Source organism: Trichormus sp. NMC-1, from assembly GCF_001858025.1.
Classification (GTDB): Bacteria; Cyanobacteriota; Cyanobacteriia; order Cyanobacteriales; family Nostocaceae; genus Anabaena.
Window position 1 is genome coordinate 508,243 of record NZ_LZQD01000001.1, and the last position, 57,162, is coordinate 565,404.

Genomic DNA, 57,162 nt, shown 5'->3' on the forward strand with positions numbered 1-57,162 from the left:
CGTTAGTGGGTAAATACTTATTAGAACAATTGGCGGGAATTCCGACTCAGGTACAATATGCTTCTGAATTTCGTTATGCACCATCACCAGTAACGGCTAATACTCTTACTATTGGTGTAACTCAATCTGGGGAAACTGCTGATACGTTGGCAGCTTTGGCTATGGAAAAAGAACGCCGACAGGGAAAAGAAGCTAAGTATCAAGCGCGACTTTTGGGAATTACTAATCGCCCAGAAAGTAGTTTAGGTAATATGGTTGCGAATATTATCAATACTCATGGGGGAATTGAAATTGGTGTCGCTGCGACGAAAACTTTTGTGGCGCAATTGATGGCGTTTTATGCTTTGGCTTTAGATTTGGCTTATCGTCGTCATGAAATTAGTTCACCAAGATTAGAGGAAATTATCACAGGTTTACGTCAGCTACCAGGGGAAATTGAAGCGATTTTAGAAACTCAAGAACGTTATATTGAACATTTGGTACATGACTTTGCAGAAACGAAAGATTTTATCTTTATTGGCAGAGGAATTAATTTTCCAATTGCGTTAGAAGGGGCTTTGAAATTAAAAGAAATCAGTTATATTCATGCGGAAGGATATCCAGCAGGGGAAATGAAACATGGGCCAATTGCGTTGTTAGATGCGAAAGTTCCAGTGGTGGCGATCGCTGTTCGGGGTAGTGTATATGAAAAGGTGATTTCTAACGCTCAGGAAGCTAAAGCCAGAGATGCTCGGTTAATTGGTGTTACTTCTGTTAAAGATGGTGAAGCGGGTGAAATCTTTAATGATTTAATTCCTGTTTCGGAAGTTGAGGAAATTCTTTCACCCATTCTTACAGTTATACCGTTGCAATTGTTAGCTTATCATATTGCAGCGCGGCGGGGTTTGGATGTAGATCAGCCGAGGAATTTGGCGAAGTCGGTGACTGTGGAATAGTTAATATTTTGCAGCTTTGAAAGAAGAAAAAAGTTGTATAATTCTCATAAGGGTTGATTAAGTCATCATCTTTATGAGTTTTTTTCTTTGCAGGGGTAGATGAGGTTGTATGGAATATAAAAAATTATCTAGTTTTCAAAAAAATGAGGTAGGAATATGAGTGAAAGTCAAACTGTAAAATCAAAATCTTTAAATCTCAAATTAGTAAATACTCTGATTCAAATAATTCGTTCTCTTTCTCAAGAAGAACGCCAAATATTGAAAGAAGAGTTGTTTTTTGAAAGTACCGAACCATCAACTCAAGAATTAATACAGCTTGCAGAAAGAGGAAGTGCATTTGATTTTTTGCATGATGAACCAAATATTTATACATTAGAAGATGGAGAACCTATCTAATGTCTATCAAAAAAGGAGATGTAATTTTAGCACCTTTCCCATTTACTGATTTAACTGAAACTAAATTACGTCCTGCTGTGGTGCTTTGGGTTAGTTCTACAGGGAGTAATAATATTGTTATTTGTTTTATCTCTTCTCAAAATTTAACAAATTTAAAGCCAGAAGAGTTTTTGATTAGAGATTCTGATCCAGAGTTTATTAACACAGGTTTAAAAGTTAGTTCTAAGGTGATTGTATCTCGAATTGTTACTATAGATAAAAATTTAATTACCCGTCGTCTTGGGAATTTAGGAAGTAATCAAATGCAAGAGTTGAATACTTGCTTAATTCAAATTTTTCAATTATAAAAACGCAGGTATCAAAATCGGTGAAATGTTTATCAACCAAGGAATTTGGCAAAGTCTGTTACTGTGGAATAGCTTCAGTAATTGCGCTTACAACCCTTGTAAAAAAATATTACAAATGTCTATACTAGTAAATAAATATATGTAATCATCATAACAGAATATTTACTGGCTTTGTCAAAGATATTATGAAATCTTACAAAATATTGGCATTAGGAGCTTCAGGAGCAGGAAAGACAGTATTTCTAGCTAGTTTATATAAAGAATTATCAACCCAAAGTAAATATGGTTTTTATGTAGATGTAGAAAACCAAAATCAAAAAAAGAAACTCAATCAAATTTATACGCAAATAATTACAGGAGCATCCTGGCCACCTGGAACAAGACGTGGTGAATTTTCTGAATGGAAATTTACTTGTAAAGTAAAAAATGAAGAATTAAATGATTATCCTGCTTGTGATTTTACCTATTATGATTATAGCGGTGGTAGATTAACAGATAGTTCTGATTATGATGAAGAATTTGATACTTTAGTCAGACAAGCAGATAGTTTATTAGGTTTGTTAGATGGACAGAAAATATATGGAATTTTAAATGAAACAAATACTTTTGTAAGTCAGAACTTCTTTCAAGTTGACTTGCCCAGTATTATTAAACAGATGCAAAAATCCACAGTTCCCATTCATTTCATTATCACTAAATGGGATTTATTATCACAAAAATTCACTTTAAAACAAGTTATTGATTATTTAATGAAATGCGATGAATTTCAGGAACTAATTACACAGAGAAATAAAATAGAATCACCTGTAAGAATTATTCCTGTTAGTTCCATAGGGGCAAAATTTGCCCAATTACAACCAGATGGGAGCATGAAAAAATTTTCCGGTGCAATTCCCCAACCTTATTATACTGAAGTTCCCATTGCTTGTGTATTTCCTGATGGACTGAAAGCCAGAATTAATCATATTAAGAAAAAACAACAAGAACTGGATAGCAACAAAGATAATCCTTTTGGTATAGTTTTTGATATTTTTAACAACATAAAACCTTTATTCGGTATAGCAGATGAATATCTTTTTCCTTTTTTACCACCTCAGTATCAAGTAGCTAAATCTCTGTTATATAAATTATCCCCCATTATTACACAGATTGCTAATAAACAATATGAAGAAATGCAAAAACGCACAGAAGAACTAAATCGGAAACAACAGGAATCTTTAAAACAAGTCAAAGATGAAGAAACCGCATTAACTCACACAGTTGATAGTTTTCTTTATATTCAAAGTTATCTGAATACTGATTATCCTGATTCTGATTTATCAAATATATAGTATAGAAGATACTTGACTTTTTAAATAATTCGGATACTTAAAATCTCACATATTTATTATTCCAGGAACTACCAAAATGAAAACCTACAACATTCTTACATTAGGATTATCTGGTGCTGGTAAAACTGTATATTTAGCAAGTCTTTTTAAACAACTTTCAACCCAAGGAGAGCAAGGTTTTTTCTTAGAAATTAAAGAAAATATTGCTAGACAAAAATTAAATCAATATTATACAGAAATAATTACAGGTGAAAGTTGGCCAGAATCAACAAGACGAGGAGAGGTAAAAGAATGGGTTTTTGATTGTTGTGTGAAAACTCAAGATTTAAAAAAATATCCTGTTTGTCGGTTTGTTTACAAAGACTATAGTGGAGCATTATTATCAGAATTAGCAGCAGATGAAACATCAGAATTTAATTTTCCTTTTGAAGAAGCAGTAAAAGAAGCAGATGCAGTTTTAGCTATATTAGATGGTCAAAAATTATTTCAATTCATGCAAAATCCTGGACATCCATCAGTTCAGTATTGGACACTAACAGAACTACCAACCCTTTTACATTTAATCCAAAATTGCGGTAAACAACCAGTTCATTTCATTATTAGTAAGTGGGATTTAATAGAGAATCATAGTGGATGGAATTTAACCAACATTATTGATAGTCTCCGTAATAAAGTACCAGAATTTGATAATGTAGTCTTACCTAGATTAAAAGCAAAATGTCCAATGAGAATAATTCCTGTAAGTTCTTTAGGAATGAAATTTGCTAAACTAGAAGGTAATGGAATGAAAAAAATTTCTGGAGCAATACCACAACCATATCAAGTAGAAATTCCTCTTGCGTGTGTGCTGATAGATGGATTAACAGCACAAATGGAAGAAATCAAGAAAAAACAAGCAGAAACTCAAAATCGCTCCACAGAAGTCAAAGTAAAATTTAGTCTATTTGATCAAGTAAATCAGGTTTTATCAGGTACAGTTTACTCTTTATTTGCTAATACAGTGAATACTTTACTTCCTGACAAGTACCAGTTGAATAATGAGATAATTCAAGGGATTTTAGAAGCAACTAAACAAACTGCTAAATCAGTAGATAATCATGTTTATAAAACTCAACAAGAGAAAGGAAAAGCTGAAGAAGCAGCTAGAGAAAAACAAGAAAAACTAGCTCGTCAGAAAGAGGAAGATTTTAAAAAAGTTGATGATGAGTTAAAAGCATTTGATTATGTTGTTAAGAGATTTCTCGATCTAGTTAAGATATTAGATCAACCACAAAATGATCGCTCTGATTTGCGAGATTATCCTTATTATAAGGTATTACTAGAACAAAAACAAAAATAATCAATCTACAAACTTATTACTACAAACTGATCACGAATAAAAATATGATGAAATATCAAGCATGGCCATTTTTAGTGAGTCGTAATCTCTATGTAGATTATCGTACTATTGTAGCTCCTGACTTTATTTGCAGTGCTAAAATTGCTAATTTATTAGCTCAAGCAGCAGATGGTGAAATCATACCAGAAAATACAGCCTATTTGAGAATAATATTAAATTCCCCAGTAGGAAATTTAACTTTAGTTTTTCGTGTATTTCACCCTACAAAAGCTGATATTCAACAGGGAGAAATAACGGAAAAACTAAAAGATGGTTTTGGTAGAGAAATTTGTTTTATAGAAGGTTTAGTTATTAGAGAAGAGTTAGAAGCTATTAATATTGCAGAGACCAATATTGAATTTATTCATCATCAAGTATTACCTGCATATCAAGAATTTTGGCATATTAATCAACCTGTTCCTGCTGTAGAATCAATCGCTTTTGAATTAGCAAGTGAATCAAAAGAAAATAGTTTACATATAATCAATTTACTACCTTTAGTCTTAAAAAAATCTCAGCCTACAATTCAGGGTAAACTTACTAAAATTAAAGAAAAAGATTTTCAGAATGAGATTAGTTGTATTGATTTTAGTGCAAATAGTAAATATCTAGCAATTAGAACTGAAAATCAAGAGTTATATTTATGGGATTTAGTAAAAGATCAATATAATAGACTTTATGTTCCCAAACAGAAAGATTTTATTAGTGAAGTTTCAATTAATCCCATTCAAAGTCAATATATAGCTATGGGGTGTTATTCTCATCCTCGTTTTAACCAACCCACTCCTAAAAATTATGTGTTATTATTTGATTTATTAAGTAATAATTCTAGGGAATTAACATATTTTTGGCAACAAGATATCTTAGGAGAAAAATTTTCTTTAAAAACAGTTAAATTTAGTCCTAATGGACTTTATTTAGCAGCAGCAACCCAACAGGGAAAATTATTAATTTGGTATGAACAAGATAATTATGAAAAAGCAGAAGTTTTAAATATTCATAATGGTAATCCTCTTAACTGTTTAATTTTTACTCCTGATAGTAAAACAGTTATTTGTGGTGTAAATCAAGATGAGCAAGGATATATTACATTATATACAATTACCTCTCACATTCAATCTTTGAATTATATTCATTGTTCATCACTGATTAATAAATTAGCTATTAGTCCAGATGGAAAATATTTAGCAGTTGCAGGTGAATCTGGGTTTGAATTATGGGATTTTGCAACTCAAAACCGTCTTTATTCTGAAGTTTGTGATCATCCTTTAACTGCAATTAATTTTTACTTATCAGGAGAAATAATTATTTGGGGAGATATTCAAGGTCAGTTAATGATTTTCGATGTACAAAAAAGAAGCGTTATTTCTCAATTTCAAAATATTCATAATAATGCAATTACAGCTATTATATTTAATCCTCAACAGGCTCAAAAATTTGCTACTTGTAGCAGGGATAAAAAAATTATAATGTGGGAATTAAATTAATAATTATTAGGACTATCTGAGAAATAAAATATAAATAGATGAGAGCGATCGCTCTTTTCCAAAGTCGCTAACTATGGTAATACCCCAAATTTATTTACTGCAACCTGTGAAAAATTTGCGATCGCGCTCTGCGGGATTATAAAAAATTTGCGAAGGTATTGACTCTTGGGTGGTATTTGGTAATTCAATAGCCAGCTGTGAAGATAGAAATTTGAGTAAATCATCCAACAACTTAAGTCCCATCAAACTACATTGATTCTAAATAACGACGTAATTTACTACTAAACCAATCAATAACTGTTACTACTACTCATACTGAGCAATTTGTATTTTTGATGCACCTATAACTTGTAAAGATTCTAAGGAACGATAGTCTACTGACTCTATACCTTGTTGATAAAATTTGGCAAGATAGCCAATGATATATATTGATAAAGATACATAAGGGAATAAACCAAGGATAACGATATAAAATTTGCAAATTAGAAAACTTTTTCATTTTTTTAAATACCCAATAAAAAAAATCCAGGGCAAACGCATCTTGTCAATAAGGACAATTTCATCTCAATAACGCCAAAAATATTTGCATTAACACCTATTTAGTGACAATACTTTGGTCTATCACCATAACTGATAAAAATCAATCAAACGATAAATTTTAATTTCTTATTTCATACATTAAAACTGTATTTTGTCAATAATATTTAGATGCATTTCGCTTGCTTGGTAATCCCTTTTGTTTTTTTCTTTTAACAGCACAAAACTTCAGCATTTTAGTAACAAAAATAATACATATAATGGTAAATTTATATATTGCATAAATCCTCATATATATACAAATCAAAATTTGATGCTAAAACTCAATCGGCGTAAATTTTTATTGCGTAGCGCCTTGATGTTGGCAGCTACAACTTCCTACGCTCAAGTTCGAGCCGAAACATCTAAAACCCCAGGAGCATTAGAGCCAACCGCATCTCCTCAAAACGTCATCATTATCGGTGCAGGTATTTCTGGTTTAGTCGCTGCTTATGAATTAGCTTCTGCAGGTCATAAAGTCAGAATTATAGAAGCTCGTGAGCGAATTGGGGGAAGAGTTTTAACTTTGCGAAATCAATTTAGTGATGGACATTTTGTAGAAGCGGGTGCTGCCAGAATTCCTGATAATCATGATTTAACCCTTGCTTATACTCAACACTTTGGTTTAAGTTTGAAGCCTTTTTATCCAAATAAAGGTTTGTATGTAGACTTGAAAAAAGGTAAACGGACTTTATTTCCCTTTGAGGAATTAGAAAAACAAATGGGAAATAGCACAAGATTAACTACACAACCAGAAAACAGACAAAGAGCGGGTGGAAAAATACAGGAATGGAAAAAAATAGCTCAAGGTGCAGATTTATTACCAACTGCTTTTGCTGCATCATTAAAAGGAAAAATTTATCTTGGAGATGCAGTTACTCGTGTTGAGCAAAACTCTTTAGGAACCAGAGTTATTTGTCAATCAGGAAGATTTTATTATGGTGATTGTGTAGTTTGTACTGTGCCATTACCTGTACTTGAAAAAATTAATTTCTCTCCTTCCCTTTCTTTATCAAAACAGAATGCTATTTCTGGTGGTTATAGCTATCGTGCTGCGACTAGAATGTTTGTAGAATATCCAGAACGTTTTTGGGAAAAGGATAATTTGAATGGTTGGGCTAGAATTACTGATCGTCCAGAAGAACTATGGCAACCTACTTGGGACAGTAATAGTAAAACCGGAATATTACACGCCTATCTTAAAGATAAAAATGCTTTGGAAATGGATGCTCTTAAGTCAGAGGAAAGATTAACTAATTTATTGCAAAAATGGGAAGAGATTTTCCCCGGAGCTAATAATTATAAAGTTAGTGCAGTTAGTTACTCTTGGAATAATGATCCTTGGGCAAAAGCTGGTTGGGCATATCCTAGTTCTTCTCAAGAAGAAAAATTATTTAATGAAATTGGACGAAGAGAGGGAAAAATATATTTTGCTGGAGAACATACTTCTATAATTAGAGGATGGATTCAGGGAGCATTAGAATCAGGGATTAAGACGGCTCAACAGATTCATAATTCCGTCCATCTATTGAGCTAGTGTTAACCTGTTAAAGGTTTTATCATCTGTTGATGTCCTAACCTCCTTGTCCATTGCTATAATTCATTACAAAAAAAGGGAACAGGGAACAGGGAACAGGGAACAGGGAACAGGGAACAGGGAACAGGGAACAGGGAACAGGGAACAGGGAACAGGGAACAGGGAACAGGGAACAGGGAACAGGGAACAGGGAACAGGGAACAGGGAACAGGGAACAGGGAACAGGGAACAGGGAACAGGGAACAGGGAACAGGGAACAGGGAACAGGGAACAGGGAACAGGGAACAGGGAACAGGGAACAGGGAACAGGGAACAGGGAACAGGGAACAGGGAACAGGGAACAGGGAACAGGGAACAGGGAACAGGGAACAGGGAACAGGGAACAGGGAACAGGGAACAGGGAACAGGGAACAGGGAACAGGGAACAGGGAACAGGGAACAGGGAACAGGGAACAGGGAACAGGGAACAGGGAACAGGGAACAGGGAACAGATAAGAAACTTTAGTTCTGAGTTTAAAGCTCAGTCAAAAAAAGATGTTTTTAAAAGATGACGAGCAACGAAAAAAAACAGTGCGGAGCCGGAGCCGCTCCGCCTCCGGTCATTATTTCAATCTCATGTTTTTAAACATGAGTTTTTCTGTTCCCTCTGAAAATATGATTTTGTCAAGATAATTTTAGATGCGTTTACCCTGGAGATCTGGGTATAGGTTTTTTTAAGTTGCGCTGCTTAGGAACTTGGGTTATTACTTAATTGCTTTTCTAATTTTCGGGATGCAAAAGACATTGAGTAACAAAATATCCAATAAATACAACCTAAAAATATATAAACTTCTGCATAACGACCGAGAAATTGTGGTTGTGCCAAGATAGAACGAGAAATACCTGTAAGTTCAACTAATCCCACTAAAGATAACAGAGAAGTATCTTTAAATAAGCCGATAAACTGACCTACAATGGCAGGAATAACAGCCCGTAAAGCTTGAGGTAAGATAATTAATATTACTACTAATGGTGTATTAAATCCTAATGCTTTTGCTGCTTCAATTTGTCCTCTTGGGATTGATTGAAGTCCACCACGCACATTTTCTGCCATGTAAGCAGCACTAAATATAACTAATCCAGCGATTGCTCGCAGTAATTTATCTAAACGTAAATCCGTTGGTAAAAATAAAGGTAGCATGACTTGAGCAAGAAATAAAATACCTATAAGTGGAACTCCCCTAATTATTTCAATATAAAGAATAGAAAACCAACGCACTATAGGTAAATTGCTAGTTCTTCCTAAAGCAAGTAAAACGCCAATGGGGAAGGAAAGTAAAATGCTTACGGCTGCTATGAGTAAAGTGAGTAGCAAACCATTCCATAAATTTGTAGATACCGATTCTAAACCTAATCCGCCACCAATTAACCACCAAATAATAGGGAAAGATAATAACCAAAGTGGTGAAAGCCAAGGCGTAATTAATTTAGATAATTGTTTGGGAATTAAAAAACTTGTAAATACACTCCCAGTTATTAAGCTGAGAGTTGTAACTATTGCTAAAATAATCCAAACTCGCCAATACAAACTTTTGGGAAATCTGCCAACTAAAAACAAGTGTAAATTCACCTGAATTACTTGCCACTGTGCTTGAGTGATTGCCCAAGTTAATATTCCTTTAGTTACCCAAAAGAGAAATATCAAAGACAAGATAGTGAATAAACTATTGTACCAACTATTAAATAAGTTTTTGCGTAACCAAGTTATTTTAGTCATTAGTTATTAGTTATTAGTTATTCTCTTCTCGGCTTGTTTTCTTACCTCTCTTTTATTTGTACGGTGCGGTTCAACAAGTTCATGATCACAGAGATGGTTAAACTGAGGGTGAGGTAGGTGAGGATAATTAATAACATAACTTCTACGGCTCTCCCTGTTTGATTAAAGGTGGTAGAGGCGACAAAATAAATGTCAGGATAACCAATTGCGATCGCTAAACTGGAATTTTTTGTCAAATTCAGATATTGACTGGTGAGTGGGGGAATAATTACCCGCAAAGCTTGGGGAATAATCACTAACCGCATTGCTAAACTTGATTTTAGTCCCAGCGATTGCGCTGCTTCCCATTGTCCCTTATCTACTGATTGAATCCCACCTCTGACTATCTCGGCAATAAACGCACCTGTATAAAAAGTTAGCCCTAGCAGCAATGAGGAGAACTCTGGAGAAAAGCTCACCCCCGGAAATTCCATCCCATTTTGACTTAAGTAAACCAACCCCCAAAGAGAAATTTTATTTTCTACCTTGGGAAAAGTGAGGAAAACGGCAAAGTACCAAAATAGTAATTGCAATAATAAGGGAGTATTCCGGAAAAGTTCTACATAAATTGATGTCATATTCCGCACTAACCAGTTATCGGATAGACGAGCAATTCCCGCAGTTAATCCCACAATTGTTGTTAGGAAAATTCCTACTATTGCCACTCGCAAAGAGTTGATTAAACCCACCCACAAAGCACGGCTATAGGTATCTATTGGTGTATAGCTAATTATTTTTTCACCAATATCAAAAGATGCTTGTTGTTCAAGAAAATCAAAGCCAAACTGAATACCTAATTGCTGTAAATTGCGGCTCAGATTATTCGACAATATTGTTATCAAAACTGCTGCTAAAAATACGGCAATTAATTGTCCAGCAATTTGCCAAAAGCGCTTGTTAGTCATTGGTCATTAGTCATTGGTCATTAGTCATTGGTCATTGGTCATTGGTCATTATTTATTTCCTACTTTTCCCAATCTCTATCATCTAAAAGGGGGAGAATAAAGTAAACCGCCTTGTGACCAAAGTTGATTTTGACCACGAGATAAATTCAGCTTTGTCTTAGCTCCCAGATTGCGATCGTAAATTTCGTTATAGTTACCAACGTGCTTAATGATTCTCGCTGCGAAGTCTTTTGTTAAACCGATTCCTTCACCAAGGTTCCCTTCTGTACCTAAAAAACGCTTAATATCTGGGTCCGTACTAGTGGTAAATTGTGCAATATTTTGAGAATTAATCCCCAATTCTTCGGCTTTGACCAGGGAATAAATAGTCCACTTGACGATATTAGTCCATTTAGTATCTCCTTTAGCAACTGCTGGTGCCAGAGGTTCTGAGGAGAGAACATCATCAAGAATTACATTATCATCCGGTTTGGGTAGGGTTGTGCGTCGAGAAACTAAGCCAGAACGGTCAGCAGTAATTGCATCACAACGCCCTTGGGCATAGGTAGCAAAGGTAATATTAACATCTTCAAAAACGATGGGTTTATAAGTTATACCTCGTTTCCGCATTTGGTCTGCTAAGTTCTGTTCGGTAGTAGTGCCAGTTTGGACACAGATGGCTTTATCTTTGAGGTTAGCTAGAGATTTGATGCCGCTATTTTTGCGAACCATGAGGGCTTGACCATCGTAAAAAACCACAGGTGCAAAATCTAAACCTTGGGCAGTATCACGACTCAGTGTCCAAGTAGTATTACGGCTGAGAATATCTACTTCCCCAGTTTGCAAAGCTGTAAATCGTTCTTTGGAATTAAGATTGCTGTATTCTACAGCTTCAGGATCATCAAACATAGCGGCAGCTATAGCGCGGCAGACATCTACATCAATTCCGCTATATTTACCGTCAGTTCCCACAAAGCTGAACCCTGGTAATTCACCACTAACGCCACAGATGAGCTTACCACGACTTTTAATGATATTCCAGCGATCGCTTGTAACTTTGGCTTCTCTTTTGCTGGCTGTAGTTGCTGTTTTTTCTGACCCACTACTACAAGCACTGAGGGTTAATATGATGGGGATAATGGCTAAAACTAAACCAGATAGACGCATAGACTTAATCATCGTTATTGCTGGATTGGACAAATCAATATTTTATCGAAGGCAGGAGGGAAACGAGGATGTAGAGACCTCTAGGTCAGGTGTTCGCGCTGCGTCTGGTAGAGAAGCTAACTAGAGGTAGTTAATATCTATCTGCCAGGGGGATTAAAAAATTGTTACTTTAGTTTTGGATAGAAAATCAAAATCATTGTTGATTCCACCATGTCCAATAGTATTATCCATTCAGAAGCATCTCCTCAAGTAGTCACATCTCCAACCATAACAACAGAATTACTCCCCGCAGGTGGACTTGACCCAGAACGCTTTGATTGGCAAGAGGTTTGGTATCCTGTCCATTATGTAGAAGATTTAGACAAATCCCAGCCGACTCGCTTCACTTTGCTAGAACGAGATCTTGTTTTGTGGTGGGATAATCATGAACAGATGTGGCGAGCATTTCTAGACCAATGCCCCCATCGGTTAGCGCCACTATCAGAAGGCAGAATTAATGAGGATGGATTATTAGAATGTCCTTATCATGGCTGGGCTTTTTCAGGAACGGGAAAATGTTCAATTATTCCCCAGCAAATTGAAGGAGCTAAAGCAGAAGTTTCTCAACGTGCCTGTGCGACTTCATTACCTACCACAGTACGGCAAGGACTCTTATTCGTTTATCCTGGTTCTGTGGAAAATGCCGCTAAAACCAAAGTTCCCGTTGTTGACATTTTAGACGAAGATGCGGACGGCTGGATTTGTCTCAATACCTTTCGAGATATCCCCTATGATGCTTTGACGTTGATGGAAAACGTCTTAGATTCCAGCCACATTCCTTACACTCATCACCGTACCGTCGGCAACCGAGCGAATGTATCTCCTGTGGAATTGGAAGTTGTAGAATCTGGAAAATGGGGATTTAAAGGAACTTGGGAAGCAGGCCCCCGCAAAGGAACTTTAGGAAGGCAAGAGACTACTTTTATTGCTCCTGGTTTAATGTGGCATGATCTGACTTCTAAGCAGTTTGGTAGGACTTTAACGGTGGTTTATGCCACTCCCATTCGCAAGGGACAATGCCGGTTATTTGCGATTTTTCCTTTCAAGTTTTCTTCCAAATTACCAGGACTGTTTTTGAAGTTGACTCCGCGCTGGTATTCACACATTGGACAAAATGGTGTTTTAGAAGATGATCAAATTTTCTTGCATCATCAAGAACGTTATTTAGAAGAACGTGGTGGTAGTGGCAATTTTACCAAGGCATTTTATTTGCCAACAAAGGCAGATTTGTTTGTATTTCAGTTGCGTTCTTGGGTGAATCAATATAGTGTTGATCCTTTTTTGGGCAAGACTTTATCACCGCCATTATCGAAGGAAGCTTTATTAGATAGATACCACTCCCACACAGAAAAATGTGCTAGTTGTAGTGCTGCATTGGCTAATCTGCAAAAGTTGCGGGTGGGAGTAGCTGTGGTGACAGCATTTGTTTGGGCATTGCTTCCGTTGCTGATGTTTATTTATGGTCAAACGGATATTTTCACTATCAGTTTTCTCACCCTACTGGTAATTAGCGGTGCTGGGATTTGGTTTGGTTTGGGTAGGTTGGAGCGACGGTTTTATCAAGGACGCTTGGTTCCACCTAGAAATCTGCCTGAGAAAAAATAGTAAAATATGATTAAGGAAAAATTGAAGCATCTGACATGGCTGATTACAAAGTTTATTGTGTAGGAATTATCGCCTTTTTAGGTTACACTTTTCTAAGTATTCTATAAGTATTTAATCTGATGAATAATCAACTTTTGAAGGAAAAATTACAAGCTACAATCAAAAATATTCAAACTAAAAATGATGGTTCTCCTATTACTAACTTAAAACTGGATAAAACTTTAGTTGCAGAAATAGAAAGGTTGACAACAGAATTAGAAAGTCTCAATCCTCATCCTCAACCTCTCCGCCATGCTGCTAATTTATTAGAAGGAACTTGGCAACTGCAATACTCTACAGCTAGAGAAATCCGTTCTTTAGATTCTCTACCATTGGGTTTACAAATAGGTAAAGTTTATCAAGTAATTAATGTTGCTAATAAACTATTTTTTAATCTGGCTCAAGTGCAACATCCTCTGAAATTAATATCAGGATATGTGAAAGTAACAGCTAGTTTTGAACCTGCTATAGATACATCGGGTTTAGCAGATAAACGCATCAATGTTGATTTTGACAAACGCTATTTAGCGATTGAGAAGATTTTGGGTATTAACACCCCTATACTAAATCCATTTAAAGTTGTAGCGGCTAATAATCCTCAAGGTAGAATTGCCACTCTTGATATTACTTATTTAGATGAAACTTTAAGAATTGGACGTGGAGGAGATGAAAGTTTATTTATTCTCCAGAAAGCCAATGATTTACCTATAGCAGTTCTCGGTTGAGTGAGATACAAGAACCCCACCCCCAACCCCCTCCCCGCAAGCGATGAGGGGGCTAAGATGTACCTCATAAGAGCGGAAACCGCTATAAGCGAGAGAGTAAGTAGGTTAACAGAAAAATTTAAAGGTATGTGAAGAAAAGTAAAATCGCCCAAAGCTCTCTTCCTGTTCCCTGTTCCCTGTTCCCTTGCCCCAACGACAATTTTTAACGCCCACCTACTTAGGAGTTAGTAATTACCGTAAATGCCGATTCCTGATTCTTTCCGCACTACCTGTAGGAATCGCCGCAATTAATTTCCGGGTGTATTCTTCTTTGGCTTCGCGGTAAAGACTTTCTGCTGTACCTTCTTCGACAATTTTCCCTTGATTCATCACCAAAATGCGATCGCTCATAAATTTGACCACACTTAAATCATGGGAAATAAATATATAAGTAAGTTGAAATTCATGTTGTAATTCTTTTAACAAATTCAACACCTGAGCTTGTACTGACACATCCAGCGCTGAAACAGACTCATCGCAGATAATAAATTTAGGATTTAACGCCAAAGACCGCGCAATACAAACCCTTTGACGTTGACCACCAGAAAACTGATGAGGATAGCGTTTGAGATCATCTGCACTCAATCCCACCCGTTCTAAAAGTTCCGCCGCCCGATCTCGCCGTTGTTGCTTTGTCTTCCCCACCGAATGAATTAACAACGGTTCCATAACTGCATCCCCAATCTTCATCCGGGGATCAAGAGAACTAAAAGGATTTTGAAAGACTATTTGCATTTCTCGTCGCAATTTCTGCAACTTTTCGCCTTTGAGGGTAGTAATATTCTGCCCCTCAAACAAAATCTTACCGCTCATGGGTGCAATTAATCTGAGCAAAGTTCTGCCCAAAGTGGTTTTACCACAACCCGATTCTCCGACCAATCCCAGAGTTTCTCCTGGATAGACATCAAAAGAAACAGAATTTACAGCCATATTATAGGGTTTTGTCCCACTTAATACCCCCCGCGCCGGGAAACCAACTGTCAAATTGCGAATTTCCAGCAGGGGTTTTTGGGTGGTGAGATTTGTCAATCTTTGGTTAATCTCTTCACTGGTGACATCCCGTGGTTGTACTGGTTCTTTCGCATGAATTACTACCTTTCCGGTTGCATCTTGCTCTGTATTCATATAGTCAGAAACAGTCAACAATTTTTGGGGACGGTGTTCCAAGCTAGGACGACAAGCTACAAGTCCCTTAGTATATGGATGTTGGGGATTAGTAAAAATTTGCTCTGCTGCCCCATATTCGACAATTTTACCTTTATACATCACTGCAACTTGGTCAGCGATTTCCGAAACTAACCCCAAGTCATGGCTGATAAAAATTATGCCCATATCGCGGCTTTGCTGCAATTCCCGCATCAAGTCAATAATTGTTGCTTGTACCGTCACATCCAAAGCTGTGGTAGGTTCATCAGCAATTAACAGTGATGGGTTACAGGAAATAGCCATTGCAATCATCACCCGTTGTAACTGTCCTCCAGAAAGTTGATGAGGATAGCGTTCCAGCATCGATTGTTTGTGTTCTTTTACCAACTGCGCTAGTTGGAACCCATGTGGCTGCGACTTATGAAGATACCGCTGCTGAAGTTCTTCATCACTAGATAAAAGTTTAACTTCTTGCAAAAGTGCGATCGCTATTCTTCGCGCTTCCGTTATACTCACATTCTGATGGCGCATAATTGCTTCCGTCAGCTGAAACCCAATATCATAAACTGGGTTAAGTGAAGTCATCGGTTCTTGAAAAATCATGGCGATATCACCACCTCGGTACAGCTGCATTTCCTGAGGAGGTAAAGCCAATAAATCTAAGGGTTGGGCATTCTTCTGGGGACGAAACCAAATCTCTCCCCCACACACTCTACCGGGATACTGCAACAAACCCATTACAGCTAGGGCTGTAACTGATTTACCACTCCCCGATTCTCCTACTATTCCTAGAGTCTCACCTCGATTTAACTCAAAAGTGATACTATCTACAGCATTAACTTTGCTGCCATCACCGGAAAATTCAACTTGTAGATTGCGAACCTCTAGGACAGTTTCTTTCATGAGTAAGGGGGTATTAAATTTGACTTAAAGTTAACAGATGTTTTCATATTTTTAGGACTTACGCAAAATCATGGAGAAACGAACCGCAAAGACGCAAAGGACGCAAAGAAAGAAGGGTTTGAGAGAGTTTTTGCGTAAGTCCTGATTTTCTTAAGTTAACTCCATATTTTACAACTTAGGTAAAATTTCTGGAATTAAATTACCCGGAACTTTAGATAAAGCCAAATTTTGTCCTTGTATTCCTAACTCATTGTGGAAAGTCCGAATTGCTTTAACTATGTGATTGAAAGTCATTTGATAAGGTTCTGTGTGTTTAGTAAAACCTTTTAATGCTTGCACATGATTTTCTAAAGCTGCTTCTAAATGTTGAGAAATTATTTTTTTGTCGCCAGCAAAGGAGCCATCTATCGCTAATTGATAATGAGCTAATCCCAAGTTATTGTATGTTGCTAACAAATCAAAACTTAAAGCTATACCATTAAGGGAGTGAGCCAAATTAATTGTTTCTTCATAAGCACTGATGCATAATTGCAGAAAATTTTGGCATTCTTCTTTAGATATTTTCGGTAAATTTGCTATATGCCAATAAGCCGTGCCAAGATTATTTTGGGTAGCCGCGCTGGCATTAGGAACATGAGCGGCTGTACGATATTTCAGCGCTTCACAGTAGACATCAATTGCTAATTGTAGGTATTCCATTGGTTTTTCATATTGGGAGAGATTCCAATAAGCAGTACCAATGTTGTTTTGAATCATGCCATACTTCAGCGGTTCCTCTGCGGGTTTGTAATGAACCAGTGCTAAATTATAAGCAGCGATCGCTTTCTGGAGATGTTCTACTGGTTGACTATATTGCCCTAAATGCCAGTAAGCGGTCCCCAAATTATTCTGACAAGCCGCATACTTTAAAGGATCAATTTCTTCTGTACGATAAAGGAGTGCTTGACTATAAGCCGTCACTGCTTGCTGCCAATTTTCCACAGGCTGAGAAAACTTTGCTAAATCACCGTAAGCTGTTGCCAAATTATTCTGCACACGGGCGTAAATTTCCGGTTGGGTATCAGGTGTAATTAATTTGATTGCTAACTGATAAAATTCTATTCCCTGCTCTATATAAGTCTGTCCCTCCCCATTATTTCCCGGCGTGCGGTGTAGCATCCAGTAAAGTGTACCCAAATCATTTAAAATATCTGGAAGTTGTGGCGAAGAGTCGTTATAGCTAACTGCTTCTTGATAAGCAAGAATTGCCACCATTAAGTTTTCTAAACTTGACTGTCCTTGCTCAATGCGGAGACGATATAAATTTCCTAAGTTTTCATAAGCTACTGCTATTTCTGCTCCAGAAGCTTTTTTCTGATGTAGTTGCTCAATTTCCCAGAGCAGTTGGTGTGGTTGCCAGTTATGATATGCATCTTCACCAATATCCTTATTCAGTGTTGCTGTGACTAGCGACTTCAACTCGTCACTAACATACAGCAAAGATGATAATTTGGGGATATCAGTCTCAGTCGCTTTCTGTGGTGTATCTTCAACTTTTTCAGCAGATGGTTTTGTCTGAAAATTATTAATTTCAGTAGCCTGAAAATCTTGAACACCCGCTTCTGGAAATTCTTCTAGGGTGTCAAAATTAGTTACATCTCCACTTCGCCAATTAGACAAATTTTCTGCATCTCGATTATCTATCGCTGGTGTCGGCTCTCCAGCAAATATAAATATACCAGTCCGACAATGCCAAAATTTTGGTGCTGATTGCTGAATAGCATACAACCAAGGACGCGGTAGCCAAAACAGCAAGCTAGATTCCAGAAATCGATTGGATTCTTGGTTAGCAAAATACTGCTCGCTTAAACGGAGATAGTGTAGAAACGAACGTTGTACTGCTACTGATTGTTTAGTTAGCAGTTCTACACCAACAATTTGAAATGCGGGTATTGGTAAAGGACGACCAGGTGTGTCTTTTGATTCTCCCACAATCGGTGGTGGATAATTAGTCAACCATTGATTTATTTGAGCAATGGGATTAGGATCGCTTAAATTTAATCGCAATGTGACTAATCGGGGATAGGCTGGAGTACTAATTGCACCTGCGTTTGCTGGTTGATATAGCACTTGCCCTACAGGATAAGCCAACGTCGAGTGCAACCGAGTAGCTACTTGATTTCTTAAGTGTAAATCATCACATACAGCAAAAAGGATTTGTCGCCGCAAGCCAAGGCTCAAAGCAAGTTTTAGGCGTTGATATACTTGCCTATTCCAAGCAAAAATATCTGTGGATACAGTTTCATTCACACTCATGGTGGCTACAGAGCCGAAAGATAGTATACATCCTGAAGGAATGCATTGAACATCACAGAAAAATCTCATTATTCTGATTTTCTAGTTAATGTTTTCTGCTCAGGATGAATTGAGTTTTAAAGATTTAATATGGTAAACACAAGTATATATTTATACAGTTACAATAATATTATAACAAAATATGAGAAAATTAGGCTCCTCTTCACATTGGAATCTGAGAAGCCAAAAAATTGACCCTTTTAAATTTTGGTTTTAAATTCTGGATTGAAGATTCAAAATCCAAAATCCAAAATCCAAAATTTGGTGATTTACTTAAAGTCGTTCGTCCCTAACCGACTTGGGAAACAGAGAAGGCGACAAAAATTAAGCCACCAACCAAAAGCGCAGCCCCAATTCCTAAGATAATATAGGTACGCTTCTGTCCATCCGTGGGAGGTTCTGCTTGATAAACCTTGGGTTCACGGGCAAAATTATTGAGAAGACCGCCTTCTTCGTTTGTGTAGGGCATGAAGTGATTCCTTGTTATCTTCTTTGACTTTTATGTTACATAATTCTAGATTTACTCTCATAATTATAGACATATCGTTACATTTATTAAAACTAAAAGTTAATTATTCTAGATTCAGGCTCAAGCATTGACAAAATCAATAATATGTGTATTTGAACGCACCTATTGACTAAACAATTCAAAAGAGAGCTAAAGGCGTACCTAAGGGATATAAAATTAAAGACTTCACTAATCAAACTGGATTACTATAGGACTCCTATTTGTTTTTTGTTGGCGCAGCCTGCGCTTTGCGCTTATAAAACTCAGTACACCTGAATTTTATAGAATTCTATTCCCTATTCCCTATTCCCTATTCCCTATTCCCTATTCCCTATTCCCTATTCCCTATTCCCTATTCCCTATTCCCTATTCCCTATTCCCTATTCCCTATTCCCTATTCCCTATTCCCTATTCCCTATTCCCTATTCCCTATTCCCTATTCCCTATTCCCTATTCCCTATTCCCTATTCCCTATTCCCTATTCCCTATTCCCTATTCCCTATTCCCTATTCCCTATTCCCTATTCCCTATTCCCTATTCCCTATTCCCTATTCCCTATTCCCTATTCCCTATTCCCTATTCCCTATTCCCTACCTCAACGAGTAATTTCAGTAATCAAACTGGATTACTATATCAGTTTTCCGGAATAGGATTCATTCCTAATTGAGCGCGAATTGTCATAACTGGAATATCCCAAAACTGATCCCATTTTTGGGCGATGAATTTGCCGCGAGTATGAGAACCTAGATAGTAGCCGCGAGATATTTCTGACATTAAAGGTTGGAGTTTAGCAGGTTGGTAGAGACTAATTAAAACCATACCAAAACTGACAAGCATGATGCTGATAGGAATAGGAGTTTGTGCTAATACAAAAGCTTGTAAACCCAGTTCACCTAATACATCAGTCTCAAATCCTGCGACTACATGATAAATATCATGAGTAGTTCTCCAGAGCATTTTGAGATAAGAAATATCATCAACCACAGGAACTTTTTTATAGAAGTTAGGATCGAATCCCCTAGCTTTCATTTCCGTAGCATAAACATTTCCTAAAGTTCCTTCAGGAAGTTGACTTAATTCATCTAAATTTATTGGTGCTGGTAGCCAGCGTTCTGTAAATAAGGCGTTAATTTCGGAATTTTTCTTAAGTTCATCTACAGCTAATTGTGCTATTTCTGTTTGATCAAGTGCATCTTCAAAATTAAAAATTGGATCAGTTCCATCATATTGGGTTTTCAATGCTCTTGATGCGAGAAATTGAATGTAGGCTAATAGTCCTTTATCGTTATTGTAGGTAATTACATTATCCATGATTATTCTCCGTTGTGAGAAATAGCATCTTCAGGAAAATGAAAATATGCTTCTCCAATTATTGAAGATATGAGAAGTTTGTTTCATGTATCAAAGGGAAGATATTAATTATATGTAAAACCACCAAGGCAAAAAACTGTCCTATCTTTTATAAGCTAAGTGGCATTTAATTAGCATTCTTCCTGTTAATGCAATTACATTATTTATTAATACCTGTATAATTTTAATTACTTAAATCATTTTAATCACAGAAATATCTACATACAATAAATAATATGTTACACTGTTTATAGTGATTTATTGTTTAAATCTCAATCAAAACATCATAATTATGCAAAGAATCTCTATAGAAAACTTTGGACCCGTTAAAAAATTCGAGGCTGATGTTACAGATATAATGCTATTAATTGGTCCCCAAGCAAGTGGTAAAAGCACAATTAGTAAGTCTATTTTTATATTTAAATCTTTAAAAGATGAAATTCTTAATTATATTTATGTGTATGTGAATGTGAATGCTCTAGAAAATTTCTCTTTATCATTAAATAACACAATAAATGATATGGGAAGAAAATTCTTCACATATTTTGGAATTGAAGCAGACCGTAAAGGATTTACTCTAAAATATCAATACTCAAACGAAAAATATATAACCATTTCTGGTTCTAGTATATACAATCAAAAAATCAAAATTAGTTCAACACTTGAACAAGAATTAAATCTGCTAGGTACAGAAATTTTAAATTACAGTTCATTTGCCCAAGCACCAGCGGCTAAAAGATAATGTGCGGCGCGAATTAAACCAGTATTTGTTTGTACACCGATAACTTGTCCTTGCTGTTGTGCGATCGCTTCTACTTTAATCCCATCTTTAAGTTCTACACCCAAAGACTGAGCCGCAGTAAGTAAAACTTGGGCTAAGGCGCGATTGTCAACTTGACCATCTTCAGGATACCACCAGCCACCAATGACATCTGCTCCTAATCCGGGTTGATATAGTCCAATTGCTGATTTGTCTAACCAAAAAGCAGGAGATTGATCATTGGTTCTCATCAAGTTGGTAAAGATAAAGTTGGTAATGAAAGAGAAGCAGTAGAAAGTATTGTTAATAGTAAAAGTTGGATTGATCCAGATCGGATTTCAGCTTATTTTATATCTGAAAATGGCTGTGAATCAATTATTGATGAAGAACTGAAATTAATTAAAGCTGAAAAAATAGATAGCGCATCCAGTATAATTAACAACAAGTTTAATGATTTGTTTAATTTAGATGACTGAGTATGTGTAACGATTTTTTTAGAACAAGTGAATGTAAGGAATTTTGTGATATAAGAAAAAACTTAGTTGTCAAAGATTCTGGAAATAAACAAGAGTATAGAATCACCAATGAAAATGCTAAAGAGATTTGTAAGATCAGGATAGATAGATGTTTAATTAAAGAAGGTGAAAGATGTGACTACTTAATTTTATCCTGTGAAGATAAACTTGCCTTTTTTGTGGAATTAAAAGGACATGATTTAAAAAAAGCAATTACACAAATAGATTCATCTCTAACTAAAGTAATTCATAAAATACAAGATTTTAAAATTTATGCACGTATTGTATTAAATAGAAACCCCACTCCTGATATCAATAGTTCTGTAGAAATTAAACTTAAGAAACGGCTTAAAAAAGTGAATGGTGATAATAGTCTTGAGTTAATTAAATATAAAAGTAAGGTGTTAGAAGAAAGTTTTTAAATAACAAACAATTAGATCCCCGACTTCTTTAAGAAGTCGGGGATCTTTAACTAATTCAACTAAGCAGTAATTGTTCCTGTCACAGGTGAACTAGCACTAGCGTAGTCTTTCCTTGGCATTCTTCCTGCTAAATAAGCCATGCGACCGGCGACAGTTGCTAAATTCATTGCATAAGCCATTGCTGGTGCATTTTGAGCCAGTGCGATCGCACTATTAATTAATAACGCATCTGCTCCCAATTCCATTGCCTCAGAGGCTTCGGAAGGCGCACCAATGCCCGCATCTACTACCACAGGTATATTGGCATTTTCAATAATGATCTGAATATTGGCAGTAGTTTTCAACCCTTGTCCTGAACCGATAGGTGCAGCTAAAGGCATTACCGTTGCACAGCCTACCTCTTCTAAGCGCTTGGCTAACATGGGATCAGCATTAATATAAGGCAATACCGCAAAACCTTCTTTTACCAACTGTTCAGCAGCTTGCAAAGTGCCAATGGGATCTGGTAATAAATATTTAGCATCAGGAATCACTTCTAACTTGACAAAGTTATTATCTTCCTGTCCTAATAATTTCGCCATTTCTCGTCCCAAACGGGCAACGCGAATTGCATCTTCTGCGGTTTGACAACCAGCGGTATTTGGCAACATCCAAATTTTATTCCAATCCAGAGCTTCCGCCAAACCTTCATGTCCCGCTGCTTTAGTTTGGACTCGTCGCACTGCTACAGTGACAATTTGGCAACCACTAGCGGCGACACTGCGCTGCATTTCCTCAATACTGCGATACTTACCAGTTCCCGTCATCAAGCGAGATTTAAAAGTTTTGCCAGCAATAATTAATCCTGAATCTTCAATGTGAAATTCTGATGATGGTAAAGATAAATTGGTAGATAAATTGGTGCGGTTGCCGTTAGTAAAATTAGCAGAATTAGTAAGCATGGATGTAGTGGTAGATGTCTGAGCTTGGAAGCGCGAATAATGAAAATTAGTCAAGAGAGGATCAGCTTTTTGTGACCAAATCAAATCAGCAATGATTGTGGCTGTGACAGGTGCGAGTAAAATTCCGTTGCGGTAATGACCAGTAGCCAAAGTTAAATTGGGACAATGGCTATTGCCCAAGATAGGTAATTCATCGGGTGTAGCTGGACGAAATCCCCACCAAAGTTCTTGAATCGGATAATTCTCTAATTGGGGATAAAGGCGAATTGCGGCTTGGAGTAAGCTTTGAATCCCACCTGGGGTGTTATGGGGAGTAAAGCCCACATCTTCACCGGTTGCACCCAGAATAATAGAACGATTCCGCCGGGGGACAATGTAAATATTTTCACCAAATAAAACCCGTGTTAAGGGTAATTCCGGCAAGAATTCTGGTACTTGCAAACTGAGCATTTGTCCTTTGCGGGGACGTATGGGTAAGGGTAACAGTTCATTTGCCCAAGCACCAGCGGCTAAAAGATAATGTGCGGCGCGAATTAAACCAGTATTTGTTTGTACACCGATAACTTGTCCTTGCTGTTGTGCGATCGCTTCTACTTTAATCCCATCTTTAAGTTCTACACCCAAAGACTGAGCCGCAGTAAGTAAAACTTGGGCTAAGGCGCGATTGTCAACTTGACCATCTTCAGGATACCACCAGCCACCAATGACATCTGCTCCTAATCCGGGTTGATATAGTCCAATTGCTGATTTGTCTAACCAAAAAGCAGGAGATTGATCATTGGTTCTCGTTTCTGGTTGTTGATAAACTGGTGCCAGGATGCCACAAGGCCAATAACCTGTGCTTAAACCAGTCAGTTTTTCGAGTTTAGCAGTCCATTCAGGATATAAGGCACGCGATCGCCAACATAAAGAAAGCATTGCCTCATTGGCGATATTTTCCGCATCAGATGCTAACATCCCGGCAGCAGCGTGGCTGGCAGCAGCAGAGAAATCACGACAAAGCACGGTAACATTCGCCCCGCGCAATTTGAGTTCAATGGCGCAAGCCAAGCCGATTACGCCACCACCAATAATTAAAACGTCACTAGTCATTAGTCATTAGTCATGAGTATATAACTAATAACTTATCAGGGGTCAACAAAGGGCTGGTGATTAGGGAAGAGGTGATTGGGTATTGGATTTTGGATTTTGGATGGTATTTAACTAACTCCAATCTAAAATCTAAAACCTAAAACTCATCTCCCCATCTTTGCCTCCCTAGTACACAACGGCGTAAATAAACCAACCATTAAAAATTACTAAAAAGCTTGTATCATCTGCTTTTTGAATTTTTAATTGTTAATTTTTAATTCCGAGAAAGCGGTACTAGTCACCAGCTACCACAAAGCCCGAATAGGTTGTTTGTCTTGATTTGTGTCACTTGAACCACTGTCTGTTGAGACTGATTGAGTATCAGTGGTGGATGTATCTGTATTGCTTGAAGGTGTATTTTCAGTGGTGGGTGTTGACTCAGTAGAAGTATTATTTTGAGCTACACTGGTGCGGCGGGTTTCACTATCAAGATCGTTACTAGTTGTGGTTTCAGCATCATTTCTAGTAGCGGTTTCAGAATCATTCTTACTAGCAGTTTCAGGATCATTCCTGGTGGCAGTGCTATTAACATTAATATTAGCTGGGAGGACGCTAGAGGCTCTGCGACCAGGGGGAACATTAGCACTTTGTTGCCCGCCCATGGGAAAGTTAATACCTAGCAACGTACCCAGCAAAATCGCCACGCCTCCTGCCATCAAAATCAGGGGTGTCCATCTACCCATCTTGTTTGTCTCCTTTTTAACTTTCTGGTGTCCAAACTAATTGAGAACCTTGACCCCAAAATCCATCAAATTTTGTGACTTTTACATCGCCTAAAACCTGAGTTTGACAAGCTAAACGCAAATCAGTTGTGGGAGAATGGGGAGGAAGCGAACGCCGTGTTTGATCACGCCAATTCGCTACGGATACTTCGCCTTCTACCTTAACCGCACAAGTACCACAACTGCCAAGTCCTCGACAGTTTATGACCTGAGAACCGCCGTTGTAGAGGTCAACACCATTGTCTAACAGAACCTTGCGTAAATTGGCTTGGCTAACACACTCAATGGTTTTACCTTGAGCTATTACCTTGGGCATCTTTAGATTACCAAACTCGCTTTTTGTTGTATATTGGCACATCGCTTCAAAGTTGTCTCTTATGTCTGAGTTTTATGACCACAAATCCCTCTCTTCAACTTTGGCTCTATGACACTACTCTACGAGATGGCACTCAACGGGAAGGACTATCAGTCTCCATAGAAGATAAATTACGCATTGCTCACAAACTTGATCAATTAGGGATTCCCTTTATTGAAGGTGGTTGGCCAGGAGCAAATCCCAAAGATGTACAATTTTTCTGGCAACTCCAGGAAAATCCGCTCAAACAAGCAGAAGTTGTGCCTTTCTGCTCCACTCGTCGCCCTCACACTAAAGCCGCAGATGAACCTATGCTGCAAGCGATTCTGGCTGCGGGTACTCGCTGGGTGACAATTTTTGGCAAATCTTGGGATTTACACGTTACAGCCGGACTCAAGACGAGTTTAGAAGAGAATTTAGCCATGATCCGCGACACAATTGAGTATCTACGCTCTCAAGGACGACGTGTGATCTATGATGCTGAACATTGGTTTGATGGCTACAAGCAAAATCCTGATTATGCTTTACAAACATTAACAGCAGCAATGACATCTGGTGCTGAATGGTTGGTTTTGTGTGATACCAATGGCGGAACTTTACCTCATGAAGTTTCTCAGATTGTGGAATCAGTCATTAGTCATTTGTCATTAGTTATTTGTCAAAAACCAACCCCTAGTCCCCAAATTGGCATTCATACTCATAACGATTCAGAAATGGCTGTAGCTAATGCCTTAGCCGCAGTTATGGCTGGAGCAACGATGGTACAAGGTACAATCAATGGTTATGGGGAACGCTGCGGTAATGCTAATTTGTGTTCTCTGATTCCTAATTTACAGCTAAAGCTTGGTTATAGCTGTATCGGTGAACACCAGCTAAATCAACTTACAGAAGCTAGTCGTTTTGTCAGCGAAGTTGTCAATCTTGCACCTGATGAACACGCACCTTTTGTTGGACTTTCGGCTTTTGCTCATAAAGGTGGTATTCATGTCTCGGCTGTAGAACGTAATCCTTTAACCTATGAACATATTCAGCCGGAACTTGTAGGAAACCAACGTCGCATTGTTATTTCTGAACAGTCTGGTTTAAGCAATGTATTAGCTAAAGCTCGAACTTGTGGAATTGAATTAGATAAGGATCATCCTCAAGCTAGACAAATTCTCCAACGCATGAAGGAATTGGAAAGTCAAGGATATCAATTTGAAGCCGCAGAAGCTAGTTTTATTCTCTTGATGTATGAGGCTTTGGATCGTCGTGAACAGTTTTTTGAGGTGAAAGGTTTTCAAGTACACTGTGATTTAGTGGAGGTGAAAGAAACTACTAATTCTTTAGCCACGGTGAAAGTAGCTGTTAATGGTAAAAATATTCTCGAAGTTGCGGAAGGAAATGGACCAGTTGCAGCTTTAGATGCTGCTTTGCGTAAAGCTTTAGTGAACTTTTATCCCCAAATAGCAGACTTTGAGTTGACTGATTATAAAGTCAGAATTCTCAATGGACATACAGGAACAGCTGCAAAAACCCGCGCTTTAGTAGAATCGGGTAATGGTCAACAACGCTGGACTACTGTAGGGGTTTCTACAAATATTTTGGAAGCTTCCTATCAAGCTGTAGTTGAAGGTTTGGAATATGGTTTATTGTTACATTTCCAAGCAGAAAAGGCGTTGAAGGTTTAGGAGTTTAGATATTTTTATGAGTTGCAAGATGTTGATTAGGTAGTGCTGAGTTTCTTCTTTTATTTACCCCTTTCCGGTGGTGGAGAGGGGTATTGTTTTTTAACGCAGAGGAACGCGGAGGTAAGCGCAGAGGTTCGCGGAGGAGGTGCGAACTGTTGATAAAGTTTTGATTTTCTAATTTATCTAACAGTTCATTTCCAAAAATATCAATGGTGCGTTACCAACAGCATAACGCACCCTACGGATTTACACTTTACATTCTTCCGTGTTGCATAACTTGTTGCAGATGATGGCGAAGTTCTTGTGCTTGCTCAATTTCTGATTGACGCAATTTTTGGAACAATTCTACACAAGGCTGAGAATTAACTTCTTGTGCATCTTGAATGTAACGTTCGTAAGCTTGCACTGCTTCGGCTTTGTTGTGCAGCACGGTGATGAAGTCGTATTCTAAATTACTAATGGGTTGTTGAGATTGCCCGTTACCAGTAGTCATAAATTTACCCTTTTTAAAGTTTCTAATTAATTTATACTCACTCTCAAATAGTCATTCATCTACCTAAAAGCTGAAGGAAAAGTATTAAGGCTGCTGACGCAGCCTCAAGCATTTGGAATTCCAGCTTGCTACTTTTATGGATCGATTTATCTAGCCAGAGAATGATGTATTTTGGCTTATTTATGCAAGAGGTTGGTTTTCGTCACAGGTACGTGAATATCGAAATTCTAGTTCATTTTCCTGTTCTCTACGTCCTTGATGCACAATTGGGCAAAACTTTGTATTAGCACTCATGCAATCCATGTGAGGTGTTTTGGCACAGACTAATAATAGTCCACCGAGAATAAATAATAAGCCACAAATGGCCGCTGTTTGTATTCCCGAAATTTCTAGCACACCATGAACTACTACTTCTCTCAGCACGGAAACAACAGTTACTTCCACTGCTACACCAACAGCAATACTATGCTCTTGTAAGTAAACCATGAGTAGTCGAAATAACTCAACTAGAATCAACACAAATAACATTTTAGCTGTCACTTGTTTGTAGTCTAGTGAATGGGTGAGAGCCGTAAATATTCCCCACAATTGTACTAACATGACTGCAAACAAGGCGAAACAAAGAAAAATGACAATTAAGTCTTGGAAAGCCTCCATGTTGCGAACGATTGCATGACGATCTAACCAACGGTCAAAAAATAAAAATCGACTCTTGAAGCGCTTCTGCGTATGCATTTTCATTCCTATTGGGATTTCGGACTACACCAGCCAGTTAACCCCATTATCTTAATGTTACGTAATATTAAAGGTTCGCACCTCAGCGTAGTTTGTTATTTAAATTGTTATTTATTGTTAGTTAAATTTTGTGTTCGTATTAACAATTTTTCAGTGTTTATTTGCCATTGGGAATTATTCTGAGTTTTATATAAAGCTTGAGCATATTTTAATACTTTTACTGCTTCTGAATATTGCTTTAATTGTATAAACACTAACCCTGCACCATAATAAGCATCAGCATAGTTAGAATTGGCATCGGCTGATTTTCTAAATGCTGCTAATGCTTCGTTAAATTTGCCCTGATTAAACCAAATTGAACCAAGATTATAATGAGCTTCTGCATATTTAGTATTTATAGTAATTGCTTTAATAAAAGCTTCCTTTGCCAGTTCAATTTTGCCTATTTGCAAATAAGACATCCCTAAATGATAGGCTGGTTCTGGGGAATTCTGACTATATATTATTGCTTGTTTAAAAGATGCGATCGCACTATTCCAATCTTTTTGGATTTCTCGTACCAATCCTAAGTTATAATAAGCAAAGCCCAATTGCGGATCTAGTTGTAACGCCCGTTGTAAATAATCAACCGCTAACTGTAAATTATTCCCTTCTAATAATGCACCTCCTAAATTAGCAAAAGCTGGAGCAAATTGAGGATCGGTTTGTGTCGCTTGATAGAATGCGTCTGCAGCGGGTTGTAGTTGTCCAGTTTGTCGCAGTGCTAAACCTAAATTATAATGCGCTGCGGCTAAAGTCGGATCTAATTGTTTTGCTTGACGAAAAGCGGTAATTGCATCTTGGAGTTTTCCCTCCTGAATAGACTGTAAGCCTTTATTTAACCAGTCTAAGGCAATTTGGCGGGAAGTTTGCGCCAGTAGGGGAAGATGGGTAGAAATGGAAATTACTGGTTGAATATTTACACCTAGTACTAGTAAACTTACAAGCCCAAAAATAGGATATTTTTGAGATAAAAACTTAATTATTATTCTAAATAATAACACTTTTCGTACACCTCTAGTATAAATAAGGTTTATCTGCGTTTATCTGCGGTTAATTACTTTTTTTAGACTTTGGGAAACAATCTAGTTAAATGTCCTAGATCAAAAATTGTCTCCCGAACAAATTATTTTACAAAAATTTTAGATTCAGGATAAAACTTAGCATTACTTAACTTTCCTTAAGCTCAATCTTACAACAAGCAACAATTTTTATATCTTTAGATCAAAAGGAGGATAATAAAAAATTAAAGCAGGAATAATTCTCCTGACCAAATAAATGAATTACTCCTGAAAAACACAGAATGCGGTTGAGGGAATCACTGCAAAGGAGAATTTATGAACAAAAAAGTAAAATCCGGTTCGCGGAATGTGGCAATTGTTGGCCATTATTTAAGCGGAAAAAGCACTTTACTAGAAAGTTTGTTATTTGTCACCGGAGCGATTTCTCGCAAAGGTAACGTTAAAGATGGTAACACAGTTGGCGATAGCGCTAACGAAGCACGAGCTCGACGCATGAGTGTTGAGGTATCCGTAGCTAATACCGAATATGAAAATACCAGCTTCACTTTTATAGACTGTCCTGGTTCTATAGAATTTGCCCAAGAAACATATAATGCTTTAATGGGAGTCGATGCGGCAATTGTTCTTTGTGAACCGATACGCGACAGAGTTCTTACCCTAGCGCCATTATTTAAATTCCTTGATGATTGGGAAATTCCCCATATGGCACGGTTGGGATAATATTTCTGCATATTTACCCCAAGCGGAAATGCAGAATTTTATTGTAGAATTGCGATCGCTTACTCTTGGTGTAGGTTCTTTCCATTGGGAACAAGATCATCTCCAAGAAGTACCGGAAAAGCTGGCTGAACGCATTCTAATTAGTAATAGTAAATAATTGTAATCTCGTTCCCAGTCTCTGACTGGGAATGCTATCTGGAAGGTTCTACCTTCCGTTTTTTTATTTTTTATTTCGCGCAAAGGCACAAAGGAGCAAAAACGCAAAGGAAGGAGATAAGTTGAAATAATACTATTTATATTTAGCCCATTCACCATTACTCAAATTCCTCAATGAAGGTAAATCTTGAGTAGCTTTTATAAATATCTCCGTTTCTCCAAACACATCCTCAAGGCTTAATAAATGAATCTTTACCTGCTTATTAATTAGCTTACTTTGAATAGCTTTATTTAAACGAGAACGAAATCCGTCTGTATAACCAACACCAGATAACATTATGCCAATATTAGCTTCATGAGTTATCATATTACCAATCATATCTGCTGTATAAGAAGCATCTAAGATATTTTGGGATAATTTAGATTGAAAATAAATCATATCATTATTTAGTTTGGCATAACCATCTATTCCTCCATCACTTCCAGGTTTTCCTGGTGTTAATCCCAGATAAGCAGCAAAACGTCTACCTAAATCTTGTTTTGCTGCTTCGTTAGAATAAATAATGCCGGTTACTAACGCATCAATTTCTAAGAAATCCATTTTTATTTTTCCTGATTAACAGTTTTAAATTCTCCAACTAATTGTTTATAAAGTAAATTGATACCAACAAACAAACATTCATTGATTCTATCTTTCATATCCAATTGTTCTATTTTGTTTGATGTTTCAGGTGAGAACCTAATTTTACCTGAAAATCTGTCACGGTCTTTTTTAGACATATTCTCTATTGGACTAACCTCTTTTAACTCAGCCTGATACTTTTCTGATTCTTCATCAATTATCTTTTGAATACTTTCTTTATGTTCAGAGAAAAGAAAATGTACGTAACTAATTGCTGATTCTAGAAATAGTTCTTTTCCTAATCTTAGGATTGAAGTTAGTTTCCGTATCTTTTCTAATTCTGAGTTAGTATATCTTAATTCTATATCTGGATTTTGAGTTTCTTGTTTTTCTTCCTCTACTTTTTTTATGCCATTTTCAATAGCATTATCAACTAAAAAATCTTTAATTTGAGTAGTTACTTTATCTTCTCTAGACATAATTAATCTCCCAAGATTATCCATCTAATAAATCAACAAAGTAATCGTATAAATGTTCTAAACCTTCATAGTCCCAAATATATTTCCTGTCTTGATAAATAGCATTTTGCATTTCCTCTTGACAATCATACATTTGATCCGCAACTCTGTATCTTTGAGGTTTCAAATCATCTTCTAATCTGTCAACGATATCATATATAGATGATTGTGATATTCCTAAAGGTACAATAATTACCTGTGGATCATAGCCTACTTTTGTTTCCAATTGAGTAATAACTTTTAGAGTTCTGGGAAGATTACGCAATGCTTTGATTCTTTGAGATTTATTAATTGGTACTAAAATCAAATCCGGGTCATTACTCACTATTGTTTGTACAGTATTTTTTAGAGGACTGTTAATATCTAAAACAATATGATCATATTGACCTTTTAGTAGCTCTTTCGGGATTGCCTCACGCCTTTCATTATACATTACTGTACTATTTTCGTATCTTTCCCAATCTTTTGATTTTTCTGGATTGCGATCAATGTAAAACTGCCAAAAATCTGCCTGATCATCACAATCAACTAGAAGTGTACTATATTGTCTATTAAGAAGAACACCAGCAATATGGACAGCAAGGGTAGTTTTGCCTACACCACCGTCATTATGAGTACAGAGAATAATCAATGGAAATAGCCTCCTGAAAATCTTAAATAGGTATTAAGGTATCCAAATAGAATTTGCAGCAATAACATAATATAACGATTCATGACCAAACCTTAAACCCAATATTATACTTGTATGTTAAGTATATACAACATCTTCACAACACAGGAAAATCATCATGGGCTTTATATTTTCCCTTCTCACAAGTCTCATAGCAAGTCTCATATATCTCCAAACAGGCAAAATCACCAGTGCAAAAACTCAACTTGCAGTACGTGGAATTACCATATTAATTGGTAGTATTACCCTACTAGCTTCAATTTCTAGATTATTAGTGATTGTTCCACCAGGAAATGTGGGTATTATCAACTTATTTGGTAAAGTTGCCGACAATACCCTTGATTCAGGTGTTCACTTAGTTAACCCTTTTGCCAAAGTCCTGAATTTTTCCACTCGTCTTCAAGATATCAAGGAAAACATAGACACAACATCTCAAGAAGGTTTGAGTTTAAATCTTGATGTTAGTCTTCAATATAAACTTGACCCCCAAAAAGCAGCGACAGTATATAAAACAATTGGAACTGATGAAAAACAATTGATTATTTCCAGATTTCGTTCCACAGTCCGCGCTATTACAGCAAACTACCCAGCTAGTGCAATTTACTCCACAAAACGCCAAGAAATAGTTCAAAAAATTGATCAACAACTCACCCAGGAAATACCAAAGTTAGGTTTTATTGTTGACCAAGCACTTTTGAGAAATGTGAAAATGCCGGATACTCTGCAAACAGCAATTCAGCAAAAACTCAAAGCTGAACAAGAAAATGAGCAAATGAAATTCGTATTAGAAAAAGAACGTCAAGAAGCAGAAAGAAAGACCATAGAAGCTAAAGGTATAGCTGATTCTCAAAAAATTATCTCTGGTGGACTGAATAATCAATTATTGCAATTACGCGCAATTGAAGCTACAGAAAAACTCGCTCAATCTAATAATTCTAAAATTGTAGTTATCGGTTCTGAAAAGGGAGGAATGCCTATTTTAATTCAGCCAGATACAGGAAGCACAAAACCCTAGAATGTTCTCTATTTTTGGTTTCCTAAAATCAACTAAACTTAAAACTAGAATTTTATATCATGTCCGCCTAATCACTTATCAAAAAAAAATCTCCGCGTCCCCGCGTCTCCCTGTCTCCGCGTCAGTCCTAATGATAAGTCTTTAACCGAACACGATATTACATATCCCCTATACCGTATTTGTAGGTGGAGTGGAACGAAGCAATCCCCAAAACCTGCATAATTATTTTGTGTTGAGTTTGCCAACCTTAACTCAACTTTGTATCTTGGAAAATGTTTTAATTCAACATGATAAATGCAGAACAGCAGCCTACGATGATTATAGCTTGGCAATTAAGCTAGTTGCTACAATTATTTATTTGTAAATGCGGATGAAAGGACTTGAACCTTCACTCCTTTCGGAACTAGAACCTAAATCTAGCGCGTCTGCCAATTTCGCCACATCCGCATCAGTACTTTATAATAGCATAGCAAATTATAGATGGCAATAGGTAATTGGTGACAGTTATCAGTAAACAGCAAAGAGACTGATAACTGATAACTAATTCTACATGACCGCTATACGGGGTAAACGATGCTTGAAGCCGCAGAGAATTTCCCAAGCAATGGTGTTTAATTGATTTGCCCAATCATCTGCGGATATTTGTTCTTTTCCTTGTTCTCCCAGCAGGGTGACTATTTCTCCTTCTTGCAGATCAGGTATAGAACTTACATCTAACATGATTTGATCCATTGTAATTGTACCAATTTGTGATATGCGCTGACCACGAATTAATACCTGCATTTGATTGGAAAGACTGCGGGGAACACCATCAGCATAACCAATCCCGACAATGGCAAGACGCATTTCTCTGGGTGCGATAAACTGATGTCCATAGCTAACACCAGTTCCCGCAGCAATTGTTTTAACTTGAGTAACTCGCGCTTTGAGTTGTAAAACCGGTTGAAGTTTGATTTTGTTTTTTAAATGGGGTGCGGGGTAGAGTCCGTAAATGGCTAAACCTGCACGCACCATGTCATAGTGTAATTTTGGATCTGCTAAGGTAGCGGCTGAGTTGGCTAAATGCAAGCTGGGGATTTTGATACCTCTGGCTTTGATTTGTGCAATCGCTTCCTCAAATCTGCGATGCTGCTCTTCCATGATTGTAGAATCAGGACTATCTGCTGTTGCTAGATGAGAATAAATGCTGGCAATATCAAGATGAGGTAATCCCTGTACTAATTGCACAAAATCAGCGGCTTCTTGCCAATTTGTACCTAACCGCGACATTCCCGTATCTAATTTGATATGTACAGGTATGGGAGAATTATAGTTTATGGCTTCAAGAGTGTTAGAAAATATTAAAGCTTGTTTAGGGCTGCATATTGTCGGTTGGAGTTTCCAGTGAGCGATCGCTTTAATCTGTTCTTTTGTATTAATTGCCCCTAAAATTAAAATTGGGGATTTTATCCCACCTTCCCGTAACTGGATACCTTCAGGAACTGTCGCTACTCCCAACCAACTTGCACCCGCTTCTAATGCAGTTTTAGCAACTGTTACCGCCCCATGTCCATAGGCATCGGCTTTCACCACCGCCATTAACTGAGTAGGTGGTGATAAAAACCTTAGCAACTGCTTAACATTATATGACAATGCCCCTAAATCAATTTCTACCCAAGCACGCTGAGAAAACCAAGCGTAAGTATCACGCTCTTGACTATCAGCAAAACTAGGGGTTTGTTTGCGACTCAACATCGTACTTCACTCCTCTGTCACCACTGCAAAGCTTGCAAATTATCTGATGATTCTGATTTTGGTCTCTCAAAGCCATATCAATTTAATCAGCAAAGTTTACCGCTTATCCGGTAATTCATACAAGATGGTGGTGAGGTTGAGTTATGAGTTTCCTTCATTAGTAGGGGTAAACCACAATGCTAAACCCTTAGTTCATCACTATAAAATTTATTACTATTACAAAAAAAGGGAATAGGGAATAGGGAATAGGGAATAGATAAGAAACTTTAGTTCTGAGTTTAAAGCTCAGTCAAAAAAAGATGTTTTTTGAAGGAGAGTGGCACGAAAAAAAACAGTGCGGAGCGGCTACGGCTCCGCCTCCGGTCATTATTTCAATCTCATGTTTAAAAACATGAGTTTTTTCTGTTAAGAGTTGCCCGTTAAGAGTTCCCTCTGAAATGCTTAATTGTGAATAATAATTATTAGAAGATAGTTCTTCCTTATCAATTCCATGATAACAAATCGCAAATTAAATGTCAACCCTCAAAAGCTCCTTTATTGCGCTGTTACAGAAAAAGGGGCTTCCAAATAAAAAATACCCCATTGTTTTTAGGGTAGGGGGAAGACAAGTTATTTTGATGTTTATCAAAATTTTAAGTTTCGATTCTTGTTTTTGGCTTGAATTGCACCCTTGACCTTAATTAAGTATTTATACGTAATGCTGCGATTATATTTGAAAAAGTTGATAAAAAGTTTTGCAAACACGACAAAATAGCCGTTACTAAGCAACAAAAATGCAAACAACAGCATCCCCGACTGCTTGAAAAAGTGAGGAATTTAAGTAAATTTCCAAAGTATAAATTATTCTCATCTCTCCAGGAAGGTATATCTGTGTTAAGATATCAAAAACTAATACCTTGAGCTAACATCAATGGGGAAGGTTTTAGTCCTAAACGCCTCTTACGAACCTCTCAACATCACGAGTTGGCGACGTGCCATAGTTTTGTTGATTAAAGGCAAAGCAGAACACGTAGAACATAACGGCAAATTCATCTATTCAGATTTTCCATTGCCAACCGTCATTAGGTTGCGGCATTACGTGCGTGTTCCCTACAAAGAAATTCCTCTCACTCGCCGGAATATATTGCATCGTGACAGTCATACTTGTCAATACTGTGGCTACACAGGTGATGAATTGACCTTAGATCATGTGATGCCGCGCTCGCGTGGAGGAGGAGACACATGGGAGAATATTGTTACTGCCTGTGTACGCTGCAACGTCAAAAAAGGTTGTCGTACACCTCAAGAAGCCCGTATGCCTTTGCGTCATCCACCTCGTCAGCCTCATAGCAGCCTGTATTTTGAGGTGACAAAACATCTGAAGAGTGGACTTCACCAAGAGTGGCAAAAATATGTAATAGGACTTTGACATTAAACATAATCAATCAGACATCAGGAGGATTAAGTCTTCATCTGTAGGTGTTACTATTTGACTTTGGTCAATAGGCTACACCACTATCAGAGGACTTGGCTTGGCTTTTGTGGATCTAGAGCTTGGGGGCGACATTCCTAAAAGCTGGAATATTCTAATTCCCAAAATTCTGGACAGTTAGCAAACAGATTTAAGATTATACCTTATTTTCTTAAGGTATAGATCATTGATGCTCAAATTCATAAAAATTGGCAAACAGTTAGGCTTAAAGGCAGATTTTCCTTCAGAATAGTTGTTAACTGTTCATCAAACATAATAAAAATATATTAGAGCAGCAAGTGTGAAATTTAAAACCCGTGTGAAATTCAGAATTTTTGATTATACCCTAATTCAGAATAAATATTCAAGGCATTTATTAGCTTTTAATAAAAATCTGCTTATTTATTCAATACAAAGACAATGACAAAGATGATGAAATCAAATCCAGTGGGAGCAGTTAGATGTGATTGAGCCAAGTTTATATAGACAGTCTAGGCGGATGTAATCAACCCTTGATAGAATACTAGTTCATCTCGGCGGAAATAAAGCTACCATATCCCTACGAGGAAGCAAGCTACAAAATAGACCGAAAGCCTATGTCGTCAGCTGTTTGAATTTTGAATTCACGGTGGTACTAGTACACAACGGCGTAAATCAACCAACCATTAAAAATTACTAAAAAGCTTGTATCATCTGCTTTTTTAATTTTTAATTGTTAATTTTTAATTCCGAGAAAGCGGTACTAGTGCAGCACAGCAGAAATGACACCATGATTCAAAATCTCTGAAAAGCTTGTTAAATCTGTCTTTTGAATTGTGTATCCTCAATCCTATCGTGAGGCTATTTTGAATTCTGTCAAGCAATACTTATAACCAAAAATAGACCACCATACGCAGTGCCAATAATCCGGTTTTTTGCCAAGATCATAGATGTGTGGCAAAACCAGTGATGCACCGATGGAAATATCTCTGAAGGCATAATACGAGCCATCACGCTTCAACCAAAATTCCTTATGTACTTGAATTCTTCACTTACTCAATTTGAGAATTTGTCATTAGAACCGAACCCGGAGGAAGTTGACATAGATAAAGAATCAATTGAACTTCCACTACTGACGCGACCGTCCTTACCACCGTCACCGAATGGTGATGGAAGTATTTATTTAGCACAACGTGGTAATTCCCTGGCTGGTCAGAAATCAGAAGAGTTGCAAAAAACCCTTCTTGGACATCGGCATGAGCGTCAGTTAGTAATTTTACAGGATTTTCCAGATCCTGACGCGCTTTCTTGTGCTTGGGCTTATCAGTTAATCGCGCAGCAATACGATATCAAGTGTGAAATTATTTATGCTGGGACTTTAAGTCACCAAGAGAACATAGCTTTAGTTAAGCTGACAAACTTACCGGCTCAACGCTGGACAATGCAAAACCTGAAAACTAAAGATTTATCATCTTATCAAGGATTTGTATTGATTGATAACCAGGGAACTACGTCGCAACTATTACCAGCAGTACAACAGGCTGGAATTCCTCTAGTTGTCCTGGTTGATCATCATAGTTTGCAGGGGGAACTCAAAGCCGAGTTTTTCGATATCCGTCCTTACGCGCGAGCAACTGCAACTATTTTTACTCAGTATTTACAAGCGGGGATACTGAAATTAGATAGCAGCATTAGCCAACACGTTAAATGTGCAACTGCTTTGATGCATGGCTTGCGTTCGGATACGAATCGGTTAATGCAAGCCCAAGAAGAAGACTTTATGGCAGCTGCGTATTTGAGCCGATTTTATGACGCTCAGTTGCTCAATGCCATTTTACAGGCGAATCGTTCCAAGCGGGTGATGGATGTGATCGAGCGATCGCTTAAAAACCGCATTGTCCAAAATAACTTTTCCATAGCCGGCGTTGGTTATTTACGCTACGACGACAGAGACGCGATTCCCCAAGCGGCTGATTTTCTGGTGACAGAAGAAAACGTCCATACAGCTGTAGTGTACGGGATAGTTCATGATGAAGATGACGAACTAGAAGTAGTCATAGGTTCCCTGAGAACCACAAAACTTACCTTAGACCCTGATGAATTTATCAAAGAAGCCTTTGGACAAGATAGTGCGGGGCGGTTTTTTGGTGGTGGACGCACTGGTGCTGGTGGCTTTGAAATTCCAATGGGTTTCTTATCTGGGGGAAATGAAAATTCTACTTATGCCAAAATGAAATGGGAAGTTTTTGATTCACAAATTAAGCAAAAGCTGCTGAGGTTAGTGAATCCTAGAGATAACCCAATTCAATCTTAGAATATGCCTGGCGCTCAATTACAAGTTTGAGCGCTTATACTACTTATTAAAGAGCGAGTCGAGAGGCCATTGAAACTAATTTATTTGTTTAATTTCCTTAATTTTTTCCAAACGTCCTTTTACAAACTTGGATAATTTGACTGCAAAAACCGTACTTAGGCTAGAGCAAGTTAATCTGTTTACAAAGCTGAAAAGTCAGGTTCAGAGCAATTTGCCAGGATATCCCATTTTACAGAATATTTCCTTTGAGGTGTTTTCAGGCGATCGCATTACCATTGTCGGTACTGCTGGTGCTGGTAAAACTTCATTATTCCGTCTCATTAACCGCTTAAATGAACCCAGTAGCGGTAAAATTTATTTAGAAAATCAAGAATATCGCCAAATTCCGATTATTCAGCTACGTCAAGAAGTGACGCTGTTACAGCAAGAAATTAAGCTGTTGGGGATGACAGTTAGGGAAGCCTTGGCTTATCCTTTAGTTTTGCGTGGCTTGTCTAAGCTGGAAATTCAGGAAAGAATCAGTTATTGGCAAGAACAACTGCAAATTCCTGATGAATGGTTAGGACGAACCGAAGTACAACTTTCAGCCGGACAAAGACAGTTAGTTGCGATCGCTCGTACCTTGGTCATCCAACCCAAAATCTTGCTTTTAGACGAACCTACGAGCGCCTTAGACCCTGGTAAGGCTTCCCGTATTATCAACATCATCACCCAACTAACTCAACCCCCGACAACAGCGATTTTGATGGTAAACCACCAATTTGACCTAGCCCAAGAATTTAGCACCCGGTTATTACATCTCCAGCAAGGTCAATTATTGGTAAACCAACCAACCGCTGAGATAGACTGGGAGGACTTAAAAGCCAGCTTAATAGAAGCTGAAATTCAAGCATCTGAGGAGTGGTAATTGGTCATTTTCTCCGCGTCTCCGTTTCCCCGTGTCACCCCATCACCCATTTAAGAGATTTGAGTAGCAAGGGTAGAACGTGGATTACTGAATCTCTCTTTAGCTAACTTTGTTTGTGATTGCGGAACATTAGCATTCAAAGTTTCTATGTTAAATCGGTATCCCACATTGCGGATAGTTTGGATTAAGCTGGGTTGACGCGGATCAAGTTCCACCTTTTTCCGCAGTGATAAAACGTGAGTATCAATGGTACGGGGATTATCAATAGCGTCAGGCCAAGCACGACGCAGTAATTCCGATCTACTCAAAGGTACTCCCCCAGCTTGCGCCAAAACATACAGCAAACTAAATTCTTGGGGTGTTAAATCGATAAACTCCCCTTGAAAACGGACACGGCGCTGAACCAAATCGATTTGCAAAGTGCCATAATCCAAGTAAGCTGGTGCAGTTGGTGTGCGGTTGCGACGAATCAGTGCCTCTACCCTAGCCAAAAACTCTTGCATTCCAAAAGGTTTGCTCAAGTAATCATCTGCTCCTGCTTTTAAGCCTGCAACAATATCAGCTTCATTATTACGGGCAGATAGCATTAAAATTAGAGGCTGTTGCTGACGATTTAACCAACGACAAAACTCGATCCCATCACCATCTGGCAAATCCGCATCTAGAATGACTAGCGTCGGTTGATGACTTAGGAACACTTCCCTTGCTTGATAAATACTGGCGGCTTGATGTACTCGGTATTCCAGTTGTTGCAAGTGCCAACCAAGCAACGACCTCAGATGGGGATTCCCCTCAACGATTTCAATACAAACCGAACCCACAGTGGCAAGACCCCTTAGCGTCGATGACTTTCAAATTAACAATCTCAAGCTCAAGGTTTTGTAGCCTTTGTTACTTCAACTGATAGAATCTTTATATTTACTCCTATAAAACCTTGCAATAAATTTAATTTTCCCTTTGCCTACCGCATTCTTTAGGGAATTTGAAATAAAAAATATCCTATCGTTGTTAGGGCAGGGAGAGGAAAAATCGTTTTGATTCTGTGAAGTTGGATAATTTGTGTTTTGGATTTCCCCTAGTAAGTTTCTTAATTTTGGTCAGAGTCTTGGGAAAAGTTTTTACTAATTGGTGGAAAAGCGATCTTGAAAACAAGCGCGCTAAACCTGAAATGCCTATCAACCTCGGCTGCATATTTCATTTTGTAGTCATTATAAGCTGTAACTACAAAGTATAAAATAAAGCTGTTAACAGGTAAAATCCTAAAAATAGCTTACCAAATAATTATATTTTAGCTTTTTTAGAATAGTATGTAATTAGATTTTTAGCTGCTGGGGGGTCTCACCCAACGTCAAAATATTAACTTTAGGTTAATACTTAAGGAGGAAGTCATACTTCACTTTTGAGTGTATATCGTTTACAATTCTCATTCCCAAGAGATAAACACAGCAGTTATGCTCCAAGACACACAAACCATCCGTTATTACCAAAGACTTACTGACGCCTTCGTCGAGCTATGGAATCGCGGTTATCGTATGGATGATATGCGGATGTATTTGGATGGATATCTAGCCGCGCTGAGACAAGGTAACACTATTGATCCTTATCTAATTCACCGCCTAGAAGAAGAAGCTAGCCGCTACTTGTACGATGCATCAAACTTTGCCATGACACAACCAGAGCCAGAAAGACAACACGGCTACTACTAAACACCAACGGTGTTACAAGTAGCAACTTGTAGATTACCGCAGATTATTTTAGCACAATTCCTGCGTTGGTCAACGGGGTGCATCGGTATGAAATTTTGTAAATATTGTACTCATGAAGAATATCCCCTCAGTGTTACGCGACTGAGGGGACTTTTGGCTCGTTCTTTCCAGATGTAAACGGCAATGGATTGCGACTCCACCAGCTATTGTCAAAAAAAGATGAATAAGCATATATAGCGATTCCAAAGGAGTCATGAACACATATTTGATAGTGGATGTTGGGTTAAGATGCAGTTTGGTGATTTATCTGTGAGCGTTATAAGTTAAGTACCGCGTCTAACCCAACCGACAATATTTTTACTTATGTCAAATAACGATAAATGAATATATAGAGATTTACTCATTTAAATATCTATGTGTATAATACTGTTGTTATTTTTATATTTAAAGTTTACATTTATACATGATGTGTAGATGTATATTTGCAGAGCCGAAATTCAGCTAATCATTGGTTGGTTGTTTAATTGGCAATAAATCTGTGAAGCCAGCAAAATTTTTCATGTTAGGGAAACGATGAATTAATCGTCTCTTAACTATTTTGTGTGGTGTGGCATGGCATATTAAGATAATGTTTGAATAGTGATTAGTGAGGTATTAAAAAAAATTATTCCCTCGTTGATAAGGAGGCATAGAGGGGTTATGGATATAACCTAATATGTAACCAACAGTGTCTAAGATATGGAGCTAATTAACCTAACTCTTAGTAAAACCTCAGATCTAAATTCTCTAAATTGACCGTAGCTATGATAAAAATTCTTGATTCTACCCTTAGAGAAGGAGAACAAACTCCTGGAGTTTATTTTTCTCCTGAAAAAAAATTGATAATTGCTCAGTTTTTAGATCAAATCGGAATTGATATTATCGAAGTAGGTAATCCAGCAGTTGACAGCGATATTGCTTTAGCTATCAATCGAATTTCTCAAGCAGGTTTAAAAGCGAAGATAGGCGCACATTCACTTTGTAAAATAGATAATGTCCAAAAAGCGCTAGATTGTGGGATAGATTTTTTAGGTGTCTTTTTTAGTGTTTCCAAAAAGCGATTGTACCAAGACTACAACATCAGTTTAGAAGCAGCAATTGATAAAATTGTGGAAGTGATAAATTTTGCCAGAGAGCAGAAAAATGATTTATTGATTAGGTATACACCAGAAGATACAGTTCGCTCACCTATAGAAAATGTGATTGCAGCAGCAAGCGCAGCAGTCAAAGCAGGAGTCAATATAATTAGCATAGCTGATACAACAGGCTATACAAATCCTTTTCATCCCCAACGCAGTATTTATAATTTTGTAAAAACTCTGAAAGAAGAACTAAACCAACAAGATTTACATCCACAAATAGAAGTTCATTGCCACAACGATAAAGGTTTGGCTTTAGCGAATGCACTGGATGCTTATAGAGCCGGGGCTGACATTATTGATGTTAGTGTCATGGGACTAGGAGAAAGAGCAGGTATTGTAGATTTAGGAGAATTACTCATAAACTTAAGAGAGATGGGTGAAGAAGGAAATCATTGGCAACTAGGATATTTACAAGATTTATACAATTTTGTGAGTGAACATTCTCATATCTCAATTCCTCCTCATCAACCAATAACTGGTAAAAATGCCTTTACACACTATGCCGGTGTTCATGTAAAAGCTGTAGCCAAAGATGAGATGCTTTATCAAAGTTTAAATCCACAAATTCTAGGAAAAAAAAGCAGCTTGGCATTAGGGATGCAATCAGGATACACTGCTGTTGAACTAGCTATGAAGCAAATTGGCAGAGAGGAATTGACTAAAAACAAAGATTTAGTAGCTAAGATTCTCCTGGAAATTAAAGTAATTGCTAAAAGGGGTACTCCGATTGATATTGAAAAGGAACTACCAGAAATTGTAGATCGCTGTAATATTAAACAGCTGATGACGAAGATGATTTCAGGTTAATGAGCAAAAATTTGAGGTGTTTAGTTTGAAAACTAAAGTCTAAAATAGAAAAGCTGGAGAATAAAGCAGGTAATTTGGTTAACTAGAGGAAATGGTAGTAATTTCAAAACCCCAGGAAGATAAATCTCAGGAGTTCAGCCAAAAAACAAAATCGTCTGGAAAATGGTGGGCGATAGTGGGTATTAGTATTGGTGTGTTTATTTTTGCCTTGGATGTCTACATCATCAACTTGGCTTTGCCAATTATGGTGGAATCACTCCACACCAGTTTTGCGACCATTCAATGGGTGGTATTAAGTTATCTGTTAGCGATCGCTATTTTTGTGCTGAGTGCCGCTAAATTGGGCGATATGTGGAGCAAAAAACAGCTTTACATAGGGGGACTCATAGTATTCACCGTCAGTTCATTACTGTGTGGACTAGCCCCAAATGTGGGCTATTTGATCGCTTTTCGCGCTCTCCAGGGACTAGGTGCTGCGTTTATCTCTGGACTGGGAACAGCAATGATTGTCGAAATATTTCCACCAGAAGAACGAGGACTAGGCTTAGGTATCAGAGCCGGAGTTTTTGGACTGGGAATTATGTTAGGGCCAACAGTGGGAGGACTGCTAATTAGTTGGGGTGACTGGCCATTAATCTTTTTAATCAATGTGCCGATTGGGATTATTGCCTGTTTTATTGTGGCTTATCTTGTCCCACCTTCTTTTGTCAGCGGGACTAAACAGAAATTTGATGTTATTGGCACATTAATTCTGACTCTAACTTTGACTTGTTTTACACTTGGTATCACATTTTTACAAAGTGAAGGATTTGGCTCTCATATAGCTTTGAAATTCCTAGTTTTATCTGCCATTAGTTTTGGTTGTTTTTTAATAGTAGAAGCACGATTATCAGAACCAATGCTAGAATTGAGCATTTTTCAATCTCTAGATTTCAGCCTTGGTTTAGTGTTGAGGTTTTTGGGTAATTTCGTGATGGCAGGTGTGATCTTGATACTGCCTTTCTTTTTGAAATTAGTTAAGCAATATCCCACTGAAAAAGCAGGCTTATTACTGGCAGTACCACCAATTATAATTGTGTTGATAGCACCAATTGCGGGAATTCTTTCTGACCGCTACGGCTCGCGGATAATTAGTTTAATCGGACTAGTATTAATGGCGATAGGCTGCTTATTAGTTAGTACATTTGATAGTGGATTAACTTTATCAAACTATATTGTTGGGATTATTCCCTATGGTTTAGGTGTGGGAATGTTTCAATCGCCCAATAATAGCGCCATTATGGGAGCCGCACCACAAGATCGCTTAGGTATTGCTTCAGGTTTATTATCCTTATCACGGATTTTAGGGCAAACAGCAGGTGTGCCATTAGTGGGGGCGGCGTTTTCTTTTTTTACCATTAACAGTGCTAATCTTGAAGCAAATATAGATGTCACAAATGCACCTATTGAGGCATTAGTTTTAGGTATACAGATTACCTTTCGCGTCGTTGCTGCCCTGTTGTTGCTTTCCACAATCGTTGCATCTGGGGTATGGTGGCTAGAGAAAAAGAATTTTATTTTTTCATATTCAAATCCACAAAAAAGCCCCTGAAAATGGAAATATACCAATTTTTCAAAGGCAATAAAACTGTTAAAAATCTGAGGAAGATATTAGGAAGCTAGAGCAACTTCGACTTTTTGCTGCAATTCACCACTTTGATACAGTGTAATCAAAATATCAGAACCACCAACAAATTCACCATTAATATATACTTGGGGAATTGTCGGCCAGTTGGAATATTCTTTAATTCCCTGACGAATATCTTGATCGGAAAGAACGTCAACTGTCTCAAAAGGAACTCCCAATGTATTGAGAATCTGGACTACATTGTTGGAGAAACCACATTGAGGCATCAATTTGTTTCCCTTCATGAAAACCATAATCTTGTTTCTTTGTACCAAGTTATCAATTTTCTCTTGAACTTCTGGGGTCATGGTTTTTTGTTTCCTTTGTTGTTGATAATCAATGATCAATAGTTAATTGACACTAGTAAGGGGCGGTTCCTAGTCAAGCTTGGGGAGTAGATGTTTTAAGAGCCAACGCATGAATCGCTTCGGTTGACATAGCTTGCTGTAACGCACCATAAACTAACTGGTGTTGTTGTACCAGTCCCTTACCTGCAAACTGCGATGAAACTACTGTCACCTGATAGTGATCACCACCACCAGTCAAGTCCTGTACCTGAACTTGAGCATCTGGCAGTTCCGCCTTAATCATTGCTTCAACCTGCTGCGGAGTAATCATCGCCATTCCTGAAAAAACTTACTTCTCTATTATTAACAGATATAGAGGAAATGCTTGGGGGAAATGGAGATAGGGGGATGGGGGGATGGGGAGATGGGGAGATGGGGAGATGGGGAGATGGGGAGATGGGGAGATGGGGAGATGGGGAGATGGGGAGATGGGGAGATGGGGAGATGGGGAGATGGGGAGATGGGGAGATGGGGAGATGGGGAGATGGGGAGATGGGGAGATGGGGAGATGGGGAGATGGGGAGATGGGGAGATGGGGAGATGGGGAGATGGGGAGATGGGGAGATGGGGAGATGGGGAGATGGGGAGATGGGGAGATGGGGAGATGGGGAGATGGGGAGATGGGGAGATGGGGAGATGGGGAGATGGGGAGATGGGGAGATGGGGAGATGGGGAGATGGGGAGATGGGGAGATGGGGAGATGGGGAGATGGGGAGATGGGGAGATGGGGAGATGGGGAGATGGGGAGATGGGGAGATGGGGAGATGGGGAGATGGGGAGATGGGGAGATGGGGAGATGGGGAGATGGGGAGAGTATTTATATTTCTTCTTCCTGCCCCCTGCACCCTGCCCCCTGCATTCTATTACCTATCACCTGTCACCTATTACTTAGTGCCTTGTCGAGGATAAGCTAGATCGACAAAACCCAATTCAAATAACTGTTGATAGGCTTTCTTGCCTAATTCGCGTGTGGGATTTTGACTTTTAATAATTTGAATTAACAAAGGAACGGCTAATTCTGGCTGATTTAGCGCCCGATGAACTAGTGCTAGGCGATAGGTAGCATCATCTCTGAGTTGGGCGGTGTCTAGGGCTTTTTTGCGATGGGAATCGGATACTCTGTTATCAATTCCCGAAAAGCTAGAGTTGAGATCCTGATAAAAATTAGATAGTTGATTAAAAACTTGACGTGCTTCCTGGAGTTTCTTAGCAGCTACGTCATATTTTTGAGCAGAAACGGCCTCGTCTGACTCTTTCAAAAGTCGCTGTCCTCCTTCAATGCTCAAGATGCTGTTGCTTTTACTAGTGGGACGGAGGGTATTAGGATCGTTAGGATCTAGAGGTTGTGCTGGGATATTATTGCCGGGTTGCTGAATTACCTGAGCATGAACAGGTGATAGCAGGCTCATAACAGTAATGAGAGAGAGGGAAGTGAACCGAATTAAGGAAGCAGCAGCAAGGTTCATGGGGTCAATTATTGCAACAAGTCTATAGAAAATGTATGGAAACTTCGGGTATCTTAACTCTGTTTGTGTCTCAGATACAGCAAAACCGCACAATAAGTTTCTCTGATTTAGACTGGAAATCGGTTTAATAGAGTTCCCAGTCCCCTGCACATTAACTAAAAAATATTTCCTATGAGTGATTCCTTGGATTCTCAACCCACAGGTTTACCCGCAAGCAACCTAGAAGTGACTTTACAACGCGGTGGAGAAGAGTTAATTCTAGAAAAAGCTTTGTATCGCTTCACCATTCGTCCAAGTGCTGACTTTCCTCGTGAGCAATTATCTCAGGTTGCTTGGGGTGTTTGGCAGCGTAGTATCCCCAATGCCAACCTAGAACTATTCACTGTTGAACCTGGCCAGTTAGAGACGGCGATGTCTCAAGCACGGGCTAAGGAAACCGTGGATTTTGCCAGTCATGTGTACAAATTTAGGGATAATCCGGGAACTTACGTTTATCTGAGTGACCAAATTACAATTCAATTTGCGACATGGGTTGACGCGGCCAAAATAAATGTTATCGCTACCACATTTCACTTAATACAAGATCAAGCCGTATTCGGTATACCCAACACTTTTGTATTTCTCGTCAGTAAACAAGCCACAGAAAACCCCATCAAAATTACCAACCAGTTGCAAAGACTTCCAGAAGTTTTAGCTGCTGAACCAAATATTTTTATCCAACAGGAACCACATTACAAACCTAGTGATTCCCTGTATTCCCAGCAATGGTATCTCAATCATAATGGTGGTAATCAGTTGGGGGTGGGTTCTCATATTGCTGTAGAACAAGCTTGGGATATCACTCGCGGTATCCGTTCTGTAGTTGTGGCAGTGGTGGATGATTCTTTTGATTTGAATCACCCAGATTTTCAAGGTATGGGTAAAGTTGTTGCTCCCAGAGATTTGAAGGAAAATGATTTTTTACCTTTACCTGGGGAAAAAGAAACTAGTCATGGTACTGCTTGTGCGGGGATAGCGATAGCTGAAGAAAATGGTGCGGGAATTGTTGGGGTTGCTCCCGGTTGTGCATTCATGCCGATTCGCACGACAGGATTTTTAGATGATCAAGCTATTGAGGATATATTTAATTGGGCAATTAATCAGGGCGCTCATGTAATTTCTTGTAGCTGGGGAGCGTCTGCTGTTTATTTTCCTCTGTCTTTACGTCAAAAGGCGGCTATTACCCGTGCTGCAACTATGGGGCGTAATGGTAAGGGATGTGTGATTGTGTTTGCGGCAGGTAATGCTAATCGTCCAATTGACGGTAGTGTAAATGAGCAAAATTGGCCGAAGAATATTTTACAAGGTAAGACGGCTTGGTTAAGTGGTTTTGCTATTCATCCAGATGTGATTGCTGTGTCTGCTTCTACGAGTTTGAATAAAAAAGCTGCTTATAGTAATTGGGGCGCGAATGTTTCTGTGTGTGCGCCTAGTAATAATGCCCCACCGGGGATGTGGTTTCAGGAAATGGGTTTTCTTTATACACAACCAACTATCACGACTTCTATTTCTGGTTTGGGAATTTTCACTACAGATCAATTGGGTGCTGCTGGTTATGACCCTAGTAATTTTACCAAAAATTTTGGCGGTACTTCTAGTGCGACTCCCGTGGTGGCAGGGGTAGCGGGGTTGATTTTGTCAGCTAATCCTGATTTGACGGCTCAACAAGTTAACCGGATTTTGCAAGAAACTACTGATAAAATTGTTGATCCTGAACCAGATCCGCAATTAGGTTTGCGTGGGGGTAGTTATGATAGTAACGGTCATTGTCTCTGGTTTGGCTATGGTAAGGTAAATGCGGCTAAGGCTGTACGTGCAGCGCAGCAGTTGCTGACAGTTGTATCAGGTCTGAGTAAAGAAGTGCAGGGTGAGAATAAAGCCCAAGTTACTATTCCTGATAATGATAAACGGGGGGTGAAAAGTGCGATCGCTCTTAATGAATCGGGAACTATTGCAGATATTCAGGTGACGGTGAATATCACCCATGATTTTTTAGGGGATTTAGAAGTTTATTTGATTGCTCCCAATAATCAACAAGTTTTATTACAGAGCCGGATTTTAGGTAGACGGACTCAGTTACAAAATACTTATACAGTGCGATCGCATCCCGTCCTCAAGCAGTTACTTTCCTTTCCAGCTAAAGGACTTTGGCAATTACAAGTTATTGATTATTCACCCCAAGATATAGGAAAACTCAATAGTTGGGAATTGGTAATAGGGTATACTAAAAACGGTTAATATAGCAGGAGTCAGGAGTCAGGAGTCAGGAGTCAGGAGAGATTGGCTACTGGCAGCATTTTATGGTCAACAACAGTTATCCAAAGAAGTCTTACACACTCACAGTCGTGAAGCAGTCCGCGTTATCCAACGTACTTATCAACAGCGACACTGCCCTCTTGTTAAATTGCGGATTTTACCAATAGCCGCACCAATAATGTTGACCTATGGTAATCTACCGCGTACAGCCCGGATAGTCGTGAGTCAAGGTTTGTTAAACCAACTAGGGGATGATGAAATAGCCACTATTTACGCCTTGGGACTAGGACAGATTCATAGATGGGACTTTTTTGTCATGTCCTTGGTGCTACTGGTGACATTGCCGTTTTACGAATTATATCAGCGAGCCTCAGCATGGGGAAACAACGGCCAACAACCGATCTGGCGCTGGACAGCTACAGGCTTAAGTTGTGTGTGCTATGGAATTTGGTGTTTACTGACCGGTACAGCCTTGCTTAACTCCCGGTTTCGGCTGGATTATAGCGATCGCCACGCCGCTGAAATTACAGGTAATCCCAATGGGCTAATTCGGGCTTTACTCAAAATTGCCATTGGTGTTGCTCCACGCTGCGCTATCAGCAAGCCCTATTTAAGAATTGGACATTTCTGCAAAGTTTCTAGAGGAAATTTCTGATTCTTGATGACTTAATTGTTGTAACTTATTTGTTAAATCTGCTGTGAGACGTTTAGCACCTTTTTTTAAACTTCCATTCATGTAATCTGTAACTTGAATGGGTTCACCGATATGCAGGTTCACATCTGTACCCCAATTAGGATAAGGTTGACTATAGTTAATGGCAATGGGTATTATTTTTACTTCTAAACCTGGGTGAATAGATTCAGCACTTAAAGCTAAACGGGCAATTCCCGGCTTTAAGGTGTGAACTTTGTAATCACGATAAATTCCGCCTTCGGGATAAATAACTAACATTTCGCCCTCTGCCATTAACTCTACTGCATGACGCAGAGTTGCGATCGCCGGACGTTGAATATCAACAGGGAAACCTCCCATTCGCAGAACAAACCAGCCTTGTATTCCCTGACACTCTGTATTTGTTGTCATAAATCGCATATCTCGACCAGTGACACAACGACCAGTAGCGTAAGGTAACAATAATGAATCCCAGCGAGAACGGTGGGTAGGTGCAAGAATAATGGGGCCTTTTTTGGGGATATTTTCCTGGCCAGTGATATGAATATGACCAAAAAACAAGGGTAAAACTAAGTTTTGTCCCAAACAATATGCCAGAGGAGTTAACCAAGGAGAAACCCGTGAAGTATTAGAAGCCACCTGATGGTTTACAGGTGTAGGTGTATTTGTTAATTGGGATTGAGAGGTGTGAGAATCAGAGTAAATTTCCATCATGACGGTGGCTGCTAGTTAGCGGGTAAAATGTGACGCAAACTGGATTATGTCCACCGTAGATTTTCTTGAGTAACTTGTGTCTTGTGATCTGGACAGTTTGACCTTTGTCTGTTAATTTTTCGGCCGCCGTTTAGTCGCAAACCAAGTTTGTAATTGCTGCCGACAGGCTGATTCTAGAATACCTCCCAGCACTTGTAGACGGTGATTAGAAGCGGGGCTATCAGGGATGTTGATAACAGTGCGAATTGCGCCAGTTTTGGTATCGTCTACTCCATAGACAATTGTTGCTAAACGTGCATGAGCGATCGCACCGGCACACATAGGACAAGGTTCTAGAGTGACGTAAAGAGTACATTGGTGCAAACGCCAACTTTGCAAGTTTTTAGCAGCTGCCCGAATAGCGATAATTTCTGCGTGAGCGGTGGGGTCTTTGTCTCGTTCTTTACGATTTTCCCCTTCAGCGATTAATTTACCATCTGGGTCAATAATCACGGCTCCAACGGGAACTTCACCTGCTTCTCCTGCTATTTGTGCTAATTCCCAGGCATGATTCATCCATTTTTGGTGATTGGTCATTAGTTATTATAGGAATCCGGTTTGGTTTCTGTTCGCGGTAGCGTGCCGTAGGCATATTTACTCGTAGAGGTAGGGAACTCTTAACAGGGAACTCTTAACAGAGAAGAAGGAATCAAGGTATACGGAGTTCTGTAAGCGCAAAGCGCAGGCTGCGCCAACAAAATTCAAATAGGAGTCCTATAGTTGTTAGTTATTAGTTATTAAGCTGATAAACCTTTAATTTGCATAATTAGGGCAGGCAGGATGCCTACCTCTCAAGAGTCTTGCTTCTGGGCAATATGCAGGTTGAATGTCCAACAGCTTGTTTATTTATCATTCTTGGCTTTGATATGCTCTAGGCTGCGACCTAAAAGAGAGTGAAGAAAAGTGAAAAAGTTGAGGTTTATTGCTATTTATAAGCCACAAAATGGACTATAGGTTTAAGTTTAGGAAACATGGAATATAAGGGTTTAAGGTATGGACGTAAACTAGCTCCTCCCAAAAACTGAGTATGCACTGTCTTAAATCCAATTCTAATTAAAAATGACTCGACCTCTTGCCAAGTGTACTCTCTCATGTGTCCAAAAAAGCCGAATTTATTGAGTAAATCAAATTCATCATAGATTGAATTAGTTGTACAAGTGTATGCCTGTCCCTTGAACAAGAAATTATAGATTCCATTAACTGAATGCAAATTTGGAGTAGAGAGCAAAAGAAATCCACCTGGCTTTACCAGCCTATACATTTCTGAACAGGTGTGAATTGGATTAATTCTCAAATGCTCGAAAACTTCTGTTAAAATTACCACATCATAGCTCTCATCTTCTAAGGGAATTCGCTCTTGCTCAATATCAGCCTGGATGACAGATAAATTATATTTGTCAGTTACATCCACGAAACTTTCAGGACAAAGATCAACTCCCAAGCAATCAATTTTCAGCTTTGTGAGGGTAGCAGTTAAAAATGGGGGATTACAACCAACATCAAGAATACAAGGATCAGAAAGATTGGATATCTTGTCCAACAAGATCCTAAAAGTTTCGTGGATTCTAAAACCTTGAAGATGCCAATAATGTTTATAACCCCAACGGGAAGATTCCATTAATTGAATTAATTCAAATGCCGTATCATCGAGAATTTTTGAGATTTCCATATTGAATACCACACATCCTTGATAAGTGTATTGGGTATTGGGCAAAAACAATTATTTTATTCTCCCCTGCTCCCTGCCCCATGCTTTCCCGACTCCCTACAGCCTACACCTTACACTCTACACTCCTGTCACCTCAGCTAACAATGGATCTAATTGACCTTTTGTGTCTAACTCATACAGGTCATCACAACCGCCTATGTGTTGATTATTAATGAAAATCTGGGGGACGCTGCGGCGACCGTTGGCTCGTTCTGCCATGTTTGCTCTGGCTGTTTCGTCACCGTCAATTTTGTATTCGGTGAATTTAACACCTTTCCACCATAGCAGCAGTTTGGCGCGAATGCAGTAAGGGCAGGTTTGCCAAGTGTAAATTTCCACGTTGGCTTGAACGCGCTCAGGGTGGCGATTTAATAAAGAGTTGAGAAAGTTGGGCATATTGTGTTAATTGGTAGATTTTAATGCAATTAAATACATCTGACTTCAACACCTCACCAATACAACAGTATCAAGAAAACCCCTAATTGTGCTTTGGTCGCAAAACTTAACACAGGCTTTCCGCAAGACTTTTTTCCATCTGTATCCGCACTTTGGTAGACTTGAAAACTGAAATAGCCGATAAAAAGACGCTAAAACAAGCAATTGAAAGGGTAGACACTGTGGAAAATACACTTGGGCTAGAGATTATTGAAGTAGTAGAGCAAGCTGCGATCGCTTCCTCGAAGTGGATGGGTAAGGGCGAAAAGAATACTGCTGACGAAGTTGCAGTAGAAGCCATGCGCGAACGGATGAACAAAATCCATATGCGTGGTCGCATCGTTATCGGTGAAGGCGAACGCGACGAAGCTCCTATGCTTTACATCGGTGAAGAAGTTGGTATCTGTACCCAACCAGATGCTAAAAATTTCTGTAACCCTGATGAACTAGTTGAAATTGACATCGCTGTTGACCCTTGCGAAGGTACTAACCTGGTTGCTTACGGTCAAAATGGTTCTATGGCAGTTTTAGCAATTTCTGAAAAAGGCGGATTGTTTGCAGCGCCTGATTTCTATATGCGTAAACTTGCTGCACCTGCCGCAGCTAAAGGTCATGTTGATATCAACAAGTCTGCCACCGAAAACCTAAAAATTCTTTCTGAGTGCTTAAACCGCGCTGTTGAGGAATTGGTAGTAGTAGTGATGGATCGTCCCCGTCACAAAGACCTGATTCAAGAAATCCGCACCGCTGGTGCAAGAGTCAGACTCATCAGCGATGGTGACGTTTCTGCGGCTATCTCCTGTGCTTTTGCTGGTACTAATATCCATGCTTTGATGGGCATCGGTGCTGCACCAGAAGGTGTAATTTCTGCGGCGGCTTTACGTTGCTTGGGTGGACACTTCCAAGGTCAACTGATTTATGATCCAGAAGTAGTGCAAACAGGTTTGATTGGCGAAAGCAGAGAAGGTAATCTGGCTCGTTTGAAAGAAATGGGTATTACTGATGGAGATCGGGTTTATGATTCCCACGAATTAGCTTCTGGTAATACAGTGCTATTTGCAGCTTGCGGTATCACCCCCGGAACTCTGATGGATGGTGTGCGTTTCTTCCACGGTGGTGCTAGAACCCAAAGCTTGGTTATTTCCAGCCAATCTAAAACTGCTCGGTTTGTGGATACAGTTCACTTGTTTGAAGAACCCAAGGTTATTCAACTCCGTTAGAAACTGGTGATCGGTGATCGGTGATTGGTGATTGGGGAAGAGAAAAAACTATTACCCATTACCAATTACCCATTACCAATCACCCATGACCCATGAACCATTACCAATTTAAAAAAATGAATATTGCAGTGGTGGGGTTAAGCCATAAAACAGCCCCTGTAGAAGTTAGAGAAAAGCTGAGTATTCCCGAACCTCAAACCGAAAGTGCGATCGCTCATCTTCTCAGTTATCCTCATATTGATGAAGTAGCTATCCTCAGCACCTGTAACCGTCTGGAAATTTACATTGTTAGCAGTGAAATTACTCAAGGTCTTCAGGAAGTTACTCAGTTTCTGTCGGAATATAGTAAATTGCCTGTTGTGTCTCTGCGACAACACCTGTTTATGTTGCTGCATACTGACGCAGTAACTCACATGATGCGGGTTTCCGCTGGGTTAGATAGTCTTGTTCTTGGTGAAGGCCAAATTCTGGCTCAGGTGAAAAATACTCACAAATTGGGACAGCAATACAACGGTATAAAAACAATTTTAAATCGCTTATTTAAACAAGCTTTGACAGCAGGTAAGCGGGTTCGGACTGAAACCAGCATTGGTACTGGTGCAGTCTCCATTAGTTCGGCGGCTGTAGAATTAGCCCAGATGAAAGTAGAAAATTTATCTACTTACCGTATCTGTATTCTCGGTGCTGGGAAAATGTCCCGATTATTGGTACAACACCTCATTTCTAAAGGTGCAACCCAAATTAGTATTGTTAATCGTTCCCGTCAACGTCCTGAGGAACTGGCGAAGTTATTTCCAGAACAACCAATCCAAATCCATTTGCTTCCAGAAATGATGTCCGTGGTTGCCGCAAGTGATATTGTCTTTACAAGCACTTCTGCAACCGAGCCGATTCTAGATCGTGCTAAGTTGGAAATGGTTTTAGAACCTAGTCAAAGGTTGATGCTATTTGATATTTCTGTACCACGTAACGTTGATGCAGATGTGAATGACTTAGCTAATGTGCAAGCTTTTAATGTGGATGATTTGAAGGCTGTTGTGGCGCAAAATTACGAAAGTCGCCGAAAAATGGCACAAGAAGCCGAAAAAATTCTAGATGAAGAAGTAGAAGCTTTTGATGTCTGGTGGCGTAGTTTGGAAACTGTATCGACAATTAGTTCTTTACGGAATAAAATTGAAACTATCCGTGAACAAGAACTAGAAAAGGCTTTGTCTCGCTTGGGTTCAGAATTTGGTGAGAAGCATCAAGAAGTGATAGAGGCTTTAACCAGAGGGATTGTTAATAAAATTTTACATGACCCGATGGTGCAGTTACGCGCCCAGCAAGATGTGGAAGCTAGACGAAATTGTATGCAGACTCTGCAAATGTTATTTAACTTAGACGCAGGGGAGCAATTTAGCTGAAATCTTTGGGAGTCAGGAGTCAGGAGTCAGGAGTCAGAAGAAAAAGAGAATAAAAAACTACCGGTTCCTTTCTTATCTTACTGTCACCTGTCACCTGTCACCTGTCACCTATCACCTGTCACTTACATCTTAAGTTGTTCTAGCTGCTTGGTTTGTTCTTGTAGTCTCACGGCCAGCACATTGGATTGACTTTAGTACCATATAGTTATATAATAATATTGATTGCCAAAGATAATTTTAAATAAAACAATGACAACACCTATCAATGCTAAATTAAAATTAGTTGATGCTGCTGCTGTCAAACAATTAATTGAACAACAAAAAATCCAACTTATAGATGTACGCGAACCTTCAGAATATGCAGCAGAACATATTCCCGAAGCTCAACTTTTACCTCTTTCTAAATTTCAGCCAGAACAGGTATCTTTAACACAGGGTAAAGAAATTGTAATTTACTGTCAATCAGGAAACCGTTCAAACCAAGCAGCCAAAAAACTCGTCAATTATGGATTTAGAGAATTCAAGCAATTAGAGGGAGGAATTACAGCTTGGAAACAATCAGGATATCCAACTCAAATCAACAAAAATGCTCCAATTAGTTTAATGCGTCAAGTGCAAATTGTCGCTGGTTCATTAGTATTTACCGGAACAGTATTAGGTGTTTTTATTTCTCCTTGGTTTTTAATTTTGAGTGGTTTTGTGGGAGCAGGTTTAGTCTTTGCGGGAGTCACTAATACCTGTGCAATGGGGATGCTATTAGCAAAATTGCCTTATAACCAGCGTGGATAGAAATGCAAAATTTTTCTTCACTGTGTTTATTAGACATCATTTAATGGTTTGGTTTAAATTAGCTACTGCAACTGTCGTCAATTTTGAATTGTTATTGTCCCAAATATGCTTCTAAAACTTTGGTATCTTTTTGAACTTCTGCGGGAGTACCGACAGCTAAATTTTGCCCTTCAGCTAATACCCAAACGCGATCGCATAATGACATAATTACATCCATATTATGCTCAATAATCAAAAAAGTGAGACCGTCTTCCCTGTTCCACTTGAGAATGCGATCGCAGATATCATCAATTAATCGCGGATTTACCCCTGCTGCTGGTTCATCTAACAAAATTAATTTAGGATTAGTCATCAAAGCCCTTCCCATTTCCAGCAGTTTCCGTTGTCCCCCAGACAAACAACCAGCGTAATCATTGGCTTTTTTTTCTAACCCTACAGACTCTAATAAAAACATCGCTCGTTCCTTTAGCTGTCTTTCTTCTTGAACGACAACGTGAGGTTGAAATTGTGCTTGCCAAAAATTTTCACCGGTTTGTTTTTGCGCTGCTAACAGCATATTTTCTAACACCGATAACCGCGAAAGAGTACGCGCTACTTGAAAGGTGCGAATTAATCCTTGCTGGGCGATTTTGTATGGTTGCAAATTGTGAATAGGTTCACCATCAAAAATCACTCTTCCTTTATCAGGATGGATAAAATTGGAAAGTAAATTAAATAAAGTAGTTTTACCAGCACCATTGGGGCCAATTAAGCCAGTAATGCGGCCTTTCTCAACTTCAATATTCGCATCTTTAACGGCTTGGATACCACCAAAACTTTTACAAAGTCCAGTAGCTGCTAATAGGGGAAGTTGGTTATTTACCATAATGACTGTAAGTTAGCTCAATTTTTTCGGTTTTTCTTAACAGTTACGAATGACCAATGACTGATCACTTACCAAGAGTGAGTTCTTCCTTTTTCCCTAATATACCTTGAGGTCGCCAAATCATCAGTACCATCAGAATTAAACCGATAAACATGACGCGAAATGCACCAATGCGTTCTACATCTAAGGGGACAATTTTTGGTAAAAATTCTCGTGTCAGGGCATCATAAGCAAAGTAAATTACTGCACCTAAGATTGTACCGACATTGTTGCCAGAACCGCCTAAAATCACCATAATCCAAGCATCAAAGGTGAGTTGGGGTTGAAAGTTATCAGGATAAATAGCGCTGAGTTGCCAAGCGAAGAAAGCACCAGCGATACCTGCGATCGCACCGCCTAGCATTAATGATTGTAGTTTATACCAAAAGACGTTTTTA

The 57,162-nt window shown here is 38.6% G+C and carries 55 protein-coding genes, 1 tRNA gene and 4 pseudogenes (2 of these 60 cut by a window edge); 29 read left to right on the plus strand and 31 right to left on the minus strand.

Annotated features, from left to right (window positions below; genetic code table 11):
• The 6 genes from glmS to A9Y75_RS02255 form a co-directional block, all read left to right on the plus strand.
• Positions 1–935, plus strand: the final stretch of a protein-coding gene (gene glmS / locus A9Y75_RS02230; protein ID WP_071187817.1) for a glutamine--fructose-6-phosphate transaminase (isomerizing). The gene continues 961 nt to the left of window position 1, outside the view; only the last 935 of its 1,896 coding nucleotides appear in the window; its start codon lies off the left edge, out of view; its stop codon occupies positions 933–935.
• A 156-nt stretch (positions 936–1,091) separates the two neighbouring features.
• Positions 1,092–1,331 carry a hypothetical protein gene (locus tag A9Y75_RS02235; protein WP_071187819.1) on the plus strand — a complete coding sequence of 80 codons (240 nt, stop codon included), beginning with the start codon at positions 1,092–1,094 and terminating at the stop codon, positions 1,329–1,331.
• The gene (locus A9Y75_RS02240; protein ID WP_071187821.1) at positions 1,331–1,678 is read left to right on the plus strand and encodes a type II toxin-antitoxin system PemK/MazF family toxin; all 348 of its coding nucleotides are present in this window, start codon (positions 1,331–1,333) and stop codon (positions 1,676–1,678) included. The genes A9Y75_RS02235 and A9Y75_RS02240 overlap by 1 nt, the downstream gene beginning before the upstream one ends.
• Positions 1,679–1,863: 185 nt before the next feature.
• Entirely contained in the window at positions 1,864–3,009 is a 1,146-nt protein-coding gene (locus tag A9Y75_RS02245; RefSeq protein WP_071187823.1) for a hypothetical protein, read from the plus strand.
• A gap of 76 nt (positions 3,010–3,085) precedes the next feature.
• The gene (locus A9Y75_RS02250) at positions 3,086–4,348 is read left to right on the plus strand and encodes a hypothetical protein (RefSeq protein WP_071187825.1); all 1,263 of its coding nucleotides are present in this window, start codon (positions 3,086–3,088) and stop codon (positions 4,346–4,348) included.
• A 47-nt stretch (positions 4,349–4,395) separates the two neighbouring features.
• Positions 4,396–5,874, plus strand: coding sequence for a hypothetical protein (locus A9Y75_RS02255; protein WP_071187827.1), 1,479 nt, complete (start codon positions 4,396–4,398; stop codon positions 5,872–5,874).
• A 90-nt stretch (positions 5,875–5,964) separates the two neighbouring features.
• Here the strand turns inward: A9Y75_RS02255 and A9Y75_RS28130 are convergent, their stop codons facing one another.
• Together A9Y75_RS28130 and A9Y75_RS29255 are read right to left on the minus strand one after the other, a co-directional pair.
• Complete coding sequence (locus tag A9Y75_RS28130; RefSeq protein WP_177176076.1) at positions 5,965–6,117, minus strand: hypothetical protein; 153 nt, start codon at positions 6,115–6,117, stop codon at positions 5,965–5,967.
• A gap of 4 nt (positions 6,118–6,121) precedes the next feature.
• Positions 6,122–6,315: pseudogene (locus tag A9Y75_RS29255) on the minus strand (hypothetical protein); the annotation flags it as partial.
• 409 nt (positions 6,316–6,724) lie between these two features.
• Between A9Y75_RS29255 and A9Y75_RS02260 the strand changes: the two are divergent.
• Positions 6,725–7,987 (plus strand): FAD-dependent oxidoreductase, encoded by a 1,263-nt coding sequence (locus tag A9Y75_RS02260; RefSeq protein ID WP_071187829.1) that lies wholly within the window; start codon positions 6,725–6,727, stop codon positions 7,985–7,987.
• 46 nt (positions 7,988–8,033) lie between these two features.
• Positions 8,034–8,492: a hypothetical protein gene (locus A9Y75_RS27160; RefSeq protein WP_143046344.1), complete on the plus strand. Its 459-nt coding sequence runs from the start codon at positions 8,034–8,036 to the stop codon at positions 8,490–8,492.
• A gap of 222 nt (positions 8,493–8,714) precedes the next feature.
• Here A9Y75_RS27160 and A9Y75_RS02270 read toward each other — a convergent pair whose 3' ends face one another.
• The 3 genes from A9Y75_RS02270 to A9Y75_RS02280 all read right to left on the minus strand — a co-directional run bounded on the left by A9Y75_RS02270 (position 8,715) and on the right by A9Y75_RS02280 (position 11,845).
• Positions 8,715–9,743: an amino acid ABC transporter permease gene (locus tag A9Y75_RS02270; RefSeq protein ID WP_071187831.1), complete on the minus strand. Its 1,029-nt coding sequence runs from the start codon at positions 9,741–9,743 to the stop codon at positions 8,715–8,717.
• 41 nt (positions 9,744–9,784) lie between these two features.
• Positions 9,785–10,687 carry an ABC transporter permease subunit gene (locus tag A9Y75_RS02275; protein ID WP_071187833.1) on the minus strand — a complete coding sequence of 301 codons (903 nt, stop codon included), beginning with the start codon at positions 10,685–10,687 and terminating at the stop codon, positions 9,785–9,787.
• 78 nt (positions 10,688–10,765) lie between these two features.
• Positions 10,766–11,845: an amino acid ABC transporter substrate-binding protein gene (locus A9Y75_RS02280; RefSeq protein ID WP_083389467.1), complete on the minus strand. Its 1,080-nt coding sequence runs from the start codon at positions 11,843–11,845 to the stop codon at positions 10,766–10,768.
• 198 nt (positions 11,846–12,043) lie between these two features.
• Between A9Y75_RS02280 and A9Y75_RS02285 the strand changes: the two genes are divergently transcribed.
• Together A9Y75_RS02285 and A9Y75_RS02290 are read left to right on the plus strand one after the other, a co-directional pair.
• Positions 12,044–13,477 (plus strand): Rieske 2Fe-2S domain-containing protein, encoded by a 1,434-nt coding sequence (locus tag A9Y75_RS02285; RefSeq protein WP_071187835.1) that lies wholly within the window; start codon positions 12,044–12,046, stop codon positions 13,475–13,477.
• Between the two features lie 119 nt (positions 13,478–13,596).
• Positions 13,597–14,241 (plus strand): PAP/fibrillin family protein, encoded by a 645-nt coding sequence (locus tag A9Y75_RS02290; protein ID WP_071187837.1) that lies wholly within the window; start codon positions 13,597–13,599, stop codon positions 14,239–14,241.
• 231 nt (positions 14,242–14,472) lie between these two features.
• Here A9Y75_RS02290 and A9Y75_RS02295 read toward each other — a convergent pair whose 3' ends face one another.
• The 4 genes from A9Y75_RS02295 to A9Y75_RS02310 all read right to left on the minus strand — a co-directional run bounded on the left by A9Y75_RS02295 (position 14,473) and on the right by A9Y75_RS02310 (position 20,482).
• Positions 14,473–16,329 (minus strand): ABC transporter ATP-binding protein, encoded by a 1,857-nt coding sequence (locus tag A9Y75_RS02295; RefSeq protein ID WP_071187839.1) that lies wholly within the window; start codon positions 16,327–16,329, stop codon positions 14,473–14,475.
• 168 nt (positions 16,330–16,497) lie between these two features.
• Positions 16,498–18,624: a tetratricopeptide repeat protein gene (locus A9Y75_RS02300; protein ID WP_071187840.1), complete on the minus strand. Its 2,127-nt coding sequence runs from the start codon at positions 18,622–18,624 to the stop codon at positions 16,498–16,500.
• A gap of 328 nt (positions 18,625–18,952) precedes the next feature.
• Positions 18,953–19,132: a ssl1498 family light-harvesting-like protein gene (locus tag A9Y75_RS02305; RefSeq protein WP_071187842.1), complete on the minus strand. Its 180-nt coding sequence runs from the start codon at positions 19,130–19,132 to the stop codon at positions 18,953–18,955.
• 672 nt (positions 19,133–19,804) lie between these two features.
• Positions 19,805–20,482, minus strand: a complete 678-nt coding sequence (locus A9Y75_RS02310) for a Coq4 family protein (RefSeq protein WP_071187844.1) — start codon at positions 20,480–20,482, stop codon at positions 19,805–19,807.
• Between the two features lie 331 nt (positions 20,483–20,813).
• Between A9Y75_RS02310 and A9Y75_RS02315 the strand changes: the two genes are divergently transcribed.
• Positions 20,814–21,263, plus strand: a complete 450-nt coding sequence (locus A9Y75_RS02315; RefSeq protein ID WP_071187846.1) for an AAA family ATPase — start codon at positions 20,814–20,816, stop codon at positions 21,261–21,263.
• Here the strand turns inward: A9Y75_RS02315 and A9Y75_RS02320 are convergent.
• Positions 21,227–21,517, minus strand: a pseudogene (locus tag A9Y75_RS02320) (FAD-dependent oxidoreductase); the annotation flags it as partial. The gene A9Y75_RS02315 and the pseudogene A9Y75_RS02320 overlap by 37 nt on opposite strands.
• Here A9Y75_RS02320 and A9Y75_RS02325 point away from each other — a divergent pair.
• Complete coding sequence (locus A9Y75_RS02325; RefSeq protein WP_071187849.1) at positions 21,515–21,757, plus strand: hypothetical protein; 243 nt, start codon at positions 21,515–21,517, stop codon at positions 21,755–21,757. The pseudogene A9Y75_RS02320 and the gene A9Y75_RS02325 overlap by 3 nt on opposite strands.
• A 2-nt stretch (positions 21,758–21,759) precedes the next feature.
• Entirely contained in the window at positions 21,760–22,218 is a 459-nt protein-coding gene (locus A9Y75_RS02330) for a hypothetical protein (RefSeq protein WP_071187851.1), read from the plus strand.
• Between the two features lie 59 nt (positions 22,219–22,277).
• Here A9Y75_RS02330 and thiO read toward each other — a convergent pair whose 3' ends face one another.
• The 3 genes from thiO to A9Y75_RS02345 form a co-directional block, all read right to left on the minus strand.
• Positions 22,278–24,251: a glycine oxidase ThiO gene (thiO, locus tag A9Y75_RS30325; RefSeq protein WP_071187853.1), complete on the minus strand. Its 1,974-nt coding sequence runs from the start codon at positions 24,249–24,251 to the stop codon at positions 22,278–22,280.
• A gap of 284 nt (positions 24,252–24,535) precedes the next feature.
• Positions 24,536–24,973 (minus strand): hypothetical protein, encoded by a 438-nt coding sequence (locus A9Y75_RS02340; protein ID WP_071187855.1) that lies wholly within the window; start codon positions 24,971–24,973, stop codon positions 24,536–24,538.
• A gap of 16 nt (positions 24,974–24,989) precedes the next feature.
• Positions 24,990–25,328 (minus strand): 2Fe-2S iron-sulfur cluster-binding protein, encoded by a 339-nt coding sequence (locus A9Y75_RS02345; protein ID WP_071187856.1) that lies wholly within the window; start codon positions 25,326–25,328, stop codon positions 24,990–24,992.
• Positions 25,329–25,402: 74 nt separating this feature from the next.
• On the opposite strand from A9Y75_RS02345, the gene cimA reads away from it, so the two are divergent.
• Positions 25,403–27,037, plus strand: a complete 1,635-nt coding sequence (cimA, locus tag A9Y75_RS02350; RefSeq protein WP_071187858.1) for a citramalate synthase — start codon at positions 25,403–25,405, stop codon at positions 27,035–27,037.
• Positions 27,038–27,290: 253 nt separating this feature from the next.
• On the opposite strand, the gene A9Y75_RS02355 is transcribed toward cimA, so the two are convergent.
• The 3 genes from A9Y75_RS02355 to A9Y75_RS02365 all read right to left on the minus strand — a co-directional run bounded on the left by A9Y75_RS02355 (position 27,291) and on the right by A9Y75_RS02365 (position 29,308).
• The gene (locus tag A9Y75_RS02355) at positions 27,291–27,530 is read right to left on the minus strand and encodes a hypothetical protein (RefSeq protein ID WP_071187860.1); all 240 of its coding nucleotides are present in this window, start codon (positions 27,528–27,530) and stop codon (positions 27,291–27,293) included.
• A gap of 180 nt (positions 27,531–27,710) precedes the next feature.
• Positions 27,711–28,265 carry a phosphate-starvation-inducible PsiE family protein gene (locus A9Y75_RS02360; protein ID WP_071188792.1) on the minus strand — a complete coding sequence of 185 codons (555 nt, stop codon included), beginning with the start codon at positions 28,263–28,265 and terminating at the stop codon, positions 27,711–27,713.
• A 107-nt stretch (positions 28,266–28,372) separates the two neighbouring features.
• Entirely contained in the window at positions 28,373–29,308 is a 936-nt protein-coding gene (locus tag A9Y75_RS02365) for a tetratricopeptide repeat protein (protein WP_236721306.1), read from the minus strand.
• 333 nt (positions 29,309–29,641) lie between these two features.
• On the opposite strand from A9Y75_RS02365, the pseudogene A9Y75_RS02370 reads away from it, so the two are divergent.
• Both A9Y75_RS02370 and A9Y75_RS26005 read left to right on the plus strand, forming a co-directional pair.
• Positions 29,642–30,031: pseudogene (locus A9Y75_RS02370) on the plus strand (GTP-binding protein); the annotation flags it as partial.
• A gap of 43 nt (positions 30,032–30,074) precedes the next feature.
• A complete protein-coding gene (locus tag A9Y75_RS26005; protein ID WP_236721307.1) occupies positions 30,075–30,203 on the plus strand; it encodes a hypothetical protein in 129 nt (42 codons plus the stop codon).
• A 132-nt stretch (positions 30,204–30,335) separates the two neighbouring features.
• Here A9Y75_RS26005 and A9Y75_RS02375 read toward each other — a convergent pair whose 3' ends face one another.
• The 3 genes from A9Y75_RS02375 to A9Y75_RS02385 are packed head-to-tail and all read right to left on the minus strand — an operon-like array spanning position 30,336 to position 31,973.
• Positions 30,336–30,803: a restriction endonuclease gene (locus A9Y75_RS02375; protein WP_071187864.1), complete on the minus strand. Its 468-nt coding sequence runs from the start codon at positions 30,801–30,803 to the stop codon at positions 30,336–30,338.
• Between the two features lie 2 nt (positions 30,804–30,805).
• Positions 30,806–31,303, minus strand: a complete 498-nt coding sequence (locus A9Y75_RS02380) for a hypothetical protein (protein WP_071187865.1) — start codon at positions 31,301–31,303, stop codon at positions 30,806–30,808.
• A 16-nt stretch (positions 31,304–31,319) separates the two neighbouring features.
• A complete protein-coding gene (locus tag A9Y75_RS02385; protein ID WP_071187867.1) occupies positions 31,320–31,973 on the minus strand; it encodes a ParA family protein in 654 nt (217 codons plus the stop codon).
• Between the two features lie 157 nt (positions 31,974–32,130).
• On the opposite strand from A9Y75_RS02385, the gene A9Y75_RS02390 reads away from it, so the two are divergent.
• Positions 32,131–33,027: a prohibitin family protein gene (locus A9Y75_RS02390; RefSeq protein ID WP_071187869.1), complete on the plus strand. Its 897-nt coding sequence runs from the start codon at positions 32,131–32,133 to the stop codon at positions 33,025–33,027.
• 365 nt (positions 33,028–33,392) lie between these two features.
• On the opposite strand, the gene A9Y75_RS02395 is transcribed toward A9Y75_RS02390, so the two are convergent.
• Both A9Y75_RS02395 and alr read right to left on the minus strand, forming a co-directional pair.
• Positions 33,393–33,474 (minus strand) — tRNA-Leu (locus A9Y75_RS02395).
• A 99-nt stretch (positions 33,475–33,573) separates the two neighbouring features.
• Positions 33,574–34,761 (minus strand): alanine racemase, encoded by a 1,188-nt coding sequence (gene alr / locus A9Y75_RS02400; RefSeq protein WP_071187871.1) that lies wholly within the window; start codon positions 34,759–34,761, stop codon positions 33,574–33,576.
• Between the two features lie 910 nt (positions 34,762–35,671).
• Here alr and A9Y75_RS02405 point away from each other — a divergent pair.
• The 3 genes from A9Y75_RS02405 (at position 35,672) to A9Y75_RS02415 (ending at position 39,411) form a co-directional block, all read left to right on the plus strand.
• A complete protein-coding gene (locus A9Y75_RS02405; protein WP_071187873.1) occupies positions 35,672–36,169 on the plus strand; it encodes an HNH endonuclease in 498 nt (165 codons plus the stop codon).
• Positions 36,170–37,223: 1,054 nt separating this feature from the next.
• Positions 37,224–38,504 carry a bifunctional oligoribonuclease/PAP phosphatase NrnA gene (locus A9Y75_RS02410; RefSeq protein WP_071187875.1) on the plus strand — a complete coding sequence of 427 codons (1,281 nt, stop codon included), beginning with the start codon at positions 37,224–37,226 and terminating at the stop codon, positions 38,502–38,504.
• Positions 38,505–38,631: 127 nt separating this feature from the next.
• Positions 38,632–39,411, plus strand: a complete 780-nt coding sequence (locus tag A9Y75_RS02415) for an ATP-binding cassette domain-containing protein (RefSeq protein WP_071187878.1) — start codon at positions 38,632–38,634, stop codon at positions 39,409–39,411.
• A gap of 50 nt (positions 39,412–39,461) precedes the next feature.
• Here A9Y75_RS02415 and A9Y75_RS02420 read toward each other — a convergent pair whose 3' ends face one another.
• On the minus strand, positions 39,462–40,232 hold the full coding sequence (locus A9Y75_RS02420) for a response regulator transcription factor (protein WP_071187879.1): 771 nt from the start codon (positions 40,230–40,232) through the stop codon (positions 39,462–39,464).
• A gap of 630 nt (positions 40,233–40,862) precedes the next feature.
• On the opposite strand from A9Y75_RS02420, the gene A9Y75_RS02425 reads away from it, so the two are divergent.
• The 3 genes from A9Y75_RS02425 (at position 40,863) to A9Y75_RS02435 (ending at position 44,696) form a co-directional block, all read left to right on the plus strand.
• Complete coding sequence (locus A9Y75_RS02425; RefSeq protein WP_071187881.1) at positions 40,863–41,117, plus strand: DUF6761 family protein; 255 nt, start codon at positions 40,863–40,865, stop codon at positions 41,115–41,117.
• Positions 41,118–41,920: 803 nt separating this feature from the next.
• On the plus strand, positions 41,921–43,105 hold the full coding sequence (locus tag A9Y75_RS02430) for a 2-isopropylmalate synthase (protein ID WP_071187883.1): 1,185 nt from the start codon (positions 41,921–41,923) through the stop codon (positions 43,103–43,105).
• 91 nt (positions 43,106–43,196) lie between these two features.
• Positions 43,197–44,696 (plus strand): MFS transporter, encoded by a 1,500-nt coding sequence (locus A9Y75_RS02435; RefSeq protein ID WP_071187885.1) that lies wholly within the window; start codon positions 43,197–43,199, stop codon positions 44,694–44,696.
• Between the two features lie 59 nt (positions 44,697–44,755).
• On the opposite strand, the gene grxD is transcribed toward A9Y75_RS02435, so the two are convergent.
• Both grxD and A9Y75_RS02445 read right to left on the minus strand, forming a co-directional pair.
• Complete coding sequence (gene grxD / locus A9Y75_RS02440) at positions 44,756–45,079, minus strand: Grx4 family monothiol glutaredoxin (RefSeq protein ID WP_071187886.1); 324 nt, start codon at positions 45,077–45,079, stop codon at positions 44,756–44,758.
• A gap of 73 nt (positions 45,080–45,152) precedes the next feature.
• Positions 45,153–45,389 carry a BolA family transcriptional regulator gene (locus A9Y75_RS02445; RefSeq protein WP_071187888.1) on the minus strand — a complete coding sequence of 79 codons (237 nt, stop codon included), beginning with the start codon at positions 45,387–45,389 and terminating at the stop codon, positions 45,153–45,155.
• A 77-nt stretch (positions 45,390–45,466) separates the two neighbouring features.
• On the opposite strand from A9Y75_RS02445, the gene A9Y75_RS28135 reads away from it, so the two are divergent.
• Positions 45,467–46,027, plus strand: a complete 561-nt coding sequence (locus A9Y75_RS28135; protein ID WP_177176077.1) for a molecular chaperone DnaK — start codon at positions 45,467–45,469, stop codon at positions 46,025–46,027.
• Here the strand turns inward: A9Y75_RS28135 and A9Y75_RS02455 are convergent.
• Complete coding sequence (locus tag A9Y75_RS02455; RefSeq protein WP_071187890.1) at positions 46,003–46,584, minus strand: hypothetical protein; 582 nt, start codon at positions 46,582–46,584, stop codon at positions 46,003–46,005. The two genes, A9Y75_RS28135 and A9Y75_RS02455, sit on opposite strands and share 25 nt — an antisense overlap.
• Before the next feature lie 171 nt (positions 46,585–46,755).
• Between A9Y75_RS02455 and A9Y75_RS02460 the strand changes: the two genes are divergently transcribed.
• A complete protein-coding gene (locus A9Y75_RS02460) occupies positions 46,756–48,861 on the plus strand; it encodes a S8 family serine peptidase (RefSeq protein WP_071187892.1) in 2,106 nt (701 codons plus the stop codon).
• Positions 48,862–48,901: 40 nt separating this feature from the next.
• A pseudogene (locus A9Y75_RS02465) lies at positions 48,902–49,462 on the plus strand (M48 family metalloprotease); the annotation flags it as partial.
• A 27-nt stretch (positions 49,463–49,489) separates the two neighbouring features.
• On the opposite strand, the gene A9Y75_RS02470 reads toward A9Y75_RS02465, so the two are convergent.
• The 4 genes from A9Y75_RS02470 to grxC form a co-directional block, all read right to left on the minus strand.
• Positions 49,490–50,263 (minus strand): 1-acyl-sn-glycerol-3-phosphate acyltransferase, encoded by a 774-nt coding sequence (locus A9Y75_RS02470; RefSeq protein ID WP_071187895.1) that lies wholly within the window; start codon positions 50,261–50,263, stop codon positions 49,490–49,492.
• 114 nt (positions 50,264–50,377) lie between these two features.
• The gene (gene tadA / locus A9Y75_RS02475; protein ID WP_083389469.1) at positions 50,378–50,842 is read right to left on the minus strand and encodes a tRNA adenosine(34) deaminase TadA; all 465 of its coding nucleotides are present in this window, start codon (positions 50,840–50,842) and stop codon (positions 50,378–50,380) included.
• A gap of 388 nt (positions 50,843–51,230) precedes the next feature.
• Positions 51,231–51,974, minus strand: coding sequence for a class I SAM-dependent methyltransferase (locus A9Y75_RS02480; RefSeq protein WP_071187897.1), 744 nt, complete (start codon positions 51,972–51,974; stop codon positions 51,231–51,233).
• Between the two features lie 117 nt (positions 51,975–52,091).
• A complete protein-coding gene (grxC, locus tag A9Y75_RS02485) occupies positions 52,092–52,409 on the minus strand; it encodes a glutaredoxin 3 (protein WP_071187899.1) in 318 nt (105 codons plus the stop codon).
• Between the two features lie 221 nt (positions 52,410–52,630).
• On the opposite strand from grxC, the gene glpX reads away from it, so the two are divergent.
• From glpX to A9Y75_RS02500, 3 genes are all read left to right on the plus strand, one after another.
• Positions 52,631–53,668 (plus strand): class II fructose-bisphosphatase, encoded by a 1,038-nt coding sequence (gene glpX / locus A9Y75_RS02490; protein WP_071188795.1) that lies wholly within the window; start codon positions 52,631–52,633, stop codon positions 53,666–53,668.
• Between the two features lie 116 nt (positions 53,669–53,784).
• Complete coding sequence (locus tag A9Y75_RS02495) at positions 53,785–55,071, plus strand: glutamyl-tRNA reductase (RefSeq protein ID WP_071187901.1); 1,287 nt, start codon at positions 53,785–53,787, stop codon at positions 55,069–55,071.
• A gap of 249 nt (positions 55,072–55,320) precedes the next feature.
• Positions 55,321–55,860: a rhodanese-like domain-containing protein gene (locus tag A9Y75_RS02500; protein WP_071187903.1), complete on the plus strand. Its 540-nt coding sequence runs from the start codon at positions 55,321–55,323 to the stop codon at positions 55,858–55,860.
• Between the two features lie 91 nt (positions 55,861–55,951).
• On the opposite strand, the gene A9Y75_RS02505 is transcribed toward A9Y75_RS02500, so the two are convergent.
• Both A9Y75_RS02505 and A9Y75_RS02510 read right to left on the minus strand, forming a co-directional pair.
• Positions 55,952–56,725, minus strand: a complete 774-nt coding sequence (locus A9Y75_RS02505; protein WP_071187905.1) for an ABC transporter ATP-binding protein — start codon at positions 56,723–56,725, stop codon at positions 55,952–55,954.
• Positions 56,726–56,789: 64 nt separating this feature from the next.
• Positions 56,790–57,162: the 3' portion of a branched-chain amino acid ABC transporter permease gene (locus tag A9Y75_RS02510; protein WP_071187907.1), read on the minus strand. The gene runs 761 nt beyond the window's last position; 373 of the gene's 1,134 nt are visible here — the last part of the coding sequence; its start codon lies off the right edge, out of view; it ends in the stop codon at positions 56,790–56,792.

Excerpts from the sequence above, each read along its gene's own strand:
- A9Y75_RS02495 (WP_071187901.1), top strand. The coding sequence starts at position 53,785 with ATGAATATTGCAGTGGTGGGGTTAAGCCATAAAACAGCCCCTGTAGAA.
- A9Y75_RS02405 (WP_071187873.1), top strand. The coding sequence starts at position 35,672 with ATGGGGAAGGTTTTAGTCCTAAACGCCTCTTACGAACCTCTCAACATC.
- A9Y75_RS02250 (WP_071187825.1), top strand. The coding sequence starts at position 3,086 with ATGAAAACCTACAACATTCTTACATTAGGATTATCTGGTGCTGGTAAA.
- A9Y75_RS02340 (WP_071187855.1), bottom strand. The coding sequence starts at position 24,973 with ATGGGTAGATGGACACCCCTGATTTTGATGGCAGGAGGCGTGGCGATT.
- A9Y75_RS02470 (WP_071187895.1), bottom strand. The coding sequence starts at position 50,263 with ATGGAAATTTACTCTGATTCTCACACCTCTCAATCCCAATTAACAAAT.
- A9Y75_RS02315 (WP_071187846.1), top strand. The coding sequence starts at position 20,814 with ATGCAAAGAATCTCTATAGAAAACTTTGGACCCGTTAAAAAATTCGAG.
- A9Y75_RS02235 (WP_071187819.1), top strand. The coding sequence starts at position 1,092 with ATGAGTGAAAGTCAAACTGTAAAATCAAAATCTTTAAATCTCAAATTA.
- A9Y75_RS02425 (WP_071187881.1), top strand. The coding sequence starts at position 40,863 with ATGCTCCAAGACACACAAACCATCCGTTATTACCAAAGACTTACTGAC.
- A9Y75_RS02280 (WP_083389467.1), bottom strand. The coding sequence starts at position 11,845 with ATGATTAAGTCTATGCGTCTATCTGGTTTAGTTTTAGCCATTATCCCC.
- A9Y75_RS02300 (WP_071187840.1), bottom strand. The coding sequence starts at position 18,624 with ATGAGTGTGAATGAAACTGTATCCACAGATATTTTTGCTTGGAATAGG.
- A9Y75_RS02275 (WP_071187833.1), bottom strand. The coding sequence starts at position 10,687 with ATGACTAACAAGCGCTTTTGGCAAATTGCTGGACAATTAATTGCCGTA.
- A9Y75_RS28130 (WP_177176076.1), bottom strand. The coding sequence starts at position 6,117 with ATGGGACTTAAGTTGTTGGATGATTTACTCAAATTTCTATCTTCACAG.
- A9Y75_RS02255 (WP_071187827.1), top strand. The coding sequence starts at position 4,396 with ATGAAATATCAAGCATGGCCATTTTTAGTGAGTCGTAATCTCTATGTA.
- A9Y75_RS02360 (WP_071188792.1), bottom strand. The coding sequence starts at position 28,265 with ATGCATACGCAGAAGCGCTTCAAGAGTCGATTTTTATTTTTTGACCGT.
- A9Y75_RS02410 (WP_071187875.1), top strand. The coding sequence starts at position 37,224 with ATGTACTTGAATTCTTCACTTACTCAATTTGAGAATTTGTCATTAGAA.
- A9Y75_RS02455 (WP_071187890.1), bottom strand. The coding sequence starts at position 46,584 with ATGAACCTTGCTGCTGCTTCCTTAATTCGGTTCACTTCCCTCTCTCTC.
- A9Y75_RS02480 (WP_071187897.1), bottom strand. The coding sequence starts at position 51,974 with ATGGAAATCTCAAAAATTCTCGATGATACGGCATTTGAATTAATTCAA.
- A9Y75_RS28135 (WP_177176077.1), top strand. The coding sequence starts at position 45,467 with ATGGGGGGATGGGGAGATGGGGAGATGGGGAGATGGGGAGATGGGGAG.
- A9Y75_RS02330 (WP_071187851.1), top strand. The coding sequence starts at position 21,760 with ATGTGTAACGATTTTTTTAGAACAAGTGAATGTAAGGAATTTTGTGAT.
- A9Y75_RS02380 (WP_071187865.1), bottom strand. The coding sequence starts at position 31,303 with ATGTCTAGAGAAGATAAAGTAACTACTCAAATTAAAGATTTTTTAGTT.
- A9Y75_RS02285 (WP_071187835.1), top strand. The coding sequence starts at position 12,044 with ATGTCCAATAGTATTATCCATTCAGAAGCATCTCCTCAAGTAGTCACA.
- tadA (WP_083389469.1), bottom strand. The coding sequence starts at position 50,842 with ATGACCAATCACCAAAAATGGATGAATCATGCCTGGGAATTAGCACAA.
- A9Y75_RS02355 (WP_071187860.1), bottom strand. The coding sequence starts at position 27,530 with ATGACTACTGGTAACGGGCAATCTCAACAACCCATTAGTAATTTAGAA.
- A9Y75_RS26005 (WP_236721307.1), top strand. The coding sequence starts at position 30,075 with ATGCAGAATTTTATTGTAGAATTGCGATCGCTTACTCTTGGTGTAGGT.
- cimA (WP_071187858.1), top strand. The coding sequence starts at position 25,403 with ATGACCACAAATCCCTCTCTTCAACTTTGGCTCTATGACACTACTCTA.
- A9Y75_RS02305 (WP_071187842.1), bottom strand. The coding sequence starts at position 19,132 with ATGCCCTACACAAACGAAGAAGGCGGTCTTCTCAATAATTTTGCCCGT.
- A9Y75_RS02345 (WP_071187856.1), bottom strand. The coding sequence starts at position 25,328 with ATGCCCAAGGTAATAGCTCAAGGTAAAACCATTGAGTGTGTTAGCCAA.
- A9Y75_RS02290 (WP_071187837.1), top strand. The coding sequence starts at position 13,597 with ATGAATAATCAACTTTTGAAGGAAAAATTACAAGCTACAATCAAAAAT.
- A9Y75_RS02460 (WP_071187892.1), top strand. The coding sequence starts at position 46,756 with ATGAGTGATTCCTTGGATTCTCAACCCACAGGTTTACCCGCAAGCAAC.
- A9Y75_RS02375 (WP_071187864.1), bottom strand. The coding sequence starts at position 30,803 with ATGGATTTCTTAGAAATTGATGCGTTAGTAACCGGCATTATTTATTCT.
- A9Y75_RS02430 (WP_071187883.1), top strand. The coding sequence starts at position 41,921 with ATGATAAAAATTCTTGATTCTACCCTTAGAGAAGGAGAACAAACTCCT.
- A9Y75_RS02500 (WP_071187903.1), top strand. The coding sequence starts at position 55,321 with ATGACAACACCTATCAATGCTAAATTAAAATTAGTTGATGCTGCTGCT.
- A9Y75_RS02390 (WP_071187869.1), top strand. The coding sequence starts at position 32,131 with ATGGGCTTTATATTTTCCCTTCTCACAAGTCTCATAGCAAGTCTCATA.
- thiO (WP_071187853.1), bottom strand. The coding sequence starts at position 24,251 with ATGACTAGTGACGTTTTAATTATTGGTGGTGGCGTAATCGGCTTGGCT.
- A9Y75_RS02435 (WP_071187885.1), top strand. The coding sequence starts at position 43,197 with ATGGTAGTAATTTCAAAACCCCAGGAAGATAAATCTCAGGAGTTCAGC.
- A9Y75_RS02240 (WP_071187821.1), top strand. The coding sequence starts at position 1,331 with ATGTCTATCAAAAAAGGAGATGTAATTTTAGCACCTTTCCCATTTACT.
- A9Y75_RS02260 (WP_071187829.1), top strand. The coding sequence starts at position 6,725 with ATGCTAAAACTCAATCGGCGTAAATTTTTATTGCGTAGCGCCTTGATG.
- A9Y75_RS02310 (WP_071187844.1), bottom strand. The coding sequence starts at position 20,482 with ATGGATAATGTAATTACCTACAATAACGATAAAGGACTATTAGCCTAC.
- A9Y75_RS02295 (WP_071187839.1), bottom strand. The coding sequence starts at position 16,329 with ATGAAAGAAACTGTCCTAGAGGTTCGCAATCTACAAGTTGAATTTTCC.
- A9Y75_RS02505 (WP_071187905.1), bottom strand. The coding sequence starts at position 56,725 with ATGGTAAATAACCAACTTCCCCTATTAGCAGCTACTGGACTTTGTAAA.
- grxD (WP_071187886.1), bottom strand. The coding sequence starts at position 45,079 with ATGACCCCAGAAGTTCAAGAGAAAATTGATAACTTGGTACAAAGAAAC.
- A9Y75_RS02445 (WP_071187888.1), bottom strand. The coding sequence starts at position 45,389 with ATGATTACTCCGCAGCAGGTTGAAGCAATGATTAAGGCGGAACTGCCA.
- alr (WP_071187871.1), bottom strand. The coding sequence starts at position 34,761 with ATGTTGAGTCGCAAACAAACCCCTAGTTTTGCTGATAGTCAAGAGCGT.
- grxC (WP_071187899.1), bottom strand. The coding sequence starts at position 52,409 with ATGCCCAACTTTCTCAACTCTTTATTAAATCGCCACCCTGAGCGCGTT.
- A9Y75_RS02245 (WP_071187823.1), top strand. The coding sequence starts at position 1,864 with ATGAAATCTTACAAAATATTGGCATTAGGAGCTTCAGGAGCAGGAAAG.
- A9Y75_RS02270 (WP_071187831.1), bottom strand. The coding sequence starts at position 9,743 with ATGACTAAAATAACTTGGTTACGCAAAAACTTATTTAATAGTTGGTAC.